45 protein-coding genes and 1 pseudogene are annotated in these 56,022 nt (G+C 61.3%); 22 read left to right on the forward strand and 24 right to left on the reverse strand.

Translation table 11 applies throughout. The annotated features are described in order from the left end of the window. The 4 genes and pseudogenes from EI969_RS19350 to EI969_RS19365 all read left to right on the forward strand — a co-directional run. A pseudogene (locus EI969_RS19350) lies at nt 1–311 on the forward strand (calcium-binding protein); the annotation flags it as partial. Nucleotides 312–483: 172 nt separating this feature from the next. Beyond that, on the forward strand, nt 484–1,059 hold the full coding sequence (locus EI969_RS19355; protein WP_160389203.1) for a hypothetical protein: 576 nt from the start codon (nt 484–486) through the stop codon (nt 1,057–1,059). 168 nt (nt 1,060–1,227) lie between these two features. Beyond that, on the forward strand, nt 1,228–3,267 hold the full coding sequence (locus EI969_RS19360; RefSeq protein ID WP_160389204.1) for an FAD-dependent oxidoreductase: 2,040 nt from the start codon (nt 1,228–1,230) through the stop codon (nt 3,265–3,267). A 69-nt stretch (nt 3,268–3,336) separates the two neighbouring features. Further along, nucleotides 3,337–4,263, forward strand: a complete 927-nt coding sequence (locus tag EI969_RS19365; protein ID WP_160389205.1) for a 1-aminocyclopropane-1-carboxylate deaminase/D-cysteine desulfhydrase — start codon at nt 3,337–3,339, stop codon at nt 4,261–4,263. Nucleotides 4,264–4,287: 24 nt separating this feature from the next. Here EI969_RS19365 and EI969_RS19370 read toward each other — a convergent pair whose 3' ends face one another. From EI969_RS19370 to EI969_RS19380, 3 genes are all read right to left on the reverse strand, one after another. Further along, nucleotides 4,288–4,848 (reverse strand): cytochrome b, encoded by a 561-nt coding sequence (locus tag EI969_RS19370; RefSeq protein WP_160389206.1) that lies wholly within the window; start codon nt 4,846–4,848, stop codon nt 4,288–4,290. 245 nt (nt 4,849–5,093) lie between these two features. Continuing rightward, nucleotides 5,094–5,921 (reverse strand): phosphonoacetaldehyde hydrolase, encoded by an 828-nt coding sequence (phnX, locus tag EI969_RS19375; protein ID WP_160389207.1) that lies wholly within the window; start codon nt 5,919–5,921, stop codon nt 5,094–5,096. A 123-nt stretch (nt 5,922–6,044) separates the two neighbouring features. Then, complete coding sequence (locus tag EI969_RS19380) at nt 6,045–7,154, reverse strand: 2-aminoethylphosphonate--pyruvate transaminase (protein WP_160389208.1); 1,110 nt, start codon at nt 7,152–7,154, stop codon at nt 6,045–6,047. A 109-nt stretch (nt 7,155–7,263) separates the two neighbouring features. Between EI969_RS19380 and EI969_RS19385 the strand changes: the two genes are divergently transcribed. Continuing rightward, on the forward strand, nt 7,264–8,127 hold the full coding sequence (locus EI969_RS19385) for a LysR substrate-binding domain-containing protein (protein ID WP_154861372.1): 864 nt from the start codon (nt 7,264–7,266) through the stop codon (nt 8,125–8,127). A gap of 101 nt (nt 8,128–8,228) precedes the next feature. Here the strand turns inward: EI969_RS19385 and EI969_RS19390 are convergent, their stop codons facing one another. Then, entirely contained in the window at nt 8,229–9,101 is an 873-nt protein-coding gene (locus tag EI969_RS19390; protein WP_110660817.1) for a LysR family transcriptional regulator, read from the reverse strand. A gap of 269 nt (nt 9,102–9,370) precedes the next feature. Between EI969_RS19390 and EI969_RS19395 the strand changes: the two genes are divergently transcribed. Both EI969_RS19395 and EI969_RS19400 read left to right on the forward strand, forming a co-directional pair. Further along, nucleotides 9,371–10,696, forward strand: coding sequence for an MFS transporter (locus EI969_RS19395; protein ID WP_160389209.1), 1,326 nt, complete (start codon nt 9,371–9,373; stop codon nt 10,694–10,696). 62 nt (nt 10,697–10,758) lie between these two features. Further along, the gene (locus EI969_RS19400) at nt 10,759–12,156 is read left to right on the forward strand and encodes an FAD-dependent oxidoreductase (RefSeq protein WP_178120740.1); all 1,398 of its coding nucleotides are present in this window, start codon (nt 10,759–10,761) and stop codon (nt 12,154–12,156) included. Nucleotides 12,157–12,159: 3 nt separating this feature from the next. On the opposite strand, the gene EI969_RS19405 is transcribed toward EI969_RS19400, so the two are convergent. Then, the gene (locus EI969_RS19405) at nt 12,160–13,572 is read right to left on the reverse strand and encodes a type VI secretion system Vgr family protein (protein ID WP_160389211.1); all 1,413 of its coding nucleotides are present in this window, start codon (nt 13,570–13,572) and stop codon (nt 12,160–12,162) included. A 225-nt stretch (nt 13,573–13,797) separates the two neighbouring features. Here EI969_RS19405 and EI969_RS19410 point away from each other — a divergent pair, with 225 nt between their 5' ends. After that, entirely contained in the window at nt 13,798–14,505 is a 708-nt protein-coding gene (locus tag EI969_RS19410) for a YebC/PmpR family DNA-binding transcriptional regulator (protein WP_160389212.1), read from the forward strand. 132 nt (nt 14,506–14,637) lie between these two features. On the opposite strand, the gene EI969_RS19415 is transcribed toward EI969_RS19410, so the two are convergent. The 4 genes from EI969_RS19415 to EI969_RS19430 all read right to left on the reverse strand — a co-directional run bounded on the left by EI969_RS19415 (nt 14,638) and on the right by EI969_RS19430 (nt 18,501). Beyond that, nucleotides 14,638–15,951 carry a leucine-rich repeat-containing protein kinase family protein gene (locus EI969_RS19415; RefSeq protein WP_160389213.1) on the reverse strand — a complete coding sequence of 438 codons (1,314 nt, stop codon included), beginning with the start codon at nt 15,949–15,951 and terminating at the stop codon, nt 14,638–14,640. Nucleotides 15,952–16,032: 81 nt separating this feature from the next. Then, nucleotides 16,033–17,157, reverse strand: coding sequence for a cell division protein ZapE (zapE, locus tag EI969_RS19420; RefSeq protein ID WP_160389214.1), 1,125 nt, complete (start codon nt 17,155–17,157; stop codon nt 16,033–16,035). Between the two features lie 88 nt (nt 17,158–17,245). Beyond that, on the reverse strand, nt 17,246–17,998 hold the full coding sequence (locus EI969_RS19425) for an anti-sigma factor (protein WP_160389215.1): 753 nt from the start codon (nt 17,996–17,998) through the stop codon (nt 17,246–17,248). Then, nucleotides 17,995–18,501, reverse strand: coding sequence for a sigma-70 family RNA polymerase sigma factor (locus tag EI969_RS19430; protein ID WP_160389216.1), 507 nt, complete (start codon nt 18,499–18,501; stop codon nt 17,995–17,997). The genes EI969_RS19425 and EI969_RS19430 overlap by 4 nt, the downstream gene beginning before the upstream one ends. Nucleotides 18,502–18,659: 158 nt before the next feature. On the opposite strand from EI969_RS19430, the gene EI969_RS19435 reads away from it, so the two are divergent. Both EI969_RS19435 and EI969_RS19440 read left to right on the forward strand, forming a co-directional pair. Continuing rightward, nucleotides 18,660–19,745: a catalase family peroxidase gene (locus tag EI969_RS19435; protein WP_160389217.1), complete on the forward strand. Its 1,086-nt coding sequence runs from the start codon at nt 18,660–18,662 to the stop codon at nt 19,743–19,745. Then, nucleotides 19,742–20,287, forward strand: a complete 546-nt coding sequence (locus EI969_RS19440; RefSeq protein ID WP_160389218.1) for a cytochrome b — start codon at nt 19,742–19,744, stop codon at nt 20,285–20,287. Before EI969_RS19435 ends, EI969_RS19440 begins: the two co-directional genes overlap by 4 nt. 60 nt (nt 20,288–20,347) lie before the next feature. On the opposite strand, the gene EI969_RS19445 is transcribed toward EI969_RS19440, so the two are convergent. Further along, nucleotides 20,348–21,499, reverse strand: coding sequence for a carboxypeptidase family protein (locus EI969_RS19445; RefSeq protein WP_160389219.1), 1,152 nt, complete (start codon nt 21,497–21,499; stop codon nt 20,348–20,350). Nucleotides 21,500–21,984: 485 nt separating this feature from the next. Beyond that, a complete protein-coding gene (locus EI969_RS19450; RefSeq protein WP_160389220.1) occupies nt 21,985–22,326 on the reverse strand; it encodes a DUF6124 family protein in 342 nt (113 codons plus the stop codon). Between the two features lie 129 nt (nt 22,327–22,455). Here EI969_RS19450 and EI969_RS19455 point away from each other — a divergent pair, with 129 nt between their 5' ends. Then, entirely contained in the window at nt 22,456–23,103 is a 648-nt protein-coding gene (locus tag EI969_RS19455) for a LexA family transcriptional regulator (protein WP_160389221.1), read from the forward strand. 39 nt (nt 23,104–23,142) lie between these two features. Here EI969_RS19455 and EI969_RS19460 read toward each other — a convergent pair whose 3' ends face one another. Genes EI969_RS19460 through EI969_RS19475 form a run of 4 tightly spaced genes read right to left on the reverse strand, consistent with a single transcriptional unit; the run spans nt 23,143 to nt 28,707 of the window. Continuing rightward, nucleotides 23,143–25,098 carry an acetyl/propionyl/methylcrotonyl-CoA carboxylase subunit alpha gene (locus EI969_RS19460; RefSeq protein WP_160389222.1) on the reverse strand — a complete coding sequence of 652 codons (1,956 nt, stop codon included), beginning with the start codon at nt 25,096–25,098 and terminating at the stop codon, nt 23,143–23,145. Further along, nucleotides 25,098–25,910, reverse strand: a complete 813-nt coding sequence (locus EI969_RS19465; protein WP_160389223.1) for a gamma-carboxygeranoyl-CoA hydratase — start codon at nt 25,908–25,910, stop codon at nt 25,098–25,100. Before EI969_RS19465 ends, EI969_RS19460 begins: the two co-directional genes overlap by 1 nt. Nucleotides 25,911–25,923: 13 nt before the next feature. After that, nucleotides 25,924–27,531: a carboxyl transferase domain-containing protein gene (locus EI969_RS19470; protein ID WP_160389224.1), complete on the reverse strand. Its 1,608-nt coding sequence runs from the start codon at nt 27,529–27,531 to the stop codon at nt 25,924–25,926. A gap of 12 nt (nt 27,532–27,543) precedes the next feature. Beyond that, complete coding sequence (locus EI969_RS19475) at nt 27,544–28,707, reverse strand: isovaleryl-CoA dehydrogenase (protein ID WP_007946948.1); 1,164 nt, start codon at nt 28,705–28,707, stop codon at nt 27,544–27,546. A 250-nt stretch (nt 28,708–28,957) separates the two neighbouring features. On the opposite strand from EI969_RS19475, the gene EI969_RS19480 reads away from it, so the two are divergent. Beyond that, nucleotides 28,958–30,655: an AMP-binding protein gene (locus tag EI969_RS19480; protein ID WP_160389225.1), complete on the forward strand. Its 1,698-nt coding sequence runs from the start codon at nt 28,958–28,960 to the stop codon at nt 30,653–30,655. Between the two features lie 690 nt (nt 30,656–31,345). On the opposite strand, the gene EI969_RS19485 is transcribed toward EI969_RS19480, so the two are convergent. From EI969_RS19485 to EI969_RS19495, 3 genes are all read right to left on the reverse strand, one after another. Beyond that, nucleotides 31,346–32,245, reverse strand: coding sequence for a hydroxymethylglutaryl-CoA lyase (locus tag EI969_RS19485; protein WP_160389226.1), 900 nt, complete (start codon nt 32,243–32,245; stop codon nt 31,346–31,348). A gap of 154 nt (nt 32,246–32,399) precedes the next feature. Continuing rightward, entirely contained in the window at nt 32,400–32,801 is a 402-nt protein-coding gene (locus tag EI969_RS19490; protein WP_090323552.1) for a MerR family DNA-binding transcriptional regulator, read from the reverse strand. A 219-nt stretch (nt 32,802–33,020) separates the two neighbouring features. Next, nucleotides 33,021–33,950, reverse strand: coding sequence for a LysR family transcriptional regulator (locus EI969_RS19495; RefSeq protein WP_160389227.1), 930 nt, complete (start codon nt 33,948–33,950; stop codon nt 33,021–33,023). A 165-nt stretch (nt 33,951–34,115) separates the two neighbouring features. On the opposite strand from EI969_RS19495, the gene EI969_RS19500 reads away from it, so the two are divergent. Beyond that, complete coding sequence (locus EI969_RS19500) at nt 34,116–35,345, forward strand: acyl-CoA dehydrogenase (protein ID WP_008053616.1); 1,230 nt, start codon at nt 34,116–34,118, stop codon at nt 35,343–35,345. Between the two features lie 131 nt (nt 35,346–35,476). Here the strand turns inward: EI969_RS19500 and EI969_RS19505 are convergent, their stop codons facing one another. Both EI969_RS19505 and xthA read right to left on the reverse strand, forming a co-directional pair. Then, complete coding sequence (locus EI969_RS19505; RefSeq protein WP_160389228.1) at nt 35,477–36,817, reverse strand: phosphate ABC transporter substrate-binding/OmpA family protein; 1,341 nt, start codon at nt 36,815–36,817, stop codon at nt 35,477–35,479. An 81-nt stretch (nt 36,818–36,898) separates the two neighbouring features. Continuing rightward, on the reverse strand, nt 36,899–37,711 hold the full coding sequence (gene xthA / locus EI969_RS19510; RefSeq protein ID WP_160389229.1) for an exodeoxyribonuclease III: 813 nt from the start codon (nt 37,709–37,711) through the stop codon (nt 36,899–36,901). Nucleotides 37,712–37,928: 217 nt separating this feature from the next. Here xthA and EI969_RS19515 point away from each other — a divergent pair, with 217 nt between their 5' ends. The 7 genes from EI969_RS19515 (at nt 37,929) to EI969_RS19545 (ending at nt 49,030) form a co-directional block, all read left to right on the forward strand. Next, nucleotides 37,929–38,579 carry an N-acetyltransferase gene (locus tag EI969_RS19515; protein WP_160389230.1) on the forward strand — a complete coding sequence of 217 codons (651 nt, stop codon included), beginning with the start codon at nt 37,929–37,931 and terminating at the stop codon, nt 38,577–38,579. Nucleotides 38,580–38,644: 65 nt separating this feature from the next. Next, a complete protein-coding gene (locus EI969_RS19520) occupies nt 38,645–40,372 on the forward strand; it encodes an autotransporter assembly complex family protein (RefSeq protein ID WP_160389231.1) in 1,728 nt (575 codons plus the stop codon). Further along, nucleotides 40,369–44,037: a translocation/assembly module TamB domain-containing protein gene (locus tag EI969_RS19525; protein ID WP_160389232.1), complete on the forward strand. Its 3,669-nt coding sequence runs from the start codon at nt 40,369–40,371 to the stop codon at nt 44,035–44,037. The genes EI969_RS19520 and EI969_RS19525 overlap by 4 nt, the downstream gene beginning before the upstream one ends. Before the next feature lie 238 nt (nt 44,038–44,275). Further along, nucleotides 44,276–44,749 (forward strand): MarR family winged helix-turn-helix transcriptional regulator, encoded by a 474-nt coding sequence (locus tag EI969_RS19530; protein WP_160389233.1) that lies wholly within the window; start codon nt 44,276–44,278, stop codon nt 44,747–44,749. Beyond that, nucleotides 44,746–46,215, forward strand: coding sequence for an efflux transporter outer membrane subunit (locus tag EI969_RS19535; protein ID WP_160389234.1), 1,470 nt, complete (start codon nt 44,746–44,748; stop codon nt 46,213–46,215). The genes EI969_RS19530 and EI969_RS19535 overlap by 4 nt, the downstream gene beginning before the upstream one ends. A 15-nt stretch (nt 46,216–46,230) precedes the next feature. Further along, on the forward strand, nt 46,231–47,433 hold the full coding sequence (locus EI969_RS19540) for an efflux RND transporter periplasmic adaptor subunit (RefSeq protein ID WP_160389235.1): 1,203 nt from the start codon (nt 46,231–46,233) through the stop codon (nt 47,431–47,433). A 64-nt stretch (nt 47,434–47,497) separates the two neighbouring features. Further along, on the forward strand, nt 47,498–49,030 hold the full coding sequence (locus EI969_RS19545) for a DHA2 family efflux MFS transporter permease subunit (protein ID WP_160389236.1): 1,533 nt from the start codon (nt 47,498–47,500) through the stop codon (nt 49,028–49,030). 123 nt (nt 49,031–49,153) lie between these two features. On the opposite strand, the gene lpxH is transcribed toward EI969_RS19545, so the two are convergent. Both lpxH and EI969_RS19555 read right to left on the reverse strand, forming a co-directional pair. Next, a complete protein-coding gene (lpxH, locus tag EI969_RS19550) occupies nt 49,154–49,906 on the reverse strand; it encodes a UDP-2,3-diacylglucosamine diphosphatase (RefSeq protein ID WP_160389237.1) in 753 nt (250 codons plus the stop codon). Continuing rightward, nucleotides 49,903–50,406, reverse strand: coding sequence for a peptidylprolyl isomerase (locus tag EI969_RS19555; RefSeq protein WP_160389238.1), 504 nt, complete (start codon nt 50,404–50,406; stop codon nt 49,903–49,905). The genes lpxH and EI969_RS19555 overlap by 4 nt, the downstream gene beginning before the upstream one ends. A 266-nt stretch (nt 50,407–50,672) precedes the next feature. Between EI969_RS19555 and EI969_RS19560 the strand changes: the two genes are divergently transcribed. After that, nucleotides 50,673–52,370: a glutamine--tRNA ligase/YqeY domain fusion protein gene (locus tag EI969_RS19560; protein WP_160389239.1), complete on the forward strand. Its 1,698-nt coding sequence runs from the start codon at nt 50,673–50,675 to the stop codon at nt 52,368–52,370. 22 nt (nt 52,371–52,392) lie between these two features. Then, nucleotides 52,393–53,775 carry a cysteine--tRNA ligase gene (gene cysS, locus EI969_RS19565; protein ID WP_160389240.1) on the forward strand — a complete coding sequence of 461 codons (1,383 nt, stop codon included), beginning with the start codon at nt 52,393–52,395 and terminating at the stop codon, nt 53,773–53,775. A 197-nt stretch (nt 53,776–53,972) separates the two neighbouring features. Here cysS and EI969_RS19570 read toward each other — a convergent pair whose 3' ends face one another. Together EI969_RS19570 and EI969_RS19575 are read right to left on the reverse strand one after the other, a co-directional pair. Beyond that, complete coding sequence (locus tag EI969_RS19570) at nt 53,973–55,805, reverse strand: sigma-54-dependent Fis family transcriptional regulator (RefSeq protein WP_160389241.1); 1,833 nt, start codon at nt 55,803–55,805, stop codon at nt 53,973–53,975. A gap of 120 nt (nt 55,806–55,925) precedes the next feature. Next, the coding region (locus EI969_RS19575; protein ID WP_160389242.1) for an IS3 family transposase at nt 55,926–56,022 on the reverse strand (97 nt) is incomplete at its 5' end.

Consider the following 56,022-nt stretch of genomic DNA (forward strand, 5'->3'; position numbering starts at 1 on the left):
GTAGCGACGCTGTTACTGGTGGTGCCGGCAACGACACGATGATTGCCGACAATGGCGACGATATGTTCGTGTTCGGACTGCTGCCCTTCGGCAACGATCGGATCATCGGCTTCGATGCCAACGCGGCGGGTGGCCAGGATCTGCTCAACTTCGTCGGGGGCGGTATCACGGCGGCGACGTTCAACAGCAGTGTCATCGTTACCGATCAGGGAGCGGATACATTGCTCACCTTCGGTGCCGGCACCATCACCCTGGTAGGTGTGGGTGACCCGAACACCATCTCGGCCTCGGACTTCATCCTGGCCTCTTGATGTTCTGACAGGCACTGTCGCAAGGAACATGGACCACGGAAGGGAGGGCAATGGATGCCCTCCCTTTCTTCTTCCACCTGGTTTTCCGGGGTGCCAGCAGCGTACTGGAGCTCGACAAGGCAGGCCGGTACCGGGCTGCGCAATCAAATAATGAAAAAGGGGAAATTCGGCCGTGAACATTTCAGCCACCTGCCTCTTGATCAGCCTGTTGGCTTCGGTTGTGGCTTCTGCCTTCGGAGCTGCCTCGGTGTTCGATCTGGACTTCACCCGATCGGCCATGGAAACCCTGAAAAAACTGGATATCGACGACGCTTGCATCATCTCCGCTTCAAGTCCTGCCGTGTTTACCTTCTGCCGAAAAAGCTCGTCGACGCTCTGGAGGTATCAGGCGCTGGATCTGGAGCAACAGGCGGCGATCCAGATTGGGCACAAGCGGTCTTCGACCGACTATCAACGAATTACCATCGTGCAACTCAACAGCGCTGCCTGCGAGCAGGATCACCTTGCCGCATTGGCTAAACCGGCTATCAGGCGTGGACTGGTGCTTGGCCTGATCACTGTGTTTTTGTTGGTCGGTCTTGGATGTACCTACCGGGCAGTCCGGTATGGCTACTATGACCAGGCCGGTCTTTCGAAGACAGATGGACAGCAAACAAGCGAATTTCAGTTACCGCAAAACTCAACTGTCATGGCGTTGGCCGCGTGGGGTATGGCAGCCATTACGGCATTTATCTACTTCGGCTTTTGAGTTTGACCGCAGAGGGCGGTTATGCCGTCAAGGGCTGCGCGTTTTGATCAATAAGTTGTAATTTATGGTCATTGAGCCATGACGTCACGGCTCTTAGTCTGTCGAACATGACTGATGGGAGCCGCAGAGCTCCTGCACTTTCCGTGATCGATCGATGTGGAGTTACCGATGACCGCCGCTCAATACCCGCACCTGTTGGCTCCGCTGGACCTGGGTTTCACCACGCTGCGCAATCGCACGCTGATGGGCTCGATGCACACCGGCCTTGAAGAGAAGCCGGGTGGTTTCGAGCGCATGGCGGCGTACTTTGCCGAACGTGCCCGTGGCGGTGTCGGCCTGATGGTCACCGGCGGTATCGGCCCGAACGACGAAGGCGGCGTGTATTCCGGTGCGGCCAAGCTGACCACCGAAGAAGAGGCGCTCAAGCACCGTATCGTCACCCGTGCCGTGCACGACGCGGGCGGCAAGATCTGCATGCAGATCCTCCATGCCGGTCGTTATGCCTACAGCCCGAAACAGGTTGCGCCGAGCGCCATTCAAGCGCCGATCAACCCGTTCAAGCCCAGGGAGCTGGACGAGGAAGGCATCGAGAAGCAGATCAGCGATTTCGTCACCTGTTCGGTTCTGGCACAGACCGCCGAGTACGACGGTGTGGAAATCATGGGTTCGGAAGGTTATTTCATTAACCAGTTCCTCGCCGCCCACACCAACCACCGTACCGACCGCTGGGGCGGCAGCTACGAAAACCGCATGCGCCTGCCGGTGGAAATCGTTCGCCGGGTGCGTGAAGCGGTCGGCCCGAACTTCATCATCATTTTCCGTCTGTCGATGCTCGACCTGGTCGAAGGCGGCAGCACCTGGGACGAAATCGTGCAACTGGCCAAGGCCATCGAGCAGGCCGGCGCGACCATCATCAACACCGGTATCGGCTGGCACGAAGCGCGGATCCCCACCATCGCCACCAAAGTGCCGCGCGCGGCGTTCAGCAAGGTCACGGCCAAGCTGCGGGGTTCGGTCAATATCCCGCTGATCACCACCAACCGCATCAACACACCGGAAGTCGCCGAGCAGATTCTCGCCGAGGGCGATGCCGACATGGTGTCCATGGCGCGGCCGTTCCTCGCCGACCCGGACTTCGTCAACAAGGCTGCGCAAGGCCGCGCCGATGAGATCAACACCTGCATCGGTTGCAACCAGGCCTGCCTCGATCACACCTTCGGCGGCAAGCTGACCAGTTGCCTGGTCAACCCGCGTGCCTGCCACGAAACCGAACTCAACTACCTGCCCGTGCAGCAGTTGAAAAAAATCGCCGTGGTCGGTGCCGGCCCTGCCGGTCTGTCCGCCGCGACCGTGGCCGCCGAGCGGGGTCACCAGGTGACACTGTTCGATTCGGCCAGCGAAATCGGCGGTCAGTTCAACATCGCCAAGCGCGTACCGGGCAAGGAAGAGTTCTTCGAGACCATTCGCTACTTCAATCGCAAGCTGCAGACCACCAACGTCGAGGTGTGCCTGAACACCCGCGTCGATGTGGCCGCGCTGGTCGAGGGTGGCTACGACGAGATCATTCTGGCCACCGGCATTGCGCCGCGCGTGCCGGCGATTCCGGGCGTGGAAAACGCCAAGGTGCTGAGCTACCTGGACGTGATCCTGGAGCGCAAGCCGGTCGGCAAGCGTGTCGCGGTGATTGGCGCCGGCGGCATCGGTTTCGACGTCTCCGAGTTCCTCGTCCACGAAGGCGTCGCCACCAGTCAGGATCGCGCTGCGTTCTGGAAGGAATGGGGCATTGATACGCACCTTGAAGCTCGCGGTGGTGTTGCCGGTATCAAGGCCGCGCCCCACGCGCCGGCCCGTGAAGTGTTCCTGCTGCAACGCAAGACGTCCAAGGTCGGCGACGGCCTGGGCAAGACCACCGGCTGGATCCATCGCACCGGTCTGAAGAACAAGCAGGTGCAGATGCTCAACAGCGTCGAATACCTGAAGATCGACGACGAAGGCCTGCACATCCGCATCGGCGAAACCGGCGAACCGCAGCTGTTGCCGGTGGACAACATCGTGATTTGCGCCGGGCAGGACCCGCTGCGTGAGTTGCATGACGGTCTGGTGTCGGCGGGGCAGAGCGTGCACCTGATCGGCGGCGCCGATGTCGCGGCAGAACTGGATGCCAAGCGGGCGATCAATCAGGGTTCGCGGTTGGCGGCGCAGTTGTAATCCACTAGCCAGGCTGCTCACCACAAATCAGCTGTTAAGATGCCGGCTCTTCACCCAGAGCCGGCACCGATGCTTTTCCCTCCCGACACCTGGCTACCCCAGGCTCCCCTCGAACCTCTTCACCTCGACTGGCTCACTCAAGCCGGCATCGAAGTGACGATCCTGCGTCTGGACCAGATCGACCCGCTGATCAGCGGCAACAAATGGTTCAAGCTCGTCGAACACCTGAAAACTGCCGACCGCCTGGGTACCGAAGGCATCATCAGTCTCGGTGGCGCGCATTCCAATCACCTTCACGCGTTGGCGGCGGCGGGCAAGCGATTGGGCTTTGCCACCGTCGGCCTGTTACGCGGCCATCCTCAGGAAACCCCGACGGTCAAAGACTTGCAGGCGTTCGGCATGCAACTGCACTGGCTGGGTTACGCAGGCTATCGAGCGCGGCATGAAGCGGATTTCTGGCAGCCCTGGCAAACCCGTTACCCGACCTTGCATCCAGTGCCTGAAGGGGGAGGCGGGTTGCCTGGCGCCTTGGGTTGCAGGCCATTGCGGGCCGCCGTTTGCGCACAATTGCAGGACTTGGGCTGGAACGACTACGACGGCTGGTGGCTGGCCTGCGGCACCGGCACGACGCTGGCTGGCCTGGTGCTGGCCGAAGCGGGGCAGCATCCGGTGTACGGTGCCCTGGCGGTGCCTGACGATCATGGGGTGGCGCAGATGGTCGAGCAAATCGTGCAGCAAGCCGGCGTAGTCAATGCGAGGTATGAACTGATCGATGCCAGTCGCGGCGGGTTCGCCAAGGTCGATCCGCTGCTGCTCGACTTCATCGAGAAGAACGAACAGGCCAGCGGCATTCCCCTTGAGCCGCTGTACACCGGCAAGGCACTCATGGCCCTCAAGCAACAAGTCGAGGCGGGGAAGTTCGCCCGTGGCACGCGGCTGATCTTCGTCCACACGGGCGGCTTGCAGGGGCGGCGGGGGTTCAGTTCACAAATCTGAAAGTCACCGAAAGCCAATGTGGCCTCAGGTATCACGGTTTACGCTTTTGGGCATCATCCGCAGCAAGGTGTTATCGCCCACCACATAATGGTGATACAGCCCGGCCACGGCATGCAGGCCGATCAGCCAATAGCCGATGGTGCCGCCGAGCTCGTGCCAGCCCTGCAGTTGTTTGGCGAAATCCTTGTTTTCTGCTATCGGCATGGGCAGGTCGAAACCGTAGAACATCACCTGATTGCCTTTGGCGCTGGTGACCAGCCAGCCGAGAATCGGCGTCGCGATCATGAAAATGTACAGCGCCCAGTGCATCAGCCTGGCCAATGTCGTTTGCCATAGCGGCGAGGCGGGGAAGATCTGCGGCGCCGGGCCGAGGCTGCGTGCGAACAGTCGCAGCCAGACCAGGACGAACACGGTCAGGCCGAGCATGAAGTGTGATTCGACGATCAGCGTGCGCCCACCACTGCCCTTGGGAAACAGCCCGCGAAACTCGATACAGGCGTAAACCAGTGCCAGCAGGACCAGCATCAACCAATGCAGCGTGATCGATACGGTGCTGTAGCGCGAGGCAGAGTTCTTCCACGGCATACGATGTTCCTCACAGGTCCGGTTTAAAGCCACCGTTCTGGTCTGACGGTGTGCTTTAACTGTAATCCTGTTTCACCGGGTTTGCCTGAGGCGATTGGTCGCTGGATGCTCTGATTCGAAGAACCCCTGTAGGAGCGAGCCTGCTCGCGATGGACTCCGGGACACCACTGGGTGTCAGGCTGCCGGCGTCATCGCTGGCGACCATCGCGAGCAGGCTCGCTCCTACAGGGGCGGTGTGGCGTTTTTCAGCTCGATTGCGGCATTTCGCCGTTGGCCAGGCGCTTGTTGATGTCGGCGATCACTTGCGGCAGATCGGTGATGGTGTCGATCATGTAGTGCGGGCGCGAACTCTCGAACATCCCGTGGATGCGCTTGCGCTCGCTGTCCAACTGGTCGCTGGCCAGTGCGCGATAACCTTCGTAGTCCAGGCCCAGGGCGTTGCCCGAGCAGATCAGCGCCACGGTCCACATGCCGGCGCGGCGACCTTCGAGAATGCCTGGCACGGTGTCGTCGATCTTCACGCACGCCGCGACATCGTCGATGCCCAGGGCGATGACATTGGCCAGCGCCTGGGCGGGCCATGGGCGACCATTCGGTACTTCGTCGGTGGCGACCACGTGATCGGCCACGTAGCCGTTGGTGGCGGCCAGTTCGACCACTTTGTCCATGACCTGTTTCGGGTAGCCGGAGCAGGAGCCGATCTTGATCCCTTGCTGGCGCAGGTTGGCGATGGTCTCCAGCGCACCCGGGATCAGCGCCGAGTGCTCGGCGATTTTTTCGATCTGCAGCGGCATGAAACGCTGATAGATGGCGGTGACGTCATCGTCGGTCGGCGTGCGGCCGAACACTTTGCGATAACGCTCGGCAACTGCCGGCAGATCGCACAGGGTACGGATGTGGTCCCACTTGCCCATGCCCATCGGGCCACGGGCTTCTTCGATGGAGACCTGGACGTCGAACTCGGCGAAGGCCTCGACGAAAATCTGCGTCGGCGCGAAGGAGCCGAAGTCGACCACGGTGCCGGCCCAGTCGAGGATGGCGGCTTGCAGTTTGGTTGGGTTGGCGTAGTTCATGAGTATCGGTGTCCTGTAGGAGCTGGCTTGCCAGCGATGAACGATAATTGGGCATGACTGATGGACCGAGGTGTGTGGATCGCTGGCAAGCCAGTTCCTACAACAGCTCGGTCGCCTGCAAGATCAGATCTCGAGCACTTCCATCTCACGCAACACTTCGGCAATCGCCGCCACGGCTTCACGCATTTCGGACGGTTGTACGTGGCCGATGCAGCCGACGCGGAAGGTTTCGACCTGGGTCAGTTTGCCGGGGTAGAGGATGTAACCCTTGGCCTTGACCCGCTCGTAGAATTCCTTGAACGCGTAGCGCGGATCTTTCGGGGCGTGGAAGGTGGCGATGATCGGCGCCTGAATGGCCGCCGGCAGGAAGCTGCGCAGCCCCAGTTTGCCCATCTCTTCCATCAAGGCCTGGCAGTTGGCGGCGTAGCGTGCGTGCCGCGCCGGCAAGCCGCCTTCTTCGTTGTATTGCAGCAGGGCTTCGTGCAGCGCCGCGACCACGTGGGTCGGCGGGGTGAAGCGCCACTGGCCGGTCTTGGCCATGTAGGCGTGTTGGTCGTACAAATCCATCGCCAGCGAGTGCGAATTGCCGGCGGCAGCAGTCAGGGATTCCTTGCGAGCGAAGACAAAACCCATGCCCGGTACGCCCTCCAGGCATTTGCCCGAGGCGGCGATCAGGGCGTCGAACGGCACCTGTTGCGCGTCCACCGGTAGCGCACCGAAGGAACTCATGGCATCGATGATCAGGCGTTTGCCGTGTTGCGAAATGACGTGGGCAATTTCCGGCAGCGGGTTGAGGATACCGGTGCTGGTTTCGCAGTGGATCAGCGCAACGTGAGTGATACCGGCATCGGCACGCAGCAGGCGGTCGACGTCGGCGGCGGTGGTCGGCTCGTCTTCGGCGGTTTCGAAGGTGCTGAACGAGCGGCCCAGCACTTCGCAGATTTTCGCCAGGCGTTTGCCATAGGCGCCGTTGATCAACACCAGAACCTTGCCATCGCGAGGCACCAGCGTGCCGATCGCTGCCTCGACCGCGAAGGTGCCACTGCCTTGCAAGGGCACGCAGTGGTGCGTGGCGGCGCCGTTGATGATTGCCAGCAGTTGCTCGCAGAGGCTGGCGGTCAGTTGATTGAAGCGGTCATCCCATGAACCCCAGTCGATCATCATCGCCTGACGGGTGCGGGCCGAAGTGGTCAACGGCCCCGGGGTGAGCAGGATGGGTTCGGCAATACTCATTCTCGTGTCCTCGCAATCGATGGGATGAAGCTACGGGGCTTAAATTGCAATTTGCCGTGCTATCAATCAAATTGTTTATTGTTATGCCAGCCATCAGTGAGGGTTATTCATGAACCTGTTTCAGCTCCGCGCCTTCGATGCCGTGGCCCGGGAAGGCAGTTTTACCCGGGCGGCGGCGCGGCTGTTCATCAGCCAGCCGGCGGTTACCGGGCACATCAAGGCCCTGGAGGAGCACTACCAGATCACTTTGCTGCGCCGCACCGCCCGTCGAGTCGAGCTGACGGAGGAGGGCACCAAGCTGGCGGCGATCACCCGAGCGATGTTCGGCCTCGCCGAAGAGGCGCAGGTGATGCTTGAAGCCAACCGGCAATTGTTGACCGGGCGCCTGGAGGTGGCGGCGGACGGTCCGCACATGGTCATGCCGATGCTCGCCAGCCTGCGCGCGCGCTATCCGGGGATCACGGTGAACCTGCGCCTGGGCAATGCCCAGGAAACCCTGGCGGCGCTGCTGTCCGAACATGCCGACGTGGCGGTGTTGACCGAAGTCGAACCGCGCAAGGGCCTGCACCTGCAAGCGCTGAACGAATCACGGATTTGCGCGCTGGTGCCCGACGGGCATCCCTGGGCGCAAAAGACCAAAGGCGTGCAGCTCAAGGAGCTGGACCAGGTGATCATGGTGCTGCGTGAACCGAGTTCGATTACCCGGCGCACCTTCGATGAGGCTTGCGCCCAGGCCAGGGTCAATCCGCGGGTGCTGCTGGAACTGGACAGCCGCGAAGCGGTGACTGAAGCCGTGGCCGCTGAACTGGGGGTGGGGGTGGTGTCGTCGGTGGAGGTCAGCCACGACCCGCGAGTGGCGGCGGTGCCGATCATTGGCGAGGGATTGGTGAACCGGCACATGATCGGGTGCATGGAACGGCGGCGGGATTTGCGCCTGATTCAGGCGTTTTTCGGCTTGGCGCCCGTCAGGTAGACCGAGTTGTCTGTAATCGCGGGCAAGCCCGCTCCCACAGGTATCGTGTACGACCCAATACCTGTGGGAGCGTGGCTTGCCCGCGATGGCGTCAGACCTGCCTACACCAGACTCTCGCGAACCATCTGCAGAAACGTCGCCACCACCCGCCGCGAACTCTGCTCCCGCAGGCACACCAGGGTTTCAGTCAGCCGTCGTTTGCAATCGATAATCGGCAGCGCGCAAACCCGGGAGTCCGCGCCAAACTCGGCAGCCGACACCACGCCCACGCCAATCCCGACCACCACCGCTTCGCGCGCCGCCTCCCGGCCTTCGACCTGGATCGCCGGGCGAATGCGAAACCCGGCACCGGCCATTTCCTCTTCCAGTGTCTGCCGGGTCACCGAACCGATTTCCCGTAAGACCAGCGGCGTGTCGTCAAGGTCTGCCAGGGTGATGGATTCGCGGTCGGCCCACGGATGGTTGCGCGACACGAACGCGACCATCGGGTCGTTGCGCAGGGGCAGGGAGATCAACCGTTCATCGCTGACGTCACGGCCGAGCAACGCCAGGTCGGCCTGATAGTTGAACAGGCGAAACAGCGATTCATCAGTGTTGCCGGTTTCGATCTTCACGCTGATCCCGGGGTAGCGTTCACAGAACCGGGCAATTTGCGGCAGCACGTGCACCGGCGCATCCACCGCCAGAATCAGGCTGCCGGTCTGCAAGGCCTGGGAGTCCTGCAACAGTTCCTGCGCTTCGGCCTCGATCACGAAAAGCCGCTGGGTCACGCTCAGCAGACGCTCGCCAAGGTCGGTCAGGCGCACCGAGCGCTTGTTGCGGTGAAACAGCAAAACCCCGTAGCGCTCTTCGAGTTTGCGCACTTGGTCGGAAATCGCCGGCTGCGTGAGAAATAGCCGCTCGGCGGCTTTGGTAAAGCTTCCATGGACCGCCACGGCATGGAAGGCTTTGAGTTGGGCGTGGGAAACCGACACGGGAATCTCCAATAACAAGCTGGGCTTATTTTGGAAATACGATAAATCGATTTCACTTATTAATCAGTAATTGTTTTTATCAACCTCAGCCCCGTTGACTGTTCAGTCGAACAGCAGCGGGTGCCATGAGCCTGGGCGTGCAATCACAGGACTCATCTGACCGGTATCCGCCGTAGCGACAGGCCGATATCGCAGTGCTCAACAATAAAAAAACAGGCGTTTTCTTGCAAATTCTGCCGGCACACTCACACCCTGAGGTCAGAACTACAATGAACAAGCACATCGGCACCATCAAGCGTTGGCGCGTGCAGATCTTCGCGATCACCTGGCTCGCCTACGCCGCTTTCTACTTCACCCGCAAAGCGTTCTCGGTGGCCAAGCTCGGCATCGCCGAAGACCCGACCTTCATGCTCGACAAAATGGCCATGGCCAACCTCGACGCCATCTACCTGACGGCTTACGCCGTCGGCCAATTCACCTGGGGCATTCTTGCCGACCGCTTTGGTCCACGGGTCGTGGTGCTGGGCGGGTTGCTGATTTCCGCTGGCGCGGCGCTGGTGATGGGCAACTTTGCAACCTTGCCGATTTTCGCTACCTGCATGCTGATCCAGGGCCTGGCGCAGTCCACCGGATGGTCGGGCTTGTGCAAGAACCTCGGCAGCTTCTTTCCCTCCGAGCAGCGCGGGCGGGTATTGGGCCTGTGGAGTTCCTGCTATGCCTTTGGTGGTCTGGTAGCCTCGCCGTTTGCCGGCTGGTGGGCGTACACGCTCGTCGGTAGCTGGCATGCGGCGTTTGTTTCCAGTGCGGCGGTGGTTGGGCTGGTCGCCGTGCTGTTTTTTATTTTCCAACGCAACAAACCGGAAGACGTCGGCTTGCCGGCGGTGGAGCCGGAACCTGAGCTGACCGCCGAACAAGCGGAAGCCCAAAGCAAAATCAGCATGTGGGAGCCGTTGAAGGAAATCCTGCGCAACCGCACCGTGCTGGTGCTGGGGTTGGCGTACTTCATGCTGAAGCCGGCGCGCTACGCGATTCTGCTGTGGGGGCCGGTGATCGTTTTCGAGCAGATGCCATCGGTGGGCAAGGTCGGTGCGGCGATCATTCCGACCGCGTTTGAACTGGCCGGATTGCTCGGCCCGATCCTGATCGGCCTGGCCTCGGACAAACTGTTCGGCGCCCGGCGCATGCCGGCTTGTGTGATCAGCCTGTTGGCGCTGACCGTGTCCCTGGCGTTTTTCATGGGCGCCCTGCATACCGGCAGCGTACTGCTGGTGGTGGCGCTGCTGTTCGTCATGGGGCTGACCCTCTATGGACCGGACTCGATGATCAGCGGCTCGGCCGCCATCGACTTCGGCACCGCCAAGGCCGGCGCCACGGCAGCCGGTTTCGTCAACGGCTGCGGCTCGGTCGGGGCGATCCTCGGCGGGTTGCTGCCGGGCTACTTCGACACCGTTACCGTGTTCATCGTCTTCGCCGGCTGCGCCATGTTCTCGGCGCTGGTGCTGATCCCGCACTGGAACAGCCGCCCCGGTGGCCTTAAAACCAACTACCCCTTCGTGCCCAACCGGGCGATGAACATCAAACCCCTGCGCACCTGAATCCTGGCCCTCGTCGCCTGCTGCGTCTGCGGCAGGCTGGCGTGTGGGCCACTGACTGGAGATTGACCATGAGACCCTTTTGGCTGGACCAGGCCTTGAAGGCTGATACATCACCAACCTGTCCGTCACTTGCAGGCGACAGCCGCGCCGACGTGTGCATTGTCGGCGGCGGGTATACCGGCTTGTGGACCGCGATCATGCTCAAGGAACAGAACCCCGAGCTGGACGTGTTGCTCATCGAAGCGGATATCTGCGGCGCCGGGGCCAGTGGGCGCAATGGGGGTTGTGCGTTGTCGTGGTCGGCCAAGTATTTCACCCTTGAGCGTTTGTTCGGCGTCGAGGAGGCCGTGCGCCTGGTCACGGAGTCCGAGCGCAGCATCCATGCCATCGGCGCGTTCTGCGAAAAATACGCGGTGGACGCCGATTACCGCCTCGACGGTACGCTCTACACCGCCACCAACCGTGCGCAGTGCGGCTCGACCGATGCGGTCATCGCTGCACTGGAGCGCAACGGCATCAACTCGTTCACTCAGCGGCCGGTGGCCGATGTGCAGCGCATGGCCGGCTCCGTTAAACACCTGGAGGGCTGGTTTTCCCCGGCCGCAGCCAGCGTGCAACCGGGCAAGCTGGTGCGCGGTCTGCGCCGGGTCGCCCTGCAACTGGGTGTGAGGATTCATGAAAACACCGCGATGACCGGGCTGGAAGAGGGCAAGCCGGTGGGCATACAGACCCCCAACGGCACCGTTCGCGCCGACCGCGTGGTGCTGGCGATGAATGCCTGGATGGCCCGGGCGTTCCCGCAGTTCGAACGCAGCGTGGCGATCGTTTCCAGCGACATGCTGATCACCGAGCCGCGCCCGGACCTGCTCGATGAAATCGGCTTGACCAGCGGCGTCACGGTGCTCGATTCGCGGATTTTCGTGCACTACTACCACAACACTCCGGACGGCCGGATCATGCTCGGCAAGGGCGGCAATACCTTTGCCTATGGCGGACGCATGCTGCCGGTGTTCGATCAGCCTTCGCCTTATGCCGGCTTGTTGAAGAACAGCCTGGCGGATTTCTTCCCGGCGTTTGCCGACGTCAAGGTCGAAGCGACCTGGAATGGCCCGTCGGACCGTTCGGTGACCGGACTGCCGTTCTTCGGGCAGATGAGCGCCAGTGGCAACGTGTTCTACGGTTTTGGCTACTCCGGCAGCGGTGTCGGGCCTTGCCACATGGGAGGGCAGATCCTGGCGTCGATGGTCCAGGGCCTGGACAACCCCTGGACCCGTTCGCCGCTGATCAACGGCCCGCTGGGGTTTTTCCCGCCGGAACCGATTCGCTACCTCGGCTCGCTGATGGTGCGCAACGCCATCCGCCGCAAGGAACGCGCAGAGGATCACGGGCACCGGCCGCGGCACCTGGATGTGCGTTTGGCAAAGTTCGCCGCAGCGGCCGGCAAGGCAGACAAGGGCTGAGTGTCAGGGCGCAAGGTCCGAGCGGGTGAGCAACCAGTCGAACAGCAGGCGGGTATCGCCACGGGGTTCGCGGGGGCGAGGTCGGTGAGGTTTTGGCCGGGGGCCCAGCGCGGTACAGAGCACCGGGCGATCCGGATCACTGTCGAGGAAAATCACCAAGACCTCGCTGCCGGCCACGGGCAGGCGCGACGGATCGATCCAGTCCTCGGCGGTGCTCAGCGCCAGCGGCAGCCAAAGCCCGGTGGACGCCTCTGCGGTTGATAGTGTGTCGGGCCAGAGGCTCACCTGCACCTTGCCATTCTCATCCACTACCGCCGGTTTCCCGACCGGGCCGCACACCCGGCCCGGCTGATACCCGGGAATACTCGGCCTGGGTTGTTCGAGTGCGGGCCTGAACACCGTCGACCAAGGGATGGCGCTGAATTGATTGCGGTAACCGGGGGGCATGTCGGGTGTGTCATCGAGCAGAATGGATGAGTGACGGCCCTGATGGCGGATATCGGTCACCAGCCACTGATCATTGAAATTCGCCAGCGGATGTTCGGCCACCTGCACGATCCGGCCGCTGCGCAATGCGCCCTGGTTGCTTTGGCCGTGGATCTGCAGGTGTCGGCAGCGCAGGCGTTCCAGTTGCCGACGGCCGAGCTGATCGCGATGTTGTTGTTCGCGAGCGGGAACCTGTCTCGTGGTGGCGAACGAGTGATTGGCTGCGCCGTCGCCGGTGTCCATTGCACCAGGATCCCTCGCACCCGAGCGCAGAGGAGGGAGCGAAGCGTCATGGCGCTGGAACAGTTCGCTGATCACGGGTTGCTGATGTCCGTCACTGCGCAGCGGCATGAGCAGCGGCTCCTGGGGGAAGCTCAGGCTGTCATCGGCCAGCACCAGGACATGGCCGTTGCGTTGATGCTCGAAGTGGTAGTGGATGCCTTCTTCCTCGCACAATCGTTGCAGCAATGCCAGGTCGGTTTCGTCGTACTGTATGCAAAAAGGTCGCAGGGGATAGTGCCCGGTTGCCAGTTCAAAACGATAACTGCTGGCGGGCAACCCGTGTTCCTCGAGCAATTGGCGCAGGATCATGGGCACGCTGGCGCGCTGGAAAACCCGTCGGCAGCGTTGCTGCCCCAGCGCCTGGACACGTGGCACCAGTACCAGCTTGTAAGCGACCCGGTGCCCGCTTCGATGTTCACAGCCGGCGCTGTCGAGCACGCCATGAATGCCCTGGTCGTGGCCAAAGTCGAGGAACGCCGACTGGTGCAGCAATCGTTCAAGGTTCAGGGCCGGTGCCAGCCCGATGACCTCGATGTCGAAGCGATAGGGCTGGTTGAGTGCTTCGTGACCGCTGAACCGGACCACCTGGAAACTCAGGTCGTCCTCGAGAAGCGTCAGGGTGGTGGGACTTTCCTTGTCGTTGTGCATCGAACACGCTACTGCCGTGGAATAGGCTGCAAAGCGTACGAAACCCCGGCGCATTGCGGGCAGGCTAAAGCGGCATTTCAGAATCGCCCTACAACCGCTGGTGAAGATGTCGATGCGAGTCGGGATTTTTTGGTCGATTGCCAACTTTATGCCGTATAAACTTGCGCAAAGCGTCGGCCAATCATTGTCCCGACGCCACAGATGCCACCGATAAGAGAGTGAGAAATGGGCGCACAGTGGAAGGTTAAACACAAAGAAGCGGCATCCAATGCCAAGGGCAAGATCTTCGGCAAACTGGTGAAAGAAATCACCATTGCTGCGCGCAACGGCGCCGATACCGCCACCAACGCACACCTGCGTCTGGTAGTCGAACAGGCCAAGAAAGCTTCGATGCCCAAGGAAACCCTGGATCGCGCCATCAAGAAAGGCGCGGGCCTGCTGGGCGAGACCGTGCAATACCATCGCGTGACGTATGAAGGGTTTGCACCGCATCAGGTGCCGTTGATCGTTGAATGCGTGACCGACAACATCAATCGTACCGTCGCTGAAATCCGCGTTGCATTCCGCAAGGGCCAGTTGGGCGCTTCCGGTTCGGTGGCCTGGGACTTCAACCACGTCGGCATGATCGAAGCGTCGCCGGACACCCCTGACGCCGATCCGGAAATGGCTGCCATCGAAGCCGGTGCACAGGATTTCGAACCGGGTGAAGAGGAGGGGACGACCCTGTTCCTGACCGAGCCGACCGACCTCGACGCGGTACAGAAAGCCCTGCCGGAACAAGGTTTCACTGTGCTGTCGGCCAAACTGGGCTACCAGCCGAAAAACCCGGTCAGCGGCCTGAGCGATGAGCAGATGGCGGAAGTCGAAGCGTTCCTCGAAGGCCTCGATAACCACGACGACGTGCAGGACATGTTTGTCGGGTTGGCGGGTTGATCTGATTCGCCAGCGACACTGTCATCGCGAGCAAGCTCGCTCCCACATTGGATCGCGCCCGTCCGGGCAACTCGGTCAACTGTGGGAGCGAGCTTGCTCCGGGCGGCGATCCGACGATTGACCGAGCAGCGGTCACCAACCATTCAATTCCTGAACGATCTCATCAAAACCAGGCCGCCCCAGCACCTGCGGCTGACAGCAACGCCGCTGCAGATCCTCCAGCGCCCCACGCAGCTCCTCGCTCAACCCCGAATCAACCCGCGCCAGCAATTCCCCCAACAACACCCCGAACGCCCGCACCTCGATCCGCTGCAAGGCACGACGTTCAAGGCTGTCGGAAATCCCGTGGAACGACGCCGCGCCAAAATCTCCCAACAAGCAATCACCCTGCTCATTCCACAGAATATTGTGTCCATAGAGGTCGCCGTGGGTGATGCCATGGCCATGCAGGTGTTCGGCCACCGAGGCAATGCCCGAGGCAATGCGCAGTGCCACGGAGGCACTGAAACGCAAGTCGTCGGGGTAGATGTCACGGCTGCACGACACCAGGCTCGGCAGGCCGGCGAGGTTGCGAAAGCTCGGCGGGATCAACTGCATGACCAGTCCGGCCGTTTGCTGCGGGTGATCGACAATCCGCCCTTCAACGCGAATCAGGTTCGGGTGCAGACCGGCGGTGATGCAGGCGTTCATCTCGTGCAGCGGTGAGCCGTCGCTGGTCATTTCGCCCTTGTAGAGCTTCACCGCAACGGCCATGGGCGGCTGGTCATCCGGTTGCCAGACGGCCTGATGAATCACCCCGGACGCGCCTTCGCCGAGTTTTTTCTCCAGGTGTAATGCCGACCAGTCAATGCGCGGTGTGGCATCGAGGGCGGCGGCATCGGCTTCGGTTTCCAGTGGGTTACCGGCGTAGGCCAGCCAGGTCAGGCTCGGCAGCGTCAGCAGCCATTGTGGCAAGTCGGTGAATTGGTTGGCGGCGATGCGGATCAGTTCCAGCCGATGACAATTGCCCATCGACTCCGGCAACGCCCGCAGGCGGTTACCGGCAAGCATGAGTTTTTGCAGGTATGGGCGCTCTCCCAACTCGCTCGGCAGCGTCTCGACGCAATTGTCGGTCAGGATCAGCCAGCGCAGCAGGGGTGGGAGTGCCGCTGCGGGCACGTGGGCGATGCGGTTGGCCTTGAAGCCGATCATCGTCAGCGCGGCGCATTGGCCCAGGCAGGCCGGCAACTCGGTGAAGCGGTTATCGGAACAGAACAGCACGCGCAAACGCGTCAGGCGATGCAGGTCCTCGGGCAGGGCGCTCAAGGCATTGCCGCTGAGGTTGAGCACCTCCAGAGAGTCCGCCAGATCGAAGATCTCCCGGGGGAACTCGGTCAGGCCGTCGACCAGATCCAGCCGCGTGATGCCTGACAACTCGCCGGCACGCAATTGAGCAAGGGTGTGCATGAATGGATTCGCTTTTGATCAAGGAACAGGCGCGTGGCCGAGGAAATGCGCGACATGATAGCGGCAACGGCGGCCGATCCGTCAGGTCGGTTCGCTGACTTCGACCAGTTGCCCCAGTCGACTGCGGGTGCGCGCCAGATCAATGGCATCGCCACCCAGGCTGTCGCGCAATGAGTGCTGTCCGAGCAAGGTCAGGTGCTTGTCCTGGTCGTACAGCACGTCGATGAGATTGATGAAGCGTTGTTGGGCGGCAATCGAGCAATCGCCCAGCAGTGGCAGTTCATCGATGATCCAGCGGTCGAACTGGCGGCACAGCTCCAGATAATCCATCACCGCCGTGGGCTGATCGCACAATTGGGTGAAGGTAAAACCGATGCCGCGGCCTTCGCGAAAATGCGCTCGCAAATGCCGGGTGCCCACCGGCAACGAAACAGGCGTGGCATTGCGCCCGGGCAGGTTCAGCGATTGTCGTTGCGCCACGTTCGCCGGCCAAACGTAGTGACCTTGAGTGAACAACTGATGCGCATGGGTTCGGGCCTGGCTGCGGTAGTCGTGGGGCCCGCCGACTTCCATCACCTGCATGCGCGCATGGACCAGGTCGATCACCGGTTTGAAGCGTGCGTGGTACAGCGGATTGGGCAGCAGGCCTTCGGGCGGGTAATTGGAGGTCACCAGCAACAGGATGCCGCGCTGGAACAGTGCCTTGAACAACCGGGTGATGAGCATCGCATCGCCGATGTCGTGCACATGGAACTCATCGAAACACAGCACCCGACAATCGCTGAGCAGCTCATCGAGAGTACTCGCCAGGGCGTCGGCCTGTTCGCGATGCTCGAACATGCCCTGGTGCAGCCGGGCGAAAAACTCATGGAAGTGCAGGCGCTGTTTCTGCGCGATGGGAATGGCCCGGAAGAAGCCGTCGAGCAGCCAGCTCTTGCCGCGCCCCACGGCACCGTGCAGGTAAAGGCCCGGAAGGGTTTTCGTCGAAGTGCCGATCAGCATGCAGGCATGCCGGGCCATGCAGTCGATCACGCGTTGCTGGCTGTGACTGAGGGTGTAGCCTCGGGAATGGGCCTGGTGACGAAAGTAATCGTGGATGACCTGGCCTGCCTCGGTGCTGCCGGCCGCTGGCGCCTTGCCGAGAAGGCGACGCAGCGTTTGCCAGCGCGATTTGATGCGCGAACGGTTGGGCGGTCGAAAGGCCACTGAAATATCACCTCTGGTATGCGGGCAGGCTCCCCGAGCTGCGGCGCCATAGTGTAACCAGAGCAGGGAATGTGCTTCCAGCTGTGTCTCAGAACTGCACGGTCTGCCTGAGCATCTGTGCCGCCGCTGTGTCCGCCGGGCTGACCATCGCATAGTTGTAGCCACTTCCCGACCAGTACTCGGCCTGCAACTCGCCATCGCTGCGACTGCCCCTCGGCAGCATGTAGTTTTTCGGCCCAGGCGGACGCACGTAGAAACTGACCTTCTGCCCGCCCTGGCTCTCGTAGACCACCATCGCCGCCGGGCCTTGCTCGGTGCTCAGCAGGCGCCCGCTGGCCGGCTTGAACCCGGCACTCGAAAGGTCGGGCAGGCGATTGGCCTGGGTGAAGTAGCGGTCGAGCCAACCCTGTATGTCGCCGTCGTCGCCGACCTTGTAATCCGCCGGCAGCAGGCCTTGCTGGGCAATCAGGCGATAGGCTTGCAGGGCATCGGTCATTGGCAGCTGGGGGCTGGCCAGGGTCATTTCCCGCGCTTGCCAACCGCTGAATCCGCCGACGCTGACCGCCATGAACAGCACCGCCGCGCTGGCCAGATGCCGACGCGACTGACGTTTCAAGCGCTGGCGAATCACGGCCGGATCGAGTTCCGGGTTGGCCGGTTGCTGCAAGGCGCCCCCGAGGGCTGCGCGCAGTTGCTGGGCATCCAGTTGCCAGGCGCGCACCTGTGCGGAAATTTCCGGGTTGCTTGCCAGAAAAGTCTCGACCAGGCGTCGGTCGGCGTCGCTCAGTTGGTGGTCGACGTAGGCGTGCAGGTCACGCTCGCCGGGGGGCATGCTGATCATTTGAGTCTCCGCAGGGAAGGGCGGTTGATTTCGCCGTCGCTGAGTTGGCGCAGGGCCTGGCGAGCCCGGGACAGGCGGGACATCACGGTGCCGGTGGGTACGTCGAGAATCTCGGCGACCTCTTTGTAGCTCAAGCCTTCCACCGACACCCAGAGCAGCAGTGCACGTTGTTCGGTGGGCAGTTGATCGAAGGCGTTGAGGGTCGATTGGGCAATTACGGTGCGCTCCACCGACGGCTGGGCATCGTCGCGTCCGGTGAAGAATTCGAGCATGCGCGCGTAGCGCCGGGCGCGCCGGTGCGCATCGAGAAACTGCCGATAGAGAATCGAGAACAGCCAGGCGCGCAAGTCGCCCTCGGTGCGTTTGCTGCCCCAACTCGACAGCGCGCGCTCCAGGCAGGCTTGCACCAGGTCGTCAGCGCTGCTGGTGTTGCGCGTCAAGGACACGGCAAAGCGCCGCAATCGCGGAATGATTTCTCTCAGTTGTTCGTCGATATCGTTCATCAAATTCTGACTAGTCACTACGCTTTGGACTAGGAAGACGCCCGGAACTCGAGGTTATTCCACGTCAGAAAAAATAAACACCGCGTGTGGGAATAAACCTGCTTGCGGTTCGTCTGCTTGATTCTTCTCACTTGTGGCCGATGGCCCTGGAGCCTTTCATGGTAGATCGATCATCACCGCCAATCCGGCCGCCCCTGAGCGCAGCCAGCCTGACGTTGCGTCTGGCTGGCATTGCCCTGGTCGTTGCCGCCGTGGCCGGGGCGTTTGCCTACGTCAACGGCACGCTCGACCCACAGCGCCTGACCCCGAAGAAACTGATCAACGTGCTGGAAACCAACAACGGCGTGCATCCGGGTTTCCGTCGCAACCATTCCAAAGGCGTGTGTGTGATCGGGCATTTCGAGAGCAGCGGCGAGGCACGCAGCTATTCCACCGCTCAAGTGTTCAATGACGCGCGGACGCCGGTGGTCGGACGATTCGCCTTGCCGGCCGGCAACCCTTACGCGCCGGACAGCGCCGTGCCGATCCGCAGCATGGCGTTGCGTTTCAACCAGGCCAACGGCCAGCAATGGCGCACGGGGATGAACAGCATGCCGGTGTTCCCGGTGGGCACGCCCGAGGCGTTCTATCAATTGCAAAAAGCCCAGTCGCCAGACCCGGCCACGGGCAAGCCGGACCCCAAGGCGGTTCCGGCGTTCTTTGGTTCACACCCGGAAGCCGCACCGTTCCTGGCCTGGATCAAAACGGCCAAGCCTTCGGCCAGCTACGCCACCGAAAACTACAACAGCGTCAATGCGTTCTACCTGGTCAACGCGGCCGGCCAACGCCAGGCAGTGCGCTGGAACATGGTGCCGATGGCCCAGGACGCACCAGGGGCCACGGCACCGGAAGGTAATGATTTCCTCGAGAAAGACCTGGTTCAGCGAATCGCCGCAGGCCCGTTGCGCTGGCAGTTGAACATCACCCTGGCCAACCCCGGCGACCCGGTCAACGACGCCAGCAAGGCCTGGCCCGACGGGCGCAAAGTGTTGAATGCCGGCACGCTGGTGCTTGAGAAGACCCAGCCGCAACTCAACGGCGAATGCCGTGACATCAACTACGATCCGCTGGTGTTGCCTACCGGGATCGAAGGTTCCGACGACCCGTTGCTCGCCGCTCGTTCAGCCGGTTACGCCTCTTCCTACCTGCGTCGTACCAGCGAAGTCAGCCAGTTGCCCGCCGCCAAACAGGAGACCCGGCAATGAGTAGCCAACCGAACCACTTCGCCCCGCTGGCGCGCCTGCTGCATTGGCTGATGGCGTTGATGATCATCGCCATGCTGTTTATCGGCGCCGGCATGGTTGCCTCGGTGTCCGAGCGACATGAATGGCTGATTCATTTGCACAAACCCTTGGGCATCGCGATTTTGCTGCTGGTGATCGTGCGGCTGGTGGTGCGATTTTCCACCACGCAGCCACCGCTGCCAGCGGATCTGCCAGGTTGGCAGGTGCTGGCCGCCAAGGCATCGCATGTGCTGCTGTACGCTCTGATGCTGGTCTTGCCGCTACTGGGCTGGGCGATGATTTCTGCGTCTGGCGAACCGGTCATGCTCAGCAGTTCGTTGCAACTGCCGTCGATTGTGCCGGCGAATGCGCAGGTGTTTGCGTTTTTGCGCAAGGCCCACGGGTATCTGGCGTACCTGTTGTTTCTGACTGTGTTGCTGCATTTGGCAGCAGCGCTGTTTCACGGCTGGATTCGGCGTGATGAGGTGCTGGACAGCATGTTGCGGGGCAAGGATCGAGGCTGAAGAGCGTTCGTGATGAGGGCGCTGGCTCCCTCATCACTGATGGTCAACTGGCGGGAGGAATCAGCGCAAGGTATCGACCATATCGGCAAGCGTGGTCAACACATCCTTGCCCAGCTGTTTCGAACGCTTGCCCGACCAGCCGGTTTCCGCGTTCGGGTGGTCGTCGTGATCCTTGAACGGCATTTCCAGGGTCAGCGACAGGCAGTCAAACTTCTGCCCCACGCTGTTGCAGGCCAGCGTCATGTTGGCCTGGCCCGGTAAATCGCGGACATAGCCGTGTTTGGTCTGGAAGTCTTTGGTGGTGTGCTTCAGATGGTTGCGGAAGTGCTCCTCGAGTTTTTCGATCCGCGGTGTGTAGCCGGGGTTGCCTTCGCAACCGGCGGTGAAGACGTGAGGGATTTCCTCGTCACCATGGACGTCGAGGAACATGTCGACGCCGTACTTTTCCATTTGCTGCTGAACGAACAGGACTTCCGGGCTGATTTCCTGGCTGGCGCTCTGCCAGGCGCGATTGAGGTCCTGGCCCATGGCGTTGGTGCGCAGGTGGCCGTGGAAAGCACCGTCCGGGTTCATGTTCGGCACCAGGTACAGGTCGGCGCTGGCCAGCAGTTTATTGAGTACCGGGTCGTCGTGTTTTTCCAGGCGTTCGATCACGCCTTCCATGAACCACTCGGCCATGTGCTCGCCCGGATGTTGCTGGGCAATCATCCACACCTTGCGGCGGCCCTCGGCTCCGGTGCCTTTGCGTAACAACTGGATGTCACGGCCTTCGACGCTCTTGCCGGTGGCCAGCAGTTCGGTGCCGGCCTTGCTCAGCGCCTGCTCGATCAGCCAGTCGTGACGGCCACGGCTGTAGGGCTCGAAGTAGGCGAACCAGGCGTGGGTCTGTTCGGCTTCGAGGCTGAAGCGCAGGCAGTCGCCTTCGAAAATGGTCGGTACGCGGAACCAGTTGACGTGATCGTAGGACGCCACCGCCTGATAACCGGTCCAGGCCTTGTTATAGGAGGACTGGCTGGCATTGTTCAGGCGAAACCAGTGATCCTGGCCGACATGCAGGCCGCTGGCCTTGAAGTGGAACCACTGGAAATGGTTGCTTTTGGTGTCCGGGCGGATGGCCAGAAGCGGTTTGAGCGGATCGCTGATGTCGATGACTTGGATGTTGCCGCTGTCGAAGTTGGCGCTGATATCGAAAGAGGATTTGGCCACGGTCATAATCGATTCCTGAATATGATTTTTATGGCGGCTACTTTACACGCAGGGAAGGGTGAAACCGAGGGAAATTGCGGGGTGTAGCGGTGGGGGCGTCCTCCTTGACGCTGTCGCAGCTTAGAGATTGTGCGATTGATTCTCAAGTGCTATTTGTCAGTGGTTTCAACCAATGATGCCGGGCTTCTCTTGCCAATCGGTATTCTTTTGATATCATCCGCGCCATCGAATTTGCGACACCCAAAGACTTCATTAGCCTGAAGCCAAAAGCCAGAAAACTGGCAAAAAAAAGACCCGGCAAAAAGCCGGGTCAAAAACCGTGATTAGCCTGATGAGGAGATAGTCCAGGAGACCGACCTAAGGTCACTTGGTCCATCGACTGATCTCGCGACCAGCTGATGCAATAATAATCATTCTCGTTTGCAAGTCAAACGTTTTTACCTGCGCGATAGGAAAATTCTTTCCTGTCCTCTCGATTCGCCTTTTCCACTTCAAGCGTTTTCATACTTCTCCAGCGATCGATCGACCATCGCCCTGGCCATGTCGATCATGTGCACCGTCGAAAACGCCAGGTCACGGTTGGCGCCTTGCAGGTGATTGGCCGACTCGTACGCGGTGGCGGCCGCACAGCGCAACAGATCCAGCGCATGGACCAACGCCTCTTCGCCGCCGATATTGCGGTTCACATCAAAAAAACGCGGCTCGTCCATTTCCTCTGAAACAGTTGGTTTCAAGTAGTAGTCCAGCGCGCGCTGTGCCGCCGCGGAGCCCTGGGGCGAGGTGAGGGTGGTATCGATTTGTATGTTCGGCAGGTCATTGGCGGGTGGGTTCATGGTGATGGCAAGCTCCGTGTCAGATTCAGATCCGTGAATTGATCCTAATACGAATTGTATTTGTGACGACAAATTAAATACTACAATATGTGTTTTGATGGCCGGAGTCGCCCACGTATCGTGCCGCACATGGATAAATGGATTGAATTGGTCAAGGCCAAGATGAGTGAACTCAAAATCACTCAAGAGATACTCGCCGAGCGCCTCGGGATGTCCCAGGGCGGCATTGGCCACTGGCTCAACAAGCGTCGTGAACCCGGCATCGAAGACATGAACCGTGTCCTGCGGGCGCTGGGTCTCGAGTTTCTCGAAGTGGCGCTGGTGATCCGGGAACCGCTGGCGTCCACGGACGACGAACTGCCCCTGACTCAGAAGTACAACCCGTACTTTCGCTACCCCGTCAGTGACTGGCGCGAACCTGCGCAGGTGCGCGACGGTGAGCTCCCGGCGTATGCAAAAGAGCAGTTTGAACTGTCCGATTACCATGCCCGCGGGGCGGCGTACTGGTTGAGAGTGGCCGGTGACGCGATGACCGCGCCCAATGGCATCAGCATCCCGGAAGGCATGCTGATTCTGGTCGACCCGGCCGTGGAAGCCGTGCCTGGCAAACTGGTCATTGCCCAGTGGCCGGACAGCACCGAAGCCACGTTTCGCAAACTGATCGAAGAGGGCGGGCAGCGTTATCTGGTCCCGCTCAATCCGACGTATCCTAAAGCCTTGTATACCGACGAATGTCGAATCATCGGCGTCGTGGTTCAGGCAACAGCCAGGTTCTGATCAGATCGGTCCTCGCGATGCGTAGGACCGATCTTCATTTCACGCTTCTTCCAGTTCGACCAGCGCACTGCCTTCGCTGACCATCTCGCCTTCCTGGCAATACAGTGCCTTGATCACACCGGCATGGGGCGCGCGGATGCTGTGCTCCATCTTCATCGCTTCAAGTACCACCAATTGCGCTCCGGCTTCGACCGATTGTCCGGCCTCCACCAGCACGCGGACGATGCTGCCGTTCATCGGTGCGGTGAGCCCGCCCTGATGGCTGTGGCTGGCCTCGACGGCGCTGATCGGGTCGTAAGACTCGATACGGCGCAATTCGCCATCCCACTGCAGATACACATGCTCGCCACGGCGGATTGCGCGGTGTTGACGGCGTACACCTGCGTGCTCGGTCAGCAGTTGCTCGCCCTTGAGCCGTGCGCTGTGGGCATCGATGTCGCCCAGCGTCAGCGCATGGTCCTGGCCTTCACAACTCAAGTGAAGGGTGATCTCTCTCGGCAAACCGGCACGCAGCCCGTTCGGCGCCGCCCATGGCGAACTCGGGTCATCGGCACGGGTAACAGGCAGCTGGCTCTGGGCAAACGCCTGGGCGGCGGCTTGCCAGAAATCATCGCTGAGTTCCGCTGGCGCCGGCAGCAACTGTTCCTGATAGCGCGGAATGAAGCCGGTATCGAGTTCGGCAGCGGCGAACGCCGGATGAGCGATAATGCGCCGCAGGAAATTGATGTTGGTCTTCAGACCGCCGATGGCGAACTCGTCGAGCATGCCCAGCAGGCGCAAGCGCGCCTGTTCACGATCCTCGCCCCAGGCAATCAACTTGCCGAGCATCGGGTCATAGAACGGCGAGATTTCGTCGCCTTCTTCAACGCCGCTGTCCACCCGGCGCCCCGGCCCCGGATTGGATTCGCGATACAGCTCGAGGCGGCCGGTCGCCGGCAGGAAATCATTGCCCGGGTCTTCGGCATACAGCCGCACTTCGATCGCGTGACCCACCAGCGGTACCTGGTCCTGAGTCATCGGCAAGGCTTCGCCGCGCGCCACGCGAATCTGCCAGGCGACCAGGTCGAGGCCGGTGATGGCTTCGGTGACCGGGTGTTCGACCTGTAGGCGGGTGTTCATCTCCATGAAGAAGAACTCGCCGCGCGCATCCAGCAAAAACTCCACGGTGCCGGCACCGACATAGCCGATGGCCTGCGCCGAACGCACGGCGGCTTCGCCCATGGCGCGACGCAGTTCCGGGCTCAGGCCCGGCGCCGGGGCTTCTTCGACGACTTTCTGGTGGCGGCGCTGAATCGAGCAGTCGCGTTCGTTGAGGTACAGGCAGTTGCCGTGCTGGTCGGCGAACACCTGGATTTCCACGTGACGTGGCTTGAGCAGGTATTTCTCCACCAGCATCCGCGAATCGCCGAATGACGATAGCGCCTCACGCTGGGCCGAGGCCAGGGCTTCGGCCAGTTGACTGACGTCCTCGACCACCTTCATGCCTTTGCCGCCACCACCCGCTGTGGCCTTGAGCAGCACCGGGTAGCCGATGCGTTCGCAGGCATCGCGGAAGGTGTCGAGGTCTTGAGCCTCGCCGTGATAGCCCGGCACCAGTGGCACGCCAGCGGTTTCCATCAAGGCTTTGGCCGCGGACTTGCTGCCCATGGCGTCGATGGCCGAGGCGGGCGGGCCGAGGAAAATCAGGCCGGCGTTTTCGATGGCGCGGGCGAACCCGGCGTTCTCGGATAAAAAGCCATAGCCGGGGTGAATCGCCTGGGCGCCGCTGGCCTTGGCGGCGGCGATCAGTTTGTCGATCTGCAGGTAGCTGTCGGCGGCTTTGCTGCCACCGAGGTCGACCCGGATGTCGGCTTCGCGGCTGTGCCGGGCGTCACGGTCGGTGGCGCTGTGCACGGCCACGGTGGTCAGGCCCAGCGCCTTGGCGGTGCGCATCACCCGGCAGGCGATTTCGCCACGGTTGGCTACCAGCAGGGTGGTGAGGACAGGTGCGCTCATCAACGGGGCTCCTTGGTGGTTTGTGCTTGCCAGCTCGGCGGACGTTTTTGCAGGAAGGCGCGCAGGCCTTCCTGGCCTTCGGGGCTGACGCGAATGCGGGCGATGGCGTTTTCGGTGTAGCGGCGCAATGCCGGGGTCAGTGAGCCGTCGCCGACTTCGCGCAACAGGTCCTTGCTGGCGCGCATCGCGGCCGGACTGTTGAGCAGCAGGTTGTCGATCCACTGTTCGACTTTCTGTTCCAGCTCGGCACTTGCATAGCTCTCCGACAACAGACCGATTTCCCGTGCCCGTTGCCCGCCAAAGCGCTCAGCGGTCAAGGCATAACGACGGGTCGCGCGCTCGCCGATGGCTTGCACCACGAACGGGCTGATCACCGCCGGCGCCAGGCCGATGCGCACTTCCGACAGGCAGAACTGCGCGTCATCGGCACCGATGGCCATGTCGCAGCAACTGATCAGGCCCAGTGCGCCGCCAAAGGCCGCGCCTTGTACCACGGCCAGGGTCGGGACTTTCAGTTTGGCCAGGTTGTACATCAACTCCGCCAGTTCCCGGGCGTCGTCCAGGTTGGTGGCGTAATCGAGTTCGGCCGATTGCTGCATCCAGGCAAGGTCAGCGCCGGCGCTGAAATGCTTGCCGCGACCGCGCACGATCAGGAACCGCAGGCTGGCATCGCTCGCGACCTTGTCGAGGGCGAGGATCAGTTCGCGGATCATTTCGGCATTGAAGGCGTTGTTCTTTTCTTCACGGCTGAGCCACAGCGTGGCAAAACCACGGGGGTCGGTCAGCAGTTCGAGGGTGTTGAAGTCGGTCATGTTTTTCTCCCGATCACATCCGGAACACGCCGAAGCGGCTCGGTTCGATTGGCGCGTTCAACGACGCGGACAAGGCCAGGGCCAATACGTCGCGGGTCTGGGCCGGGTCGATGACACCGTCGTCCCACAGGCGCGCGCTGGAGTAGTAGGGGTGACCCTGTTCTTCGTACTGGTCGAGGATCGGTTGCTTGATCCCGGCTTCCTGCTCGGCGCTGAAACCCTGGCCGCTGCGTTCGGCCTGTTCGCGCTTGACCTGCACCAGCACGCCGGCCGCCTGCTCGGCACCCATCACGCCGATGCGTGCGTTCGGCCACATCCACAGGAAACGCGGATCGTAGGCGCGCCCGCACATGCCGTAGTTACCGGCACCGAAACTGCCGCCGATGATCACGGTGAACTTCGGCACCTTGGCGCACGCCACCGCCGTCACCAGTTTCGCGCCATGCTTGGCGATGCCGCCGGCCTCGTATTTCTGGCCGACCATGAAGCCGGTGATGTTCTGCAGGAACAGCAACGGAATGCCGCGCTGACAGGCCAGTTCGATAAAGTGCGCGCCTTTCTGCGCCGCTTCAGCGAAAAGAATGCCGTTGTTGGCGAGGATCGCGATCGGGTAGCCGTGCAGGTAGGCAAAACCGCAAACCAGCGTAGTCCCGAACAGCGCCTTGAATTCGTCGAACACCGACCCGTCCACCAACCGCGCGATCACTTCGCGCACGTCGAACGGCTGCTTGGCGTCGGCCGGGACCACGCCGTACAACTCGTCGCTGCTGTAGAGCGGGGCGATCGGAGTGCGTTGCTGAACCTCACCTTGCTTGCGCCAGTTGAGGTTGGCGACGCTGCGGCGGGCGAGCGCGAGTGCGTGTTCATCGCTCTCGGCGTAATGGTCGGCCACCCCGGAAATCTTGCAGTGCACATCGGCTCCGCCGAGGTCTTCGGCGCTGACCACTTCACCGGTCGCGGCTTTCACCAGCGGCGGGCCGGCGAGGAAGATCGTCGCTTGTTGACGAACCATGATTGCTTCGTCGGCCATCGCCGGTACATACGCGCCGCCAGCGGTGCAGGAGCCCATGACCACGGCAATCTGCGGAATGCCCATGGCGCTCATGTTGGCCTGGTTGAAGAAGATCCGCCCGAAGTGCTCGCGGTCCGGAAACACTTCATCCTGGCGCGGCAGGTTGGCGCCGCCCGAATCCACCAGATAGATGCACGGCAGGCGATTCTGCTGGGCGATGGTCTGGGCGCGCAGGTGTTTTTTCACCGTCAGCGGGTAGTACGAACCACCTTTTACCGTGGCGTCGTTGGCGACGATCATGCATTCGACGCCCTCCACACGGCCGATCCCGGCAATCACGCCAGCCGCGGGGACGTCCTCGCCATACACCTCGTAGGCCGCAAGCTGGCTGATCTCCAGAAACGGCGAACCCGGATCGAGCAGGCGGTTGATGCGCTCGCGAGGCAGCAGTTTGCCCCGCGAGGTGTGGCGTTCCTGAGCCTTCGGGCCGCCACCTTGCGCCACTTGGGCGAGCAGGGTGTGCAACGCGTCGACCTGCTTGAGCATCGCCGCGCTGTTGGTGGCGAACTCCGCTGAACGGGGGTTGAGCTGGGTATGCAGGGTAGCCATGGACAGCTCCGTTTAGCGGGTTTCGTTGAACAGTTCGCGACCGATCAGCATGCGACGGATCTCACTGGTGCCCGCGCCGATTTCGTACAGCTTGGCGTCACGCAACAGACGGCCGGCCGGGAATTCGTTGATGTAGCCGTTGCCGCCGAGAATCTGGATCGCGTCGAGGGCCATTTGCGTGGCGCGTTCGGCGCTGTAGAGGATCACGCCGGCGGCGTCCTTGCGCGTGGTTTCGCCGCGCTCGCAAGCCTGGGCCACCGCATACAGGTAAGCGCGGCTGGCGTTGAGTTGGGTGTACATGTCGGCGACCTTGCCCTGGATCAGCTGGAATTCGCCGATGCTCTGGCCGAACTGCTTGCGGTCGTGGATGTACGGCACGATCAGGTCCATGCACGCCTGCATGATCCCGGTCGGTCCACCGGAGAGCACGACGCGCTCGTAGTCGAGGCCGCTCATCAGCACTTTCACGCCGCCGTTGAGCACGCCGAGGATGTTTTCTTCCGGCACTTCGACGTCATCGAAGAACAGTTCGCAGGTGTTCGAGCCGCGCATGCCGAGCTTGTCGAACTTGTTGCTGCGGCTGAAGCCTTTCCAGTCGCGCTCGACGATGAAGGCGGTGATGCCGTGAGGGCCCTTTTCCAGGTCGGTCTTGGCGTATATCACGTAGGTGTTGGCGTCCGGACCGTTGGTGATCCAGGTCTTGCTGCCGTTGAGCACGTACTTGTCGCCGCGTTTGTCGGCGCGCAGTTTCATCGACACCACGTCGGAACCGGCATTCGGTTCGCTCATGGCCAGGGCGCCGATGTGCTCGCCGCTGATCAGCTTGGGCAGGTATTTGGATTTCTGCTCGTGGTTGCCGTTGCGGTTGATCTGGTTGACGCACAGGTTGGAGTGAGCACCGTAGGACAACGCCACCGAGGCCGAGCCACGGCTGATTTCTTCCATGGCCACCACGTGGGCCAGGTAACCCAGGCCGGCACCGCCGTACTCTTCCGGCACGGTAATGCCCAGCAGGCCCATGTCGCCGAATTTGCGCCACAGGTCGGCGGGAAACAGGTTGTCGATGTCGATCTGAGCGGCGCGCGGGGCGATCTCTTTGGCGACGAAGGACTGAACCTGATCGCGCAGCATGTCGATGGTTTCACCGAGGGCAAAGTTCAGGGATGGGTAGCTCATGGGTCACCTTTTGGCTTTTTTGTAGGGCGGGGAGGGGCGTGATTTGGCTCTCACCTTTACGTTAACGTAAGCCTGTGACGAATGGCTGTCAATCACCCTTTACGTTAACGTCAACTTGGGTGATTCTGTAGGAGTCGAGCTTGCTCGCGATGGACGTCAACGATAACGCGTGTTGTCTGGATAAACGCGGTGCCCTGACGTTCTTCGCGAGCGAGCTCGCTCCTACAAAATAAAGACAATAGGGGTCGTCATGGATCAACCCAGTGCAAGCCCGCAACGCAGTTACACCCGCGGTTCCCAGGACAAAGCCTTGTTGGCGATGACCATCGGCCAGGCGTTCGACAACACGGTCGCGCAATACCCGGACGGGGAGGCGCTGGTGGTGCGCCATCAACAGCTGCGTTACACCTGGCGGCAACTGGCCGAGGCTGCGGACCTGCACGCCAGGGCACTGCTGGCGTTGGGGCTGCAAGCCGGGGACCGCCTTGGCATCTGGGCGCCGAACTGTGCGCAGTGGTGCATCAGCCAGATTGCCACGGCGAAAATCGGTGTGATCCTGGTCAACATCAATCCGGCGTATCGCAGCTCCGAACTCGAATACGTGCTCAAGCAATCCGGTTGCCAATGGCTGGTGTGTGCCGGGGCCTTCAAGACGTCGAACTATCACGCGATGCTGCAAGGGCTGGTGCCGGAGTTGGCGGAGCAGTCCATCGGCAAGTTGCACAGTGAACGGTTGCCGGAGCTGCGTGGCGTCATCAGCCTGGATGCACAGCCGCCGAGCGGTTTCCTGCCTTGGTCGCAACTGGCTGATCTGGCGGGCGGTGTTTCGGTCGAACAATTGCGCGAACGTCAGGACAGCCTGCATTTCGATCAAGCGGTGAACATTCAGTACACCTCCGGCACCACCGGTTTCCCCAAGGGCGCGACCCTCAGTCACTACAACATTCTCAACAACGGTTACATGGTCGGCGAAAGCCTGGGCCTGACGGCGGCCGATCGCCTGGTGATCCCGGTGCCGCTGTATCACTGCTTCGGCATGGTCATGGGCAACCTCGGCTGCATCACCCATGGCAGCACGATGATTTATCCGAACGATGCATTCGATCCGTTGCTGACCCTGGGCACCGTGGCCGACGAAAAGGCCACGGCGCTGTACGGCGTGCCGACCATGTTCATCGCCATGCTCGATCAGCCGCAACGCGCCGAGTTCGACCTGTCGAGCCTGCGCACCGGGATCATGGCGGGCGCAACCTGTCCTATCGAAGTGATGCGTCGGGTCATCAGCGAAATGCACATGAGCGAAGTGCAGATTGCCTACGGCATGACGGAAACCAGTCCGGTGTCGTTGCAGACCGGTCCTGCAGACGACCTGGAACTGCGCGTGACCACCGTTGGCCGCACCCAGCCGCAGCTCGAAAGCAAGATCATCGACGAAGCAGGCAACCTGGTGCCGCGTGGCACCATCGGCGAGCTGTGCACCCGCGGCTACAGCGTGATGCTCGGTTACTGGAACAACCCCGAAGGCACGGCAGGCGCCATCGATCAGGCAGGCTGGATGCACACCGGGGACCTGGCGAGCATGAACGAAGAGGGTTACGTGTGCATTGCCGGGCGCAACAAGGACATGATCATCCGTGGCGGTGAGAATGTTTACCCGCGGGAGCTGGAGGAGTTCTTCTTTACTCACCCGGCCGTGGCCGACGTGCAGGTGATCGGCATTCCTTGCTCGCGCTATGGCGAAGAGATCGTTGCCTGGATCAAGTTCCACCCCGGCCACAGCGCCACCGAGCAGGAACTGCAAGCCTGGTGCAAGGAGCGCATCGCGCACTTCAAGACGCCGCGTTACTTCAAGTTCGTCGAGGAGTTCCCGATGACGGTGACTGGCAAGATCCAGAAATTCCGCATGCGCGAGATCAGCATTGAGGAGTTGCGTAGCAACAAGGCCTGACTCGTTCCCCTGTAGGAGCGAGCTTGCTCGCGAAGAACGTCAACGATAACGCGTGCAGTCTGGAAATACGCGGTGCCCTTGTGTTCTTCGCGAGCGAGCTCGCTCCTACAAAGGGCTGCGGAAATCTCAAACGCCAGACAGCACAAAGGGGAGCCGAAGCTCCCCTTTAATTGTCGTTGCGCGTGCTCTTTTTTTATTATTGAGGGTCGGTCTGTTGTTGTTTTTGGCAACCGTTGCCCTTTACCGCTGTTTTTGGCGATCCCCATTCGGGATCAAGAGCAAACGTATTTTTTTGAGCGCTGATCTACTTTCTCGCTGAGCGATCCAACCGATACGGGAGCTACCTGAAGGTAGTTTTATTATTCTCTGTCCGGTTGCGGGTAACTCCGAAAAGCACCCTGAAAAGTACATCTTCTCCAAAAAAATCTGTTAGCTGCGTCTCTGCCGTGTTGTTTTTGTTATGTCAGAGTCGTTACGTCTTGTTTTTATTAGGGTTGCTGCAATTTTTTTATTCTTGTTATGCGATAGATATAGCAGGAGGCGTGCCAACTTTTTAAAAGCCTTTAAAATCAAAGGTTTGTAGTTTGTAGGGTTTTACGCCTCAGGCAAAACCCTACGATTTGTTTCCGTGTTACTCGCTTTCGCCCACGTTTCAGACACAGCGGTAACACCTGGACACACTCAGCGCACTCACTGTGCGCTGCGAGCCCTGGCCACGCGTGAGCCGGTAGGGCGACCCAGTACGGTGCATATCTGTTGACCGGCAACCATCAAGGCGTCGAGGTCGATTCCGCTGTCGATGCCCAGGCCGTTGAGCAGGTAGATCACGTCTTCGGTGGCGACGTTACCGCTGGCGCCCTTGGCATAGGGGCAGCCGCCCAGGCCTGCGATGGAGCTGTCGAACACCGAGATGCCTTCCAGCAGGCTGGCGTAGATGTTGGCCACGGCCTGACCGTAGGTGTCGTGGAAGTGCCCGGCGAGTTTCTCCCGGGGCACATCCTTCGTGACCACTTCAAACATCTTGCGGGTTGCGCCAGCGGTACCGGTGCCGATGGTGTCCCCCAACGAGACCTCGTAGCAGCCCATGGCATACAGCTCGCGGGCGACCAGGGCGACTTGCTCCGGGGCGACGTTACCTTCATAGGGGCAGCCCAGCACACAGGACACATACCCGCGCACGGTCACCCCCTGTTGCCTGGCGGCATCCATGATCGGCGCGAAACGTTCCAGGCTTTCGCTGATCGAGCAATTGATGTTGCGTTGCGAAAACGCTTCGGATGCCGCCGCGAACACGGCCACTTCCTTGACCCCGGCGGCGAGGGCATCCTCGAAACCGCGCAGGTTGGGCGCGAGCGCGCCATAGACCACACCCGGTTTGCGCTGGATCTGCGCGAACACCTCGGCGGAGCCGGCCATCTGCGGCACCCACTTGGGCGACACGAAACTGCCGACTTCTATATAGCTGAGCCCGGCGGCGGTCAGTGCATCGACCAGTTGCACCTTGTCGGCGACGCTGATGGGTTGGGCTTCATTTTGCAGGCCGTCGCGTGGGCCGACTTCGACAATGCGTACGTGGGTGGGGAGGGGCATGGGATTCGACCTGTGCTGATTGTCTGAATGAACAGAAAACCCTGTAGGAGCGAGCTTGCTCGCGATGGACTCCCAGGCACCGCGTTTATCCAGCAGACACGCGTTATCGTTAACGACCATCGCGAGCAAGCTCGCTCCTACAAGGGGGCGGGTTTTATTGAATGACTTCCTGGTTCTTGAGCGTCTGCTCCAGCGCCTGCACGCAGCGTTCTTCGGCAGTGTCCAGCTCCAGTTTCATCTGTTCGATATCCAGCAGTTGCTGCTCAAGCTGCTCACGGCGCTCGCTGATTTTCGCCAGCATGCTGTGCAACTGTTTGGTGTTACCGCTGGACGGGTCGTAGAGTTCGATCAGTTCGCGGCATTCGGCCAGCGAGAAACCGATGCGTTTGCCCCGCAGGATCAGCTTCAGGCTGACCTTGTCGCGGGGCGAGTAGATGCGTTCCTGGCCGCGACGCTCGGGGCTGAGCAGGCCTTGCTCTTCATAAAAGCGAATGGCGCGGGTGGTGATGTCGAGCTCGCGGGCGAGATCGGAAATGCTGTAGGTCTGGCTGCTCATGGAAGCGCTCACGAAAGGTCATGGCGCTAAGCTAATGGCAGGTTGACGTTTACGTCAAGGGGCAGAGGTTTTCGCTGTTCTTGCAGTCCTCATCGCGGGCAAGCCCGCTCTCACACTGGATCTGTGTCGCTCGTACATGCTGTGAACAGCCCGGCCCCCTGTGGGAGCGAGCTTGCTCCGGGCGGCGTTCCGACGATGGGGGCACCTCGGTATCAAGCCTTACACCTTCTCGAGCTTTTTCTCCTGCGCCGTCACCTGCTGGCACAACTCGATCATCTGCTCGCGCATCCAGCGGTTCGCCGGGTCCTGGTCAGTGCTTTCGTGCCAGTAAAGGTGAGTTTCCACCGGTGGCACATCGTTGACCGGCAGATAAAAGGCATGCAGGTCGTTGCGGCGGGCGAAACGTTCCGGCACGGTCATGACCATGTCCGTTTGTTGCAGCACCTGCGAGGCCATCAGGTAATGCTGGGAGCGCAGGGCGATCTTGCGCTGGATGCCCATCTTGCCCAGCGCCAGGTCGACATAGCCCAGGCCGCTGCGGCGGCTGGAGATATGGATGTGGGTCAGGCTCAGGTAGTCATCCAGCGTGAGTTTGTCCTTGCCCGCCAGCGGATGCCCCTTGCGCATGGCGCACACATAACGGTCTTCCATCAACTTCACGTGGCGCACCTGCGGGTCGGTGTTGAGCGGTGCGTCGACCGCGAAGTCCAGGCGTCCGGCCGCCAGTTCCTTGGTGGTTTCGCGGCGTTTGGACAGGAAGCTTTCGATGATCACCGTCGGCGCCAGGCGGCGCAGGCGCTGGAACAGCGGCGGCAGGATCACGGCTTCAGTGAGGTCGGTCATGCTGATGCGGTAAGTCTTTACCGCTTGCTGCGGGTTGAAAATGCGGCTTTCCTGCACCGACACACGCAGCAGCGAGAGCGCGTTGCGCACCGGGCCGATGATGTTTTGGGCCATGGGCGTCGGCACCATGCCCTGGGCGGTGCGCACGAACAACGGGTCGTTGAAGGTCTCGCGCAACCGGGCCAGCGCGTTCGACACCGCCGGCTGGGTAATGCCCACGATCTGCCCGGCACGGGTCAGGTTGGCTTCGGTGTAGATCGCGTCGAAGACGATGAAAAGGTTGAGATCGACCTTGCTCAGATTCATTACGCGGTTCTCTTGTTATGTGGGCGGGCTGACCATGACGATCAGCCGATCATATATCGGTGATGAATGTTTATACACGCCGAGAATAGGCTAGGTAAATTTTCATGGCTGTTCTAGCATCGATTGCATGATCTAAACAACCTCCCCCAAGAAGGTATCTCGCTCATGGATTTCGCTTATTCGCCCAAGGTTCAGGAACTGCGTGAGCGCGTCACTGCGTTCATGGACACCTACGTCTATCCCGCCGAAGCCGTGTTCGAGCGTCAGGTCGCCGAGGGTGATCGCTGGCAGCCGACCGCGATCATGGAGGAGCTCAAACTCAAGGCCAAGGCCGAGGGCCTGTGGAATTTGTTTCTGCCTGAGTCCGAGCTGGGCGCCGGCCTGACCAACCTCGAATACGCACCGCTGGCGGAAATCATGGGCCGTTCGCTGCTGGGGCCAGAGCCGTTCAACTGCTCGGCACCGGACACCGGCAACATGGAAGTGCTGGTGCGTTACGCCAACGAAGAGCAGAAACAGCGCTGGCTCGAACCTCTGCTGCGCGGTGAAATCCGTTCGGCATTCGCCATGACCGAACCGGACGTTGCATCTTCCGACGCCACCAACATGGCCGCCCGAGCCGTGCGCGATGGTGACGAGTGGGTGATCAACGGCAAGAAATGGTGGACTTCGGGTGCTTGCGACCCACGCTGCAAGATCCTGATCTTCATGGGCCTGAGCAATCCGGACGCGCCACGTCACGCCCAGCACTCGATGATTCTGGTGCCTGTCGATGCACCGGGCGTGAAGATCGTGCGTCCGCTGCCGGTGTTCGGCTACGACGATGCACCGCATGGTCACGCTGAAGTGCATTTCGAAAACGTCCGGGTACCGTACGAAAACGTCCTGCTGGGCGAAGGCCGCGGCTTCGAAATCGCTCAAGGTCGCCTTGGTCCTGGGCGGATTCACCACTGCATGCGTTCGATCGGCATGGCCGAGCGTGCACTGGAGCTGATGTGCAAACGCTCGGTTAGCCGTACGGCATTTGGCAAACCCCTGGCACGCCTGGGTGGCAACATCGACAAGATCGCCGATTCACGGATGGAGATCGATATGGCACGCCTGCTGACGCTGAAAGCGGCGTACATGATGGACACCGTCGGCAACAAAGTGGCGAAAAGCGAGATCGCGCAGATCAAGGTTGTCGCGCCGAACGTTGCGTTGCGGGTGATCGACCGGGCGATCCAGATTCATGGCGGGGCAGGGGTTTCCAACGATTTCCCTCTGGCCTACATGTACGCGATGCAGCGTACCCTGCGCCTGGCCGACGGCCCGGACGAAGTGCACCGTGCGGCGATCGGCAAGTTTGAAATCGGCAAGTATGTGCCGAAAGAGATGATGCGCAGCGGGCACTGACAGACACCGCGTTATCGTTCATCGTCGGATCGCCGCCCGGACCGAGCCCGCTCCCACAAGGACTGCACCGAACCTGTGGGAGCGGGCTTGCCCGCGATGGCGTCAGTCGATCCAGTGCATCAAAAGCAGGTTCAATACACCCAAACCTCAACCCGCCGATTCTTGATCCTTCCCTCATCGGCGCTATTGGCCGCCACCGGCATCTCCGCACCAAACCCGCGAATTTCGCGAAACACCACGCCGTTCTTCACCAACTCCCGCCGTACCGCCATGGCCCGCAGCTTCGACAACAGATCGGCGCGCGCCGGGTCGCTCTTGGCATCGCCAAACCCCACCAGCGTGACCTGGCCATCGACCTTGCCGTGCTGCTTTAAATAGTCGAGCACTCGCGTCAGGTCTTGCCGCGCCTTGTTGTCCAGGCTGGCACTGCCTTCTTCAAAGCGAAAATTCACCGATAACCGCTGGGCATGACGACTGAGGGACTGGTATCCCTCGGGCATCAGCGCATTGGGCGTAACGGCCATGGCCTGGACGGTTTGGGCAATAAAACCGTTGGCGGCGACAATGGCCTGACCCTTGGTGCTCTGTGCAAAGGCCACCAGGGCACTGGCCCAGAGGTTTTTCCCGTTGGGTGGCAGGTAAAGGAACAACCGACGGGACAGCGGATAATCCTCCGTCGCAATCAGGCTGTTGAGCGGCAGCATGGCTTGTGATTGACCATCGACAATGGCCACGGCCTTGGCCTGGCGCACGTAGGGCAGACCGATAAAACCGATGCCTTTCGGGTCTGCGCTGACCGCATCGGACAGCTGTTCGCTGGACTCGAAGCGTTTCGCCGAGCTGCTCAGGGTCTTGCCCCGGCCACTGAGGACCAGTTCCTTGAAGGTGTCGTAAGTCCCGGACTGATCATCGCGCGCATACAGATGAATCGGACCGCCGCGGCCGCCGAGGTCTTCCCAGGTCTTCACCTCGCCACTGAAAATGTGCGCCAGTTGCACGGTGTCGAGTTGATTCAGCGGATTGTCCGGGTGAAGGATGATCGCCAGGCCATCGATGGCGATGACTTGTTCTGCGTTCGGGCTTTTCAGGTCGCCGAGGGACTGCAGGCTGGCCAGTTCGCCGTCCTTGATCGGGCGCGACGAGGCGGCGAGATCGGCGCTGGCTGCTTTCAGTGCAGTGAAACCGGTGCTGGAACCATGGGCTGCCACCTCCACCACGACCCGCCGACCCTCAACGGTTTCGCCGACAATGCGCAATTCGTTGGCGGTGTCCGGGGTTTCGCGATGAATCTTGCGCAGGCCCTGTTCGCTCAGCAAGCCCTCGACCAGCGCCGGTCCCAATGCCGCGCCAATGGTGTTGGAGCCCTGAATGCGCAGTACGGGGCCGTGTTCGGGTGTCGGCAAGTCGCCGGCCGAGACCGCCTGCGGCAAGCCCGTGCACAACATCAACAGGAACAACACGCGCAGCATCATGCCGGCACCTTATATAGCTAAAGGAGGTGCCGGGAGATTAAGTCAGTAAGGTTTCGGAAAAATGACAAACTGCTGAGAGGATCAGCTCAATTCAAGCCAGATCGGCGCATGGTCCGATGGTTTTTCCATGCCGCGCAACTCGTAGTCCACTCCGGCAGCCTTCACCCGTGGCAGCAGGCCATGGGAGGCGAGGATCACGTCGATACGCAGGCCGCGCTTGGGCTCGTCTTCGAAGCCGCGGCTGCGGTAGTCGAACCAGCTGAAGGTGTCGGTCACGTCCGGGTTCAGGTGGCGGAAACTGTCGACCAGGCCCCAGTTCTTCAGGCGGGCCATCCACTCGCGCTCTTCCGGCAGGAAGCTGCATTTACCGGTCTTCAGCCAGCGCTTCATGTTGTCCGGGCCGATGCCGATGTCGCAGTCTTCCGGGGAAATGTTCACATCGCCCATCACCACCAGTGGCTGGTCGTTCTTGAACTGGCTTTCCAGCAATTGCTGCAAGTCGCCGTAGAAACGTTCCTTGGCCGGGAATTTGGTCGGGTGGTCGCGGCTTTCGCCCTGTGGGAAATAACCGTTCATGATGGTCACCGGCACGCCGTTGGCGTCGGCGAAAGTGCCCCAGATGAAGCGTCGCTGGGCGTCTTCTTCGTCGGTGACGAAACCTTTATGCAGGGCCAGCGGCTCCTGGCGCGACAGCAGGGCGACGCCGTAGTGGCCTTTTTGCCCGTGGAAATACACGTGATAACCCAGGGCCTGAACCTCGGCCAGCGGGAACTGTTCGTCGTGGACCTTGGTTTCCTGCAGGCCGATCACATCGGGCTGGTGCTTTTCGATCAGCGCCGCCAGCTGATGGGGACGGGCGCGCAGCCCGTTGATGTTGAAGGAGACGATCTTCATGGTCGGCAGTCCTGGCAAAAGGGCGATGCTAGCTGACATGTGGGAATCGGGCCAGTGTGGGGTAGGGATTTACTCTGTACAGTCAGATCTGTGTCGCTCGCGAAGGCGATTTCATTGCCTACACTGATTTCGGATCTGTAAGGAACTGTGTCAGCGCCGACAGGCTCGTAACAACAAGAGCGCAGCCACCCGAGCTGTGCCGGGGAGATCAATCGTCATGCCCGAAACCTCGACCGCCATCGCCGATATCCACATGCTCGACAGCGGCTACGCCCGCGAAGCCCGTTCGCTGCTGTACCAGGCGTATCGACACGAGCCGACCTTCGGTTATCTGTTCGAAGCCGAACGCCCCGGTTACGAACAGCGGGTTCGCGCCACGGTGCGCGAACTGGTGACCCAGCATTTTCTCCAGGACCTGCCGGCCATCGGCCTGCTGGTCAACGACCGCCTGATCGGCATCGCCCTGATCGCGCCGCCGCAACGTCGTCTTGGCGTCACCGAAAGCTGGGCGTGGCGCCTGCGCATGGTGCTCAGCACAGGATTTCGCTGCACCCGTCGCTACCTCGAGTACCACGCCGCCGTGGAGGCCTGCGTGCCGAACGACTCGGTGCACGTCTTGCCATTGCTCGGGGTTCATCCGCAGTTCCAGGGCCAACATTTCGGCGAGCAACTGTTGCAAGCCGTGCACAACTGGTGCGCCGTGGATGAAAACTCACAGGGCGTGATCCTCGACACCGGCAATCCGCGTTATCTGGAGTTCTACAAGCGTCAGGGGTACGAGGAAATCGGTGAAGTCGCCGTAGGACCGGTGCGCGAGCACGTGTTTTTTCACCCCAATCCCCAGGTGTTACATACAGCAACGGCTTAATCCAAGAACTTTCCGGGCAAGTCAGGCTCTATCACGCTCTCGAGCTCGTGATAGCATCCGCGCCTATGAAGTTTCCAGGAAGAATTACCAGCGGTGTGCTGATGCTGATGACCAGCTGCGCAGCGCTGGCACAAAGTGAATTGGATGTACGGATCAAACCGTCCAATGACGAGCTGAAGGCCAATATTGAAGGCTATATCGGCAGCCTCGGCGATCGCGATGAGGAGGCGCTGCTGCGCTTCAGCCGTGGCGCCGAGGAGCAGGCACGCAAGGCCGCCCAGGCTTTGGGTTATTACCAGCCGCACATCGACAGCGAAGTGAAGGGCGGCGAAAAGCCGCGCCTGGTGCTCACGGTCGATCCCGGCGAGCCGGTGCATCTGCGCAACGTCACGGTACGTGTCGAGGGTCCGGCCGCTTCCCTCAAGGCCTTTCGAGTCCCCAAGAGCGACGCGCTCAAGTCCGGCGCCGTGCTCAATCATGGTCATTACGAGGACGCCAAGCGGCTGATCCAGAATCAGGCTTCGCGTTATGGCTTTTTCAGCGGCCGCTTCACCCGTTCAAAACTGTCGGTCGACCCGCGAGCCGGCGTCGCCGATATCGAACTGATCTATGAAAGTGGTCCGCGCTATACCTTGGGCAAGGTCAGTTTCGAGGGCGATACGCCGTTCGACGACGAGCTGCTGCAACGCATGGTGCCGTTCAAGGCCGGTGCGCCCTATGACTCGGAACTGATCGCCGAACTCAATCAGAACCTGCAATCGAGTGGCTACTTCGAAGGCGTGCGCGTGGACGCGGCACCCACGGCATCGAAAGAAGATGTGATCCCGGTGGACGTCAAGCTCGAAACCCGCAAGCCACGGACCATGGGCCTGGGCCTGGGTTTCTCCACCGACGTCGGCCCACGGGCCAAGGCCAACTGGACCCGGCACTGGGTCAACGCGCAAGGGCACAGTTACGGCTGGGAAACCGAAGTCTCGGCGCCGCGGCAAAACGTCGGGCTGTTCTACGACATTCCGCTGGACCCGCCACTGACCGACAAATTGCGTTTTGCCGGCGGCTACCAGAATGAAGAAATCGCCGATAAGGAAAGCCACAGCAAGCTGTTGACCCTCGGCCCCGAGTGGCACAGCAAACTGCCCAGCGGCTGGCAACGGGTGGTTTCGCTGAAGTGGCAGCGCGAGGATTACCAACTGGGCGACGACGCGGGACTCAGTACCTTGCTGATGCCGGGTGTGAGCTACTCGTACCTCAAAAGCGACAACCGCATCGACCCGCACAACGGCTATCGCCTGGCATTCGAATCCAAAGTGGCCAAGGAAGGCCTGGGTTCCGACAGCAACCTGCTCTACGGCACGGCATTGGTCAAAGGCCTGACCACGGTGTTCGATAAACACCGCTTCCTCGGGCGGGTGCAGGTCGGCGGCAGCGCCACCAACGGTTTCAAGTCGGTGCCGCCGTCGTTGCGCTTCTTCGCCGGTGGCGACCAGAGCGTGCGCGGCTACGACTATCAGAGCCTGTCCCCGGAAAACTCCGACGGTGACCGCATCGGTGGCCGCTACATGGTGGCCGCCAGCGCGGAATACCAGTATTCCATCGCCGAAAAATGGCGGGTCGCGACTTTTGTCGATCAGGGCAACTCCTTCAACACACTCGAGTTGCCGAACCTCAAGACCGGGGTCGGCATCGGCGTGCGCTGGGTCTCGCCGGTGGGGCCGATCCGGCTGGACCTGGCCCATGCGCTGGACGACGATGGCGGCATTCGACTGCACTTTTCCATGGGGCCTGAGCTGTGAAGCGTGGTTTGAAAGTAACGCTGCTGGCGATAACGGCACTGTTGATGCTGGTTGTCCTGACGCTGGCCACGGTGTTGGGCACGGCGACAGGCAGCCGCTGGGCGCTGGGCTTCGTACCGGGGCTGAGCCTGGACAACTTCCAGGGCCGGCTGGGCGGGCAGTGGAGTGCCGACCGGGTGTTGTGGCAGCAAGACAACAACCGGGTTGAACTGAGCCAGGTGATTTTCGCCTGGTCGCCATTTTGCCTGGCCCGCATGACCCTGTGCATCGAGCGATTGCAGGCCGATCAGGTCAGCCTGACGTTCCCGCCGGGTGCCGAAGAGCCCGACAGCGGCCCGATCACGCTGCCGGAACTGAAGTTGCCATTGGCCATTCAGTTGGGAGACGTCAAGGTCGGCCGGTTGCTGTTCAACGGCAGCGAACAACTCAAGGGCCTGCAACTCGCGGCGCACTGGACCCCTGAGGGTATGCAGATCGATTCCGTGCATTTGCAGCGCGATGACCTGAGCCTGAACCTGTCCGGCTCCCTGCAACCGAGCGGCAACTGGCCACTTACCGCAGAAGGCAAGTTGACCCTGTCTACCCCAGCACCCTGGGATCTGGCACTCAAGATCGACGGCGACCTGCTCAAGACCCTGAACCTCAAAGCCGACAGCAGTGGTTACCTCAACGGCCAACTGAGCGGCGAGCTGCAACCACTGGTGGAAAACCTGCCGGCCAAGGTGCGGATCACCGCCGATGGCTTCAAGGCCAGCGCCGATCTGCCGGACACCCTGCAACTCAATCAACTTGAGCTCACGGGGGCCGGCGACTTGAAGAACGGCTACGCACTGCTCGGCAAAGCCACATTACCCGCCGAGCAAGGGCCGGTCGCCCTGGCGCTGCAGGGCAAGGTCGACGCCAACGGTGCACAGATCGCCGCGCTGGACCTGACCGCCAACGACAAGCAAAGCCTCAAGCTCACAGGGGTTCTGGACTGGAGCAAAGGCCTGAGCGCTCAAGCGAAGATCGACTGGCTGGATTTTCCCTGGCACAGGCTCTATCCGCTCATCGACGAGCCGCAGGTAACGCTGCGCACGTTCACCGGCGAAATCTCCTACACCGACGGCAAGTACCTCGGTCATTTCGACGCGGCAGCGGATGGTCCGGCCGGTGCTTTCACCCTGGCCAGCCCGTTCGCCGGCGACCTGACGAAAATCTACCTGCAGCAGATTCAACTCCAGGCCGGGCAGGGCAAGGCCGAAGGGCACCTGAACCTGCAATTTGCCGACGGCATTGCCTGGGACACCGCGCTGGACCTGTCGGCGATCAACCCGGCGTACTGGGTCGCGGAGCTGCCGGGCACCCTCGCCGGGCCGTTGCGCAGCCAGGGCGAGATGAAAAACGAAGTGCTCAGCCTCAATGCCGACCTGGACCTCAAGGGCAAACTGCGCGGTCAGCCAGCGGTGATCCAGGCCAAGGCCGATGGCCGTGGCGAGCAATGGAACCTCAACGCCCTGCAAGTTCGCCTTGGCGACAACAGCATCACTGGCAAGGGCAGCCTGCAACAGAAACTCGCCGGCCAGATCGATCTGAAGTTGCCGCGCCTGGCGCAGCTCTGGCCAGAGCTGCGCGGCCAACTCAATGGCCGCGTGGATGTCGCCGGCACGCTCAAGGCGCCCCAGGGCAAGCTTGACCTGCAAGGCGCGCAATTGGCTTTCCAGGACAACCGCCTGCAAAGCCTGAACCTGGACGCCACGCTGGACAGCGCGCAACGGGCGCAAATCGACCTCAAGGGCAGCGGCATCCAGGCCGGCGACACCTCGCTGGGAACACTGACCGCCAGCGGCCAGGGCGATATCAGGAAGCAGAAGCTGAACCTCGACCTGCAAGGGCCGAAATTGAAACTGGCGCTTGGTCTGGACGGTGCGCTCGACCAGGGCAATTGGCGCGGACGCCTGGCCAGCGGTGATATCCAGGCCGGTGGCCAGGACTGGAAGCTGCAAGGGCCGGCGAAACTCGAACGCCTGGCGGATGGCAAAATCAACTTCGGCGCCCATTGCTGGGCCTCCGGCCAGGCCAGCCTGTGCGGTGAAGACTCGCGCCTGATGCCTGAGCCGAAGCTGCGCTATCACCTCAAGCAGTTCCCCATCGACAGTCTTGCGCAGTGGTTGCCGAAGGATTTCGCCTGGCAGGGTCGGCTCAATGCCGACCTGCAACTGGACTTGCCGGCCAGCGGCCCGAACGGCCAGGTCAGTGTCGATGCCGGCGGCGGCACGTTGCGCGTCAAGGATAAGGACCAGTGGCTGGATTTCCCGTACCAGACCCTGAAACTCACCAGCAAGCTCACGCCCAAACGCATCGACACCGAACTCAATTTCGTCGGTGGCAAGCTCGGGGAACTGATGGTGCAGGCACAGCTCAATCCGTTGCCGAAGAACAAGCCCGTGACCGGTTCATTCCGCTTGAGCGGGCTGGACCTGTCGGTGGCGCGGCCGTTTGTACCCATGGTCGAAAAGCTGGCCGGGCGCCTGAATGGCAGCGGGACGATTTCCGGTGGCCTGCTGGCGCCGCAGGTCAATGGCAGTCTGCAACTGAGCGACGGCGTGGTTGCCGGGCCTGAACTGCCGATGGAGCTGCAAAACCTGCACGTTCAAGCGCTCATCGCCGGTGAAAGCGTGCAACTCAACGGCGGCTGGAACAGCGGCAAGGCCGGGCAGGGCAGCCTGAACGGCAACATCGCCTGGGGGCAGGCCATGGTGGTAGATCTGGCGCTCAAGGGTTCGCAGTTGCCGGTCACCGTCGAGCCTTACGCCAAGCTGGAAGTCGCACCGGACCTGAAAATCTCGATGAAGGGCGACGAGTTGGCCATCGCTGGCAAAGTGCTGGTACCGAGGGGTGAAATCACCATTCGCGAGTTGCCGCCGTCGACGGTCAAGGTTTCCGATGACACGGTGATCGTCGGACAGCAAACCGAAGAGGGCAAGCCGCCGCTGGCCATGAAGATGGACATTGAAGTGGTGGTCGGCGAGGACAAGCTGAGTTTCGCCGGGTTTGGCCTGACGGCGAATGTGCAGGGCCATGTGCACGTCGGCGACAACATGGACACCCGTGGCGAGCTGTGGCTCAACGACGGGCGTTATCGTGCCTACGGCCAGCGGCTTTCGGTACGCCGGGCGCGCCTGCTGTTTGCCGGTCCCATCGACCAGCCATACCTGGACATCGAGGCCATTCGCAAGACCGACGACATCATCGCCGGCATTCGTTTGAGTGGCAGTGCCGAGCAGCCGACCACGCAGATCTTCTCGGAGCCGGCCATGAGTCAGGAGCAGGCGTTGTCCTATCTGGTGCTTGGGCGTCCGCTGAGCACCAATGGCGAAGACAACAACATGCTCGCCCAAGCGGCCCTCGGTCTGGGCTTGATGGGCAGTTCCGGGGTGACCAGCAGCATCGCCAAGAACCTGGGCATCCAGGACTTCCAGCTCGACACCCAGGGCAGTGGCGATGCCACCAGCGTGGTGGCCAGCGGCAATATTTCCGAGAAGCTCAGCCTGCGCTACGGCGTCGGCGTGTTCGAACCGGCCAATACCATTGCCTTGCGCTACAAGCTGAGCAAAAAGGTCTATCTCGAAGCCGCCGGCGGCGTGGCCAGTTCGCTGGACATCTTCTACAAGCGGGATTTCTAGGCTCCCGTTTCCTCTTCAAACCGAGTCGCTGCCATCGCTGGCAAGCCAGCTCCCACAAGGTCCAATGCGATCCTTGTGGGAGCTGGCTTGCCAGCGATGGCGTCAGTGTGGTCGAAACAAATCCCGACGCCGTTAGTCAACTATTTACAAAGCTTGCTAACTATTACGTTGACATTCGCTGCCTAGGCAGTAACATCTCGACATACATTCACTGCCTAGGCAGCTAATTGGTGGTCAGATGAAACATTTCTCTCCGGAAGATTTCCAGAATTGCCATCTCGGCCTGTTGCTCGGACGTGCCGCGCTGCTCAAGGACCGGATCCTCGACACCCGCATGGAACCCCACGGCATCACCGCCGCGCAGTTCAAGGTGTTGATCATCATCGCCCAGTACGGCGTCGATTCGCCGGGCGAGCTGTGCCGTCACCTGTCCCTCGACAGCGGCTCGATGACGCGCATGCTCGATCGTCTGGAACAGAAAGGTTTCCTCGCCCGCCAACGCTCCGAGGCGGATCGCCGTCAGGTGCAGTTGGTACTGACCGAAGAAGGGCAGAAGCTCGCCAGTCTATTGCCGCACATCGGTGCCGAAGCCATGAATGAACTGGCCGGTGCCATCACTCCGGATGAGCTGAAGACTCTGGAGTTGATCCTGAAGAAAATTTTGCTGGCAGCCGGTGACTCGATCACCCTGCTGCGGGTAGGTGACAAATGAGCAGTAAACCCTTGCGTGCCGGCCTGAGCCTGGTGCTGTTGGCCATGAGCCTGGGCGGTTGCGCCAGTTACAGCGGCCTGAAAACCGCAGGTGTCAGCCTCGACGCGAAAACCCTCGAGGCCGGGCAATCCCTCGGCGGCGTGACCCTGTCGCCGGCCGCCTGGCCGAAAAGCGACTGGTGGAAGAGCCTCGGCGACCCGCAACTCGACGGCCTGATCCGCGAAGCCCTGCGCGACAGCCCGGACATGCAGATTGCCGACGCCCGCGCCCATCAGGCCAGCGCCGCTGCCTACGCCGCCGACGCCGAACGGATGCCGACCCTGGATGCCAGCGCCGGCGTCAGCCGTTCGCGCCTGGCCCGCGACCAGGACCCGCTCGGGCAGGGGGACGCTTACGCCACCATTCGCAACATCAGCGCCGGTTTCAACTACAACTTCGACCTGTGGGGCGGCCAGCGCGATGCCTGGGAAGCGGCCCTTGGCCAGGCCCGTGCCGCCGAAGTCGACCAGCAGGCTGCGCAACTGACCCTGGCCGCCGATGTTGCCCGCGCCTACAGCGATCTGGGCCAGGCACACATCGTCTACGACCTGTCCAGCGAAGACCTCAAGCGCACCCGGCAAATGCTCGACCTGAGCCAGCGCCGGCTGACGGCCGGGATCGACAGCCAGTATCAGTTCCAGCAGACCGAAAGCCTGGAAGCCACTTCCCAAGCCAACCTGATCGATGCCGAGAAGCGCCTGAACAGCGCGAAAATCGCCCTCGCGGTACTGCTCGGCAAAGGCCCGGACCGCGGCAATGAAATTGCCCGACCGAACATTCTTCAGCCAGGCGTGGTAGCGCTACCTTCAGTGTTGCCGGCAGAGTTGCTCGGACGTCGCCCGGACCTGGTGGCCGCGCGCTGGCGGGTCGAGGCAGCGGGCAAAAACATCGACGCCGGCAAGACCCGGTTCTATCCCAACTTGAACCTCAGTGCCGCAGCCGGCGCCGAATCCCTGTTGGGCGATGCGATGTTTGGTTCCGCCAGCCGTTTCTTCAACATTGCACCGACGATCTCGGTGCCGATCTTCGACGGTGGCCGCTTGCGCGCCGACCTCGATTCGCGCGACGCCGATTACGACCTCGCCGTGGCGCAGTACAACAAAAGCCTGGTGAAGGCACTGGGGGATGTCAGTGACAGCATCAACCAGCTGCGTGACATCGTCCGGCAGATCGCGGCCCAGCAGCATGCCACCGACATCGCCCAGGATTCCTACAACACCGTGGTCCAGCGTTACGGTTCCGGCATCGGCAACTACCTGGACGTGCTCAGCATCGAGCAGCAATTGCTCCAGGCCCAGCGTCAGCTGGCCAACCTGAATGCCGAGCAGATTGACCTGTCGATCCAACTGATGCAGGCGCTGGGCGGCGGTTTCCAGCCTGAGGCCATTGCCTCGGCCAACGCCTCGCCAGCCACGCTGACCCACTAATTCAAGGTACCTGTCATGGCCACTGCCGATACAACTCAACCTCCTGAAAACACCCAGGGCAACCCCAATTCGGGCAAGCGCAAACTCATGCTGTTGGTGCTGGCTGTCGTCGTAGTGCTCGGCGGCGCGGGCGTCTGGGCCTACCACGAATTCTACGGGCGCTGGAGTGAAAGCACCGACGACGCCTATGTGAACGGCAACGTGGTGGAAATCACCCCGCTGGTCACCGGCACCGTGGTCAGCATCGGCGCCGATGACGGCGATCTGGTCCACGAAGGCCAGGTGCTGGTTAACTTCGACCCGAACGACGCACAAATCGGTCTGCAAAACGCCCAGGCCAATCTGGCCCGTACCGTGCGCCAGGTGCGCGGCCTGTACAGCGATGTGGATGGCATGAAAGCCCAGGTCAACGCGCAGAAAGCCGAAGTGCAAAAGGCCCAGGACAACTTCAGCCGGCGCAAGAACCTCGCCGCCGGCGGGGCGATTTCCCAGGAAGAGCTGTCCCACGCCCGCGACGACCTGACCTCGGCGCAAAACGCCCTGGCCAATGCCGAACAAAAGCTCAAGACCACCAGCGCGCTGGTCGACGACACCGTGGTTTCATCGCACCCGGACGTGATGGCCGCCGCCGCGCAACTGCGCCAGGCCTACCTGAACAACTCGCGCAGCGTGCTGATTGCACCGGTCACCGGTTACGTGGCCAAGCGTTCGGTGCAACTGGGCCAGCGGGTGCAACCGGGTACGGCGCTGATGGCGGTGATTCCGCTGGATCAGTTGTGGATCGACGCCAACTTCAAGGAAACCCAGCTGCGTGACATGCGCATCGGCCAACCGGTCGAGATCGAGACCGACCTTTACGGCAGCGACGTGAAGTACAGCGGCACCATCGACAGCCTCGGTGCCGGGACCGGCAGCGCCTTTGCCTTGCTGCCGGCGCAGAACGCCACCGGCAACTGGATCAAGATCGTGCAGCGCGTGCCGGTGCGGATCCACGTCAACGCCGAAGAGCTGGCCAAGCACCCGTTGCGCGTCGGCCTGTCGACCCTCGTCGATGTCGATCTGCATGACCAGAGCGGCCCGGTGCTGGCGCAACAGCCGCCACAGAAGGCGTCATTCAGCACCAACATCTACGACCGCCAGTTGGCCGAGGCCGACGCCATGATCACCCAGTTGATTCACGACAACAGCGCCGCGGTCAGCAAGACCGCGCAGCGCTGATTCGCCAATCCGTCGGCTGCGCCTGTAACGGGCGCAGCGCAACTTGAGTGTCAAAGGATTCGCGATGAGCAATAACGCCTCTTTCACGCCGCCCAGCCTGGTGCTCAGCACCATCGGCCTGTCGCTGGCGACCTTCATGCAAGTGCTCGACACCACCATCGCCAACGTGGCGCTGCCGACGATTTCCGGCAACCTGGGCGTGAGTTCGGAGCAGGGCACCTGGGTCATCACTTCGTTCGCGGTGAGCAACGCCATCGCCTTGCCGCTGACCGGTTGGCTCAGTCGCCGTTTTGGCGAGGTGAAGCTGTTTGTCTGGGCAACACTGCTGTTCGTGCTGGCCTCGTTTTTGTGCGGGATTTCCACGTCCATGCCTGAGCTGGTGGGCTTTCGGGTGCTGCAAGGGGTGGTGGCGGGGCCGTTGTACCCGATGACCCAAACCTTGCTGATTGCCGTTTATCCACCGGCGAAACGGGGGATGGCGCTGGCACTGTTGGCGATGGTCACGGTGGTCGCGCCGATTGCCGGGCCGATCCTCGGCGGTTGGATCACCGATAGCTACAGTTGGCCGTGGATCTTCTTCATCAACGTGCCGATCGGCCTGTTCGCCGCCTGGGTGGTGACCCAGCAGATGAAAAAACGTCCGGTGGTCACCAGTCGCCAACCGATGGATTACGTCGGCCTGATCGCCTTGATCATCGGCGTCGGGGCGCTGCAGATCGTGCTCGACAAGGGCAACGATGCCGACTGGTTCGAGTCCAGCTTCATCGTGATCGGTTCGGTTATTTCGGTGGTGGCCCTGGCGTTCTTCGTGATCTGGGAAATGACCGATGAACATCCGGTGGTCAACCTGCGCCTGTTCGCCCACCGCAACTTCCGCTACGGCACCATCGTGCTGATCCTGGGCTATGCCGGGTTCTTCGGGATCAACCTGATCCTGCCGCAGTGGTTGCAGACCCGATTGGGCTACACCGCGACCTGGGCCGGTTTTGCCGTCGCGCCGCTGGGGATCCTGCCGGTACTGCTGTCACCTTTCGTCGGCAAGTACGCACCGCGCTTCGACATGCGTGTGCTGGCGGGTGGGGCCTTCCTGGCCATCGGCCTGAGCTGCTTCATGCGCGCCGGTTTCACCAATGAAGTGGACTTCCAGCACATCGCCATGGTGCAACTGTTCATGGGCATCGGCGTGGCGCTGTTCTTCATGCCGACCCTGACCATCCTGCTCTCGGACCTGCCACCGCACCAGATTGCCGACGGCTCCGGACTGGCGACCTTCCTGCGCACCCTGGGCGGCAGTTTTGCTGCATCGTTGACCACCTGGATCTGGATTCGTCGGGCCGACCAGCACCATGCCTACCTGACCGAAAGCATCACCCCGTTCGATCCGGCCACCCGCGAAGCGTTGACCCAACTGGGCGGGGCAGGGGCCAAGGCCTACACGCAGCTGGAGCAGACGGTGGTCAGCCAGGCGTACATGCTGTCCACGGTGGATTACTTCACCTTGCTGGGCTGGATGTTCATGGGGCTGATATTGATCGTGTGGCTGGCCAAGCCGCCGTTTACCGCCAAGGCCGGGCCTGCGGCTTCCGCCGGACACTAAACACCGCAGTTCCAATGTGGGAGCGGGCTTGCCCGCGATGGCGGCATATCATCCAACATGGAAGTTGAATGTGGCGGCCCCATCGCGGGCAAGCCCGCTCCCACAGGGTTATGTGTTTGGTCGTTAGTTCGCGGGTGCGGCGAGTTGCGGTGGCGGGGCGAAGTCGAACGGCGCCAGGGCAAACCCTTGCTCATCGACCTGCAGCGCCCAGCCCTGACGATCCCAATCCCCCAGCACAATGCGCCGCGCCGCTTGCTCGCCGAGCTGCAATTTGTGAATCGCCGGACGGTGGGTATGTCCGTGGATCAGGGTCTTCACGCCGAACGCCTGCATGATCCGCGGAATCTCCTCGGGCGTGACGTCGACAATGTCATTGGCCTTCATCCGCGTTTGCGCGCGGCTTTCATTGCGCAGTTTGCGTGCCAGCTTGTGCCGGGTGCGCAACGGCAGGTTGCGCAGGATGAACAGGGTGACCGGGTTGCGCAGGTAGCGACGCAGCTTCATATAGCCTTCGTCGCGGGTGCAGAGGCTGTCGCCGTGCATCAGCAGCACCGGCTCGCCGTTGAACTGCACGACGCTCGGGTCCTTCAGCAGGGTGCAGCCGGCCTGTTTGCAGAAGGCCTTGCCGAGCATGAAGTCGCGATTGCCGTGCATCAGGAAAATGGCCGTGCCGCTGTCGCTTAGGTCGCGCAGGGCCTGGCAGATGGAGCGCTGGAAGGGTGTCATGGCGTCGTCGCCAATCCACACCTCGAAAAAGTCGCCCAGGATGTACAACGCACTCGCCGAGCGGGCGCGTCCGGCGAGCAAATCCAGAAACGCCCGGGTGATGTCCGGGCGCTCCTCTTCCAGATGTAAATCTGAAATCAGCAGTATCACTCAATGATCTCGGCTTTCTCGATGATCACGTCGTCTGCCGGTACGTCCTGGTGGCCGGACTTGGAAGTGGTGGCCACGCCTTTGATCTTGTCGACAACGTCGGTGCCCGCGGTCACTTTACCGAATACCGCGTAGCCCCAGCCCTGAACGTTCTTGCCGCTGTGGTTGAGGAAGCTGTTGTCGGCCACGTTGATGAAGAACTGCGCGGAGGCCGAATGCGGCTCCATGGTACGGGCCATGGCGACGGTGTATTTTTCGTTGGAAAGACCGTTGTCAGCTTCGTTCTGGATGCTTGGGCGCTTGTCTTTCTTTTCTTTCATGCCTGGCTCGAAACCGCCGCCCTGGATCATGAAGTTGCCGATGACACGGTGGAAAACAGTGTTTTCGTAGTGACCGGCTTTAACGTACTCGACGAAGTTGGCCACGGTGATCGGGGCTTTTTCGGCGTTCAGTTCGATGACGATGTCACCGTGGTTAGTAGTCAGTTTGACTTGGGTCATGATCGGGACTCTTTTGAGGTGGAGCGTATTGAAGGAATTCTTGGTGTTGGAACATCACGTCCCGCCACCGGTTCAGCCTTTTTGGCCAAGGTGCGCAGTTTAGCGTGCCAGACGCGAATTTCGAGGCTGTTTTTTCATTTGCGTCCTATTAAATGCGACGGTTTACAGAGTGCGCTCTGTCAGGTACTTGACGGCATCGGCTATGATAGCGGCTTTGTTTTGTCCGGCCTTCATTACGGCCACGCACTTGTACGTTCAAGGATCCTATGAGCAAGCCCACTGTCGACCCTACCTCGAATGCCAAGACCGGCCCTGCCGTGCCGGTCAACTTCCTGCGGCCGATCATCCAGGCAGACCTGGACTCGGGCAAGCACACGCAGATCGTCACCCGTTTCCCGCCTGAACCCAACGGCTACCTGCACATCGGCCACGCCAAGTCGATCTGCGTGAACTTCGGCCTGGCCCAGGAGTTCGGTGGCGTCACGCACCTGCGTTTCGACGACACCAACCCGGCCAAGGAAGACCAGGAATACATCGACGCGATCGAAAGCGACGTCAAATGGCTGGGCTTCGAATGGTCCGGTGAAGTGCGCTACGCCTCGCAGTATTTCGACCAGTTGCATGACTGGGCGGTGGAGCTGATCAAATCCGGCAATGCCTACGTCGATGACCTGACTCCGGAGCAAGCCAAGGAATACCGTGGCAGCCTGACCGAGCCGGGCAAGAACAGCCCGTTCCGCGACCGCTCCGTGGAAGAAAACCTGGACCTGTTCGCCCGCATGAAGGCCGGTGAATTCAAGGACGGCGCACGCGTGCTGCGGGCCAGGATCGACATGGCCTCGCCGAACATGAACCTGCGCGATCCGATCATGTATCGCATTCGTCACGCTCATCACCACCAGACCGGTGACAAGTGGTGCATCTACCCGAACTACGACTTCACTCACGGTCAGTCGGACGCCATCGAAGGCATCACCCATTCGATCTGCACCCTGGAGTTCGAAAGCCACCGTCCGCTGTACGAGTGGTTCCTCGAGCACCTGCCGGTGCCGGCCAACCCGCGTCAGTACGAGTTCAGCCGCCTGAACCTGAACTACACCATCACCAGCAAGCGCAAGCTCAAGCAGTTGGTCGATGAAAAGCACGTCAACGGCTGGGACGACCCGCGCATGTCGACGCTGTCGGGCTTCCGCCGCCGTGGCTACACGCCGAAGTCGATCCGTAACTTCTGCGAGATGATCGGCACCAACCGTTCCGACGGCGTAGTCGACTTCGGCATGCTCGAATTCAGCATCCGTGACGACCTCGACCACAGCGCCCCGCGCGCCATGTGCGTGCTGCGTCCGTTGAAGGTCGTGATCACCAACTACCCGGAAGGCCAGGTCGAGAACCTCGAACTGCCGTGCCACCCGAAAGAAGACATGGGCGTGCGCGTCCTGCCGTTCGCCCGTGAAATCTACATCGACCGTGACGACTTCATGGAAGAGCCGCCAAAGGGCTACAAGCGCCTGGAGCCGGCCGGTGAAGTGCGTCTACGCGGTAGCTACGTGATCCGTGCCGACGAAGCGATCAAGGACGCCGATGGCAACATCGTCGAACTGCGCTGCTCGTACGATCCCGAGACCCTGGGCAAGAACCCGGAAGGCCGCAAGGTCAAAGGCGTGGTGCACTGGGTGCCGGCTGCTGCCAGCGTCGAGTGCGAAGTACGTCTGTACGACCGCCTGTTCCGTTCGGCCAACCCTGAGAAGGCCGAAGACAGCGCCAGTTTCCTCGACAACATCAACCCTGACTCGCTGCAGGTACTCACCGGTTGTCGTGCCGAGCCTTCGCTGGGCAACGCACAGCCGGAAGACCGTTTCCAGTTCGAGCGCGAAGGTTACTTCGTTGCTGATTTGAAGGACTCGAAACCTGGTCAGCCGGTATTCAACCGTACCGTGACCCTGCGTGATTCGTGGGGCCAGTGATTCAGCGTCAAGGAAATATAAAGTGCTGACGATCTACAACACGCTCACCAAGAGCAAAGAAGTCTTCAAGCCTTTGGATGGCAACAACGTGCGCATGTACGTCTGCGGGATGACCGTGTACGACTACTGCCACATTGGCCACGGCCGCAGCATGGTCGCGTTTGACCTGGTGACCCGCTGGCTGCGGTTCAGCGGTTATAACCTGACCTACGTGCGCAACATCACCGACATCGAAGACAAGATCATCAATCGTGCCCGCGAGAACGGCGAACCGTTCGACGCGCTGACCGAACGCATGATCACTGCAATGCATGAGGACGAGGCGCGCCTCAACATCCTCAAGCCGGACATGGAACCGCGTGCCACCGATCACATTCCGGGCATGCTGAGCATGATCCAGACCCTGATCGACAAGGGTTATGCCTACGCACCGGGCAATGGCGACGTGTACTACCGCGTCGCCAAGTTCATGGGTTACGGCAAGCTGTCGCGCAAGAAGATCGAAGACCTGCGCATCGGCGCACGGATCGAAGTCGACGAGTCCAAGCAGGACCCGCTGGACTTCGTACTGTGGAAAGCCACCAAGCCGGGTGAGCCGAGCTGGGAATCGCCGTGGGGCGCCGGGCGTCCGGGCTGGCACATCGAGTGCTCGGTGATGTCCACCTGCTGCCTGGGCGAGACTTTCGACATTCATGGCGGCGGCAGCGACCTTGAGTTTCCGCACCACGAAAACGAAATCGCCCAGAGCGAAGCGGCCACCGGCAAGACCTACGCCAACGCGTGGATGCATTGCGGCATGATCCGTATCAATGGCGAGAAGATGTCCAAGTCCTTGAACAACTTCTTCACCATTCGCGACGTGCTCGACAAGTACCACCCGGAAGTCGTGCGTTATCTGCTGGTGTCGAGCCACTACCGCAGCGCCATCAACTATTCGGAAGACAACCTCAAGGACGCCAAGGGCGCCCTGGAGCGTTTCTACCACGCGTTGAAAGGCCTGCCGAGCGTGGCGCCTGCTGGCGGCGAAGCCTTCGTCGAGCGCTTCACCACTGTGATGAACGACGACTTCGGCACGCCGGAAGCTTGTGCGGTGTTGTTCGAGATGGTTCGTGAAATCAACCGTCTGCGTGAAAGCGATCTGAACGCAGCGGCCGCTCTGGCAGCCCGTTTGAAAGAACTGGCCAGCGTACTGGGTGTGTTGCAGCTCGAAGCCGATGACTTCCTGCAAGCGGGCGCTGAAGGGCGCGTGGATGCAGCCGAAGTCGAAGCGCTGATCGCTGCGCGCCTGGCGGCACGTGCCGGCAAGGACTGGGCCGAATCCGACCGCATCCGCGACCAGCTCACCGCCATGGGCGTGGTGCTGGAAGACGGCAAGGGCGGCACGACCTGGCGTTTGGCTGATTGATTGCTTGATCTGCTGTAAAACAAAACCCGCCTAGTGCGGGTTTTTGTTTTTGAACAGGGGGATATATGTGGAGTCCGGGCTGACGTCATCGCTGGCAAGCCAGCTCCCACAGTGTCCGTGTCGTACACAAAATCCATGCAGCCCGCTGAACCTGTGGGAGCTGGCTCGCCAGCGATGGGGGTCGTTCGGCCAACCCGTCATTCAGCCTGGCGCAACCGCTTGTAAAGGGTATTGCGGCTCACCCCAAGCCTGCGTGCCAGGTAGGAAATATTCCCCCCGACCGCCTGCAACTGCCGGTTCAGCGCCTCGATATCATTGAGGTCAACGGCCAATGGTTCCTGCGTCTCCACCGGCTCCATCTCCAGGTCGACAAAAAAATCATCCGGCAAATGCTCCGGCCGTATCGGTTGCTCCTCGGCCATGGCCAGGGCGACCTGAATCACGCTGCTGACCTGGCGCAGGTTACCCGGCCACGGATGGCGGCCGAACAACGCCATCACTTCCTGGCTCAAACCGGCCCATTGCGCGGGTTCACGGTGCTGCTCCCAAAGGCGCTTGAACAGTGCTTCTTTATCGCTTCGTTCTCTTAGCGGCGGCAGTTCCAGGGTCAGGCCGCCGATGCGGTAATACAGGTCTTCGCGAAACCGCCCCAGCTGGACTTGTTCACGCAACGAGCGATTGGTCGCGGAAATGATGCGCAAGTCCACCGGGAACAACTCACTGCTGCCCACCGGTTGCACGCAGCGCTCCTGCAACACCCGCAACAGTCGCGCCTGGGTCGGCAGCGGCATGTCACCGATTTCGTCGAGGAACAGCGTGCCTTTGTCAGCCTTGCGGATCAGCCCGATGCTGCCTTTCTGATTGGCACCGGTGAATGCACCTTTCTCATAACCAAACAGCTCTGATTCCACCAGTTCGGCGGGAATCGCCGCACAGTTGACCGCGATGAGCGCTTGTTTGCTGCGTGAGCTGGCCTGGTGCAGCGCTTTGACGAAGACTTCTTTACCAACGCCGGTTTCACCGTGGATCAGCAATGGAATGTCTTTTTCCAGCAAGCGCTCGGCCTGGCGCACAGCTTTTTCCACGCGGCTGTCACCGTAATGCAGAGTGTTGAGGCTGATGGCGGCGGGTGTAGCTACAACCGGTTCGGTGAACACTCGAGGTTGAATTGATACCTGTTTCGGCCGCTTCAACAGGCACTGGAAGCGATTGCGCCCCGAGGTTTGCAGGGCGAAGGGCAGGCCTTCGGGCTGGTTCAGCAACTCCAGCAGCGAAACCTTGAACAGGCTCTCGACACTGACCCGCGACAGGCTGATGCCCAGCAGATTGTCGGCGCGGCGATTGGCGGAAAGCACCTGGCCGCTTTCATCGAAAATCAGCAAGCCGGCCCATTGGCTGTCGAGGTTGTTCAGCCCGGTGTTGAACGTCAGTTGGAAATGCTGGCCATGGAACAGGTTGAGGATCAGCCGGTTTTCCACGGTCTGGCTCATCATCTTGACCATGCCCAGGGTGTGGGAGGGCGGCAGGTAGCTGTCACTGGACACGTCCAGCACCGCGATCACCTTGCGCTCGGCATCGAAAATCGGCGCGGCGGAACCGGTCATGAAGCGGTTGGCCTTGAGGAAGTGTTCATCGTGCTCGATATGCACGGCTTGCTCGCAGGCCAGGGCGGTGCCGATGGCGTTGGTGCCGGTGCAGCGCTCCATCCAGCTGGCGCCGGCACTAAAGCCTCGGGCCAGTTTCGGTTCGATAAAGCGCTGGGTGCCCCAGGACGTGAGCACCTGGCCCTGATGGTCGGCGAGCATGATCAGGCAATTGGAATTGCTCAGGATGTTCTCGTAGTAGGGCAGGACTTCCTGATGGGTGGTTTGCACCAGTGAGTGCTGGCTCTCCAGCAGTTGCGCGATGCCCGCGGCCGGCAACTGGTCGAAGGCCGGCGCGCTTTGGTGACTGAGGCCGAACGCGCGGCATCGCGACCAGGAGTCCTGGATGATGGCGTCGTGGGACAGCGGCGAGGCGGGTGCGGCCATGGCAGTCGATCTCTGGGCAAGCTTTTATTGTTTTTATGGGTTTTGCACATCACGTTGAATCTCACACGTGACGGTTCTGGCGTGCCACGCCTTTGGACTGACCCCAAAATGTTGGACGGTCTACTGCCACATGCCCACTGACTGAGTCCTGTATTCCACAGGACTCAGTCCGCCGAGCTTTGATTTGATCCGATCATGATTGTAGTAACTGATGTAC

This window comes from Pseudomonas sp. PB101 (genome assembly GCF_009764265.1).
GTDB lineage: Bacteria > Pseudomonadota > Gammaproteobacteria > Pseudomonadales > Pseudomonadaceae > Aquipseudomonas.

What these genes read in the sequence shown, in the direction of transcription:
- EI969_RS19470 (WP_160389224.1), bottom strand. Translation starts at nt 27,531, where the DNA reads ATGGCTACCCTGCATACCCAGCTCAACCCCCGTTCAGCGGAGTTCGCC.
- EI969_RS19480 (WP_160389225.1), top strand. Translation starts at nt 28,958, where the DNA reads ATGGATCAACCCAGTGCAAGCCCGCAACGCAGTTACACCCGCGGTTCC.
- EI969_RS19530 (WP_160389233.1), top strand. Translation starts at nt 44,276, where the DNA reads ATGAAACATTTCTCTCCGGAAGATTTCCAGAATTGCCATCTCGGCCTG.
- EI969_RS19415 (WP_160389213.1), bottom strand. Translation starts at nt 15,951, where the DNA reads ATGCACACCCTTGCTCAATTGCGTGCCGGCGAGTTGTCAGGCATCACG.
- EI969_RS19485 (WP_160389226.1), bottom strand. Translation starts at nt 32,245, where the DNA reads ATGCCCCTCCCCACCCACGTACGCATTGTCGAAGTCGGCCCACGCGAC.
- EI969_RS19460 (WP_160389222.1), bottom strand. Translation starts at nt 25,098, where the DNA reads ATGAGCGCACCTGTCCTCACCACCCTGCTGGTAGCCAACCGTGGCGAA.
- EI969_RS19570 (WP_160389241.1), bottom strand. Translation starts at nt 55,805, where the DNA reads ATGGCCGCACCCGCCTCGCCGCTGTCCCACGACGCCATCATCCAGGAC.
- EI969_RS19385 (WP_154861372.1), top strand. Translation starts at nt 7,264, where the DNA reads ATGAACCTGTTTCAGCTCCGCGCCTTCGATGCCGTGGCCCGGGAAGGC.
- EI969_RS19435 (WP_160389217.1), top strand. Translation starts at nt 18,660, where the DNA reads ATGGTAGATCGATCATCACCGCCAATCCGGCCGCCCCTGAGCGCAGCC.
- EI969_RS19535 (WP_160389234.1), top strand. Translation starts at nt 44,746, where the DNA reads ATGAGCAGTAAACCCTTGCGTGCCGGCCTGAGCCTGGTGCTGTTGGCC.
- EI969_RS19545 (WP_160389236.1), top strand. Translation starts at nt 47,498, where the DNA reads ATGAGCAATAACGCCTCTTTCACGCCGCCCAGCCTGGTGCTCAGCACC.
- EI969_RS19450 (WP_160389220.1), bottom strand. Translation starts at nt 22,326, where the DNA reads ATGAACCCACCCGCCAATGACCTGCCGAACATACAAATCGATACCACC.
- EI969_RS19490 (WP_090323552.1), bottom strand. Translation starts at nt 32,801, where the DNA reads ATGAGCAGCCAGACCTACAGCATTTCCGATCTCGCCCGCGAGCTCGAC.
- EI969_RS19365 (WP_160389205.1), top strand. Translation starts at nt 3,337, where the DNA reads ATGCTTTTCCCTCCCGACACCTGGCTACCCCAGGCTCCCCTCGAACCT.
- EI969_RS19405 (WP_160389211.1), bottom strand. Translation starts at nt 13,572, where the DNA reads ATGCACAACGACAAGGAAAGTCCCACCACCCTGACGCTTCTCGAGGAC.
- EI969_RS19410 (WP_160389212.1), top strand. Translation starts at nt 13,798, where the DNA reads ATGGGCGCACAGTGGAAGGTTAAACACAAAGAAGCGGCATCCAATGCC.
- EI969_RS19370 (WP_160389206.1), bottom strand. Translation starts at nt 4,848, where the DNA reads ATGCCGTGGAAGAACTCTGCCTCGCGCTACAGCACCGTATCGATCACG.
- EI969_RS19425 (WP_160389215.1), bottom strand. Translation starts at nt 17,998, where the DNA reads ATGATCAGCATGCCCCCCGGCGAGCGTGACCTGCACGCCTACGTCGAC.
- EI969_RS19500 (WP_008053616.1), top strand. Translation starts at nt 34,116, where the DNA reads ATGGATTTCGCTTATTCGCCCAAGGTTCAGGAACTGCGTGAGCGCGTC.
- EI969_RS19465 (WP_160389223.1), bottom strand. Translation starts at nt 25,910, where the DNA reads ATGACCGACTTCAACACCCTCGAACTGCTGACCGACCCCCGTGGTTTT.
- EI969_RS19445 (WP_160389219.1), bottom strand. Translation starts at nt 21,499, where the DNA reads ATGACCGTGGCCAAATCCTCTTTCGATATCAGCGCCAACTTCGACAGC.
- xthA (WP_160389229.1), bottom strand. Translation starts at nt 37,711, where the DNA reads ATGAAGATCGTCTCCTTCAACATCAACGGGCTGCGCGCCCGTCCCCAT.
- EI969_RS19455 (WP_160389221.1), top strand. Translation starts at nt 22,456, where the DNA reads ATGGATAAATGGATTGAATTGGTCAAGGCCAAGATGAGTGAACTCAAA.
- EI969_RS19380 (WP_160389208.1), bottom strand. Translation starts at nt 7,154, where the DNA reads ATGAGTATTGCCGAACCCATCCTGCTCACCCCGGGGCCGTTGACCACT.
- EI969_RS19495 (WP_160389227.1), bottom strand. Translation starts at nt 33,950, where the DNA reads ATGAATCTGAGCAAGGTCGATCTCAACCTTTTCATCGTCTTCGACGCG.
- EI969_RS19520 (WP_160389231.1), top strand. Translation starts at nt 38,645, where the DNA reads ATGAAGTTTCCAGGAAGAATTACCAGCGGTGTGCTGATGCTGATGACC.
- EI969_RS19475 (WP_007946948.1), bottom strand. Translation starts at nt 28,707, where the DNA reads ATGAGCTACCCATCCCTGAACTTTGCCCTCGGTGAAACCATCGACATG.
- EI969_RS19430 (WP_160389216.1), bottom strand. Translation starts at nt 18,501, where the DNA reads ATGAACGATATCGACGAACAACTGAGAGAAATCATTCCGCGATTGCGG.
- EI969_RS19555 (WP_160389238.1), bottom strand. Translation starts at nt 50,406, where the DNA reads ATGACCCAAGTCAAACTGACTACTAACCACGGTGACATCGTCATCGAA.
- EI969_RS19560 (WP_160389239.1), top strand. Translation starts at nt 50,673, where the DNA reads ATGAGCAAGCCCACTGTCGACCCTACCTCGAATGCCAAGACCGGCCCT.
- EI969_RS19540 (WP_160389235.1), top strand. Translation starts at nt 46,231, where the DNA reads ATGGCCACTGCCGATACAACTCAACCTCCTGAAAACACCCAGGGCAAC.
- phnX (WP_160389207.1), bottom strand. Translation starts at nt 5,921, where the DNA reads ATGAACTACGCCAACCCAACCAAACTGCAAGCCGCCATCCTCGACTGG.
- EI969_RS19515 (WP_160389230.1), top strand. Translation starts at nt 37,929, where the DNA reads ATGCCCGAAACCTCGACCGCCATCGCCGATATCCACATGCTCGACAGC.
- EI969_RS19505 (WP_160389228.1), bottom strand. Translation starts at nt 36,817, where the DNA reads ATGATGCTGCGCGTGTTGTTCCTGTTGATGTTGTGCACGGGCTTGCCG.
- EI969_RS19360 (WP_160389204.1), top strand. Translation starts at nt 1,228, where the DNA reads ATGACCGCCGCTCAATACCCGCACCTGTTGGCTCCGCTGGACCTGGGT.
- EI969_RS19395 (WP_160389209.1), top strand. Translation starts at nt 9,371, where the DNA reads ATGAACAAGCACATCGGCACCATCAAGCGTTGGCGCGTGCAGATCTTC.
- EI969_RS19440 (WP_160389218.1), top strand. Translation starts at nt 19,742, where the DNA reads ATGAGTAGCCAACCGAACCACTTCGCCCCGCTGGCGCGCCTGCTGCAT.